General features: G+C 60.2%; 49 protein-coding genes and 1 other RNA gene (2 of these 50 cut by a window edge). 10 read left to right on the plus strand and 40 right to left on the minus strand.

Annotation, left to right across the window (positions count from 1 at the left end; genetic code table 11):
* Together CLV41_RS22585 and CLV41_RS22590 are read right to left on the minus strand one after the other, a co-directional pair.
* Nucleotides 1-58: the beginning of an AsmA family protein gene (locus tag CLV41_RS22585; RefSeq protein ID WP_103224735.1), read on the minus strand. The gene continues 3,734 nt to the left of window position 1, outside the view; 58 of the gene's 3,792 nt are visible here — the first part of the coding sequence; its start codon is at nt 56-58; its stop codon lies beyond the left edge, outside the window.
* Nucleotides 59-228: 170 nt separating this feature from the next.
* A complete protein-coding gene (locus tag CLV41_RS22590) occupies nt 229-1,644 on the minus strand; it encodes an FAD-binding oxidoreductase (protein ID WP_235867225.1) in 1,416 nt (471 codons plus the stop codon).
* A 135-nt stretch (nt 1,645-1,779) separates the two neighbouring features.
* On the opposite strand from CLV41_RS22590, the gene CLV41_RS22595 reads away from it, so the two are divergent.
* Both CLV41_RS22595 and CLV41_RS22600 read left to right on the plus strand, forming a co-directional pair.
* Nucleotides 1,780-2,268, plus strand: coding sequence for a thioesterase family protein (locus tag CLV41_RS22595; protein WP_103224797.1), 489 nt, complete (start codon nt 1,780-1,782; stop codon nt 2,266-2,268).
* A gap of 150 nt (nt 2,269-2,418) precedes the next feature.
* Nucleotides 2,419-4,062, plus strand: coding sequence for a chloride channel protein (locus CLV41_RS22600; protein WP_103224737.1), 1,644 nt, complete (start codon nt 2,419-2,421; stop codon nt 4,060-4,062).
* Nucleotides 4,063-4,414: 352 nt separating this feature from the next.
* Here CLV41_RS22600 and CLV41_RS22610 read toward each other — a convergent pair whose 3' ends face one another.
* From CLV41_RS22610 to CLV41_RS22620, 3 genes are all read right to left on the minus strand, one after another.
* The gene (locus tag CLV41_RS22610; protein WP_103224739.1) at nt 4,415-5,671 is read right to left on the minus strand and encodes an IS701 family transposase; all 1,257 of its coding nucleotides are present in this window, start codon (nt 5,669-5,671) and stop codon (nt 4,415-4,417) included.
* Nucleotides 5,672-5,772: 101 nt separating this feature from the next.
* Nucleotides 5,773-6,810, minus strand: a complete 1,038-nt coding sequence (locus tag CLV41_RS22615) for a phytanoyl-CoA dioxygenase family protein (RefSeq protein ID WP_103224740.1) — start codon at nt 6,808-6,810, stop codon at nt 5,773-5,775.
* Between the two features lie 77 nt (nt 6,811-6,887).
* Nucleotides 6,888-8,702, minus strand: coding sequence for an aminopeptidase P family protein (locus CLV41_RS22620; RefSeq protein ID WP_103224741.1), 1,815 nt, complete (start codon nt 8,700-8,702; stop codon nt 6,888-6,890).
* Between the two features lie 250 nt (nt 8,703-8,952).
* On the opposite strand from CLV41_RS22620, the gene CLV41_RS22625 reads away from it, so the two are divergent.
* Complete coding sequence (locus CLV41_RS22625; RefSeq protein WP_208987688.1) at nt 8,953-9,159, plus strand: hypothetical protein; 207 nt, start codon at nt 8,953-8,955, stop codon at nt 9,157-9,159.
* Nucleotides 9,160-9,433: 274 nt separating this feature from the next.
* On the opposite strand, the gene CLV41_RS22630 is transcribed toward CLV41_RS22625, so the two are convergent.
* Entirely contained in the window at nt 9,434-10,324 is an 891-nt protein-coding gene (locus tag CLV41_RS22630) for a 50S ribosomal protein L11 methyltransferase (RefSeq protein WP_103224798.1), read from the minus strand.
* Nucleotides 10,325-10,468: 144 nt separating this feature from the next.
* Between CLV41_RS22630 and CLV41_RS22635 the strand changes: the two genes are divergently transcribed.
* Nucleotides 10,469-11,032: a tetratricopeptide repeat protein gene (locus CLV41_RS22635; RefSeq protein WP_103224743.1), complete on the plus strand. Its 564-nt coding sequence runs from the start codon at nt 10,469-10,471 to the stop codon at nt 11,030-11,032.
* A gap of 47 nt (nt 11,033-11,079) precedes the next feature.
* On the opposite strand, the gene CLV41_RS22640 is transcribed toward CLV41_RS22635, so the two are convergent.
* Both CLV41_RS22640 and CLV41_RS22645 read right to left on the minus strand, forming a co-directional pair.
* Nucleotides 11,080-12,408 carry an ATP-binding protein gene (locus tag CLV41_RS22640; RefSeq protein ID WP_103224744.1) on the minus strand — a complete coding sequence of 443 codons (1,329 nt, stop codon included), beginning with the start codon at nt 12,406-12,408 and terminating at the stop codon, nt 11,080-11,082.
* On the minus strand, nt 12,401-13,129 hold the full coding sequence (locus CLV41_RS22645) for a response regulator (RefSeq protein WP_103224799.1): 729 nt from the start codon (nt 13,127-13,129) through the stop codon (nt 12,401-12,403). The genes CLV41_RS22640 and CLV41_RS22645 overlap by 8 nt, the downstream gene beginning before the upstream one ends.
* 189 nt (nt 13,130-13,318) lie before the next feature.
* Here CLV41_RS22645 and CLV41_RS22650 point away from each other — a divergent pair, with 189 nt between their 5' ends.
* Entirely contained in the window at nt 13,319-13,810 is a 492-nt protein-coding gene (locus tag CLV41_RS22650; RefSeq protein WP_146048627.1) for a hypothetical protein, read from the plus strand.
* Between the two features lie 166 nt (nt 13,811-13,976).
* Here the strand turns inward: CLV41_RS22650 and CLV41_RS22655 are convergent, their stop codons facing one another.
* The 3 genes from CLV41_RS22655 to ligA all read right to left on the minus strand — a co-directional run bounded on the left by CLV41_RS22655 (nt 13,977) and on the right by ligA (nt 21,275).
* The gene (locus CLV41_RS22655; RefSeq protein WP_103224746.1) at nt 13,977-16,406 is read right to left on the minus strand and encodes a DUF3553 domain-containing protein; all 2,430 of its coding nucleotides are present in this window, start codon (nt 16,404-16,406) and stop codon (nt 13,977-13,979) included.
* Nucleotides 16,407-16,799: 393 nt separating this feature from the next.
* On the minus strand, nt 16,800-18,857 hold the full coding sequence (locus CLV41_RS22660) for a methyl-accepting chemotaxis protein (RefSeq protein ID WP_103224747.1): 2,058 nt from the start codon (nt 18,855-18,857) through the stop codon (nt 16,800-16,802).
* A gap of 264 nt (nt 18,858-19,121) precedes the next feature.
* Nucleotides 19,122-21,275, minus strand: coding sequence for an NAD-dependent DNA ligase LigA (gene ligA / locus CLV41_RS22665; RefSeq protein ID WP_103224800.1), 2,154 nt, complete (start codon nt 21,273-21,275; stop codon nt 19,122-19,124).
* A 167-nt stretch (nt 21,276-21,442) separates the two neighbouring features.
* Between ligA and CLV41_RS22670 the strand changes: the two genes are divergently transcribed.
* Complete coding sequence (locus tag CLV41_RS22670) at nt 21,443-21,625, plus strand: hypothetical protein (RefSeq protein WP_103224801.1); 183 nt, start codon at nt 21,443-21,445, stop codon at nt 21,623-21,625.
* A 29-nt stretch (nt 21,626-21,654) separates the two neighbouring features.
* On the opposite strand, the gene recN is transcribed toward CLV41_RS22670, so the two are convergent.
* From recN to rnpB, 20 genes are all read right to left on the minus strand, one after another.
* Complete coding sequence (recN, locus tag CLV41_RS22675) at nt 21,655-23,325, minus strand: DNA repair protein RecN (protein WP_103224748.1); 1,671 nt, start codon at nt 23,323-23,325, stop codon at nt 21,655-21,657.
* Between the two features lie 127 nt (nt 23,326-23,452).
* Entirely contained in the window at nt 23,453-24,265 is an 813-nt protein-coding gene (locus CLV41_RS22680; protein WP_103224749.1) for an outer membrane protein assembly factor BamD, read from the minus strand.
* Nucleotides 24,266-24,526: 261 nt separating this feature from the next.
* Nucleotides 24,527-25,471 carry a UDP-3-O-acyl-N-acetylglucosamine deacetylase gene (lpxC, locus tag CLV41_RS22685; protein ID WP_103224750.1) on the minus strand — a complete coding sequence of 315 codons (945 nt, stop codon included), beginning with the start codon at nt 25,469-25,471 and terminating at the stop codon, nt 24,527-24,529.
* A gap of 254 nt (nt 25,472-25,725) precedes the next feature.
* Entirely contained in the window at nt 25,726-27,507 is a 1,782-nt protein-coding gene (gene ftsZ / locus CLV41_RS22690) for a cell division protein FtsZ (protein WP_103224751.1), read from the minus strand.
* 115 nt (nt 27,508-27,622) lie between these two features.
* Nucleotides 27,623-28,945 carry a cell division protein FtsA gene (gene ftsA / locus CLV41_RS22695; protein ID WP_103224752.1) on the minus strand — a complete coding sequence of 441 codons (1,323 nt, stop codon included), beginning with the start codon at nt 28,943-28,945 and terminating at the stop codon, nt 27,623-27,625.
* Complete coding sequence (locus tag CLV41_RS22700; protein WP_208987682.1) at nt 28,942-29,589, minus strand: cell division protein FtsQ/DivIB; 648 nt, start codon at nt 29,587-29,589, stop codon at nt 28,942-28,944. The genes ftsA and CLV41_RS22700 overlap by 4 nt, the downstream gene beginning before the upstream one ends.
* A 254-nt stretch (nt 29,590-29,843) precedes the next feature.
* Complete coding sequence (locus CLV41_RS22705) at nt 29,844-30,770, minus strand: D-alanine--D-alanine ligase (RefSeq protein WP_103224753.1); 927 nt, start codon at nt 30,768-30,770, stop codon at nt 29,844-29,846.
* Nucleotides 30,771-31,742: a UDP-N-acetylmuramate dehydrogenase gene (gene murB, locus CLV41_RS22710; protein ID WP_103224754.1), complete on the minus strand. Its 972-nt coding sequence runs from the start codon at nt 31,740-31,742 to the stop codon at nt 30,771-30,773. It lies immediately after the preceding gene.
* A gap of 12 nt (nt 31,743-31,754) precedes the next feature.
* Nucleotides 31,755-33,155, minus strand: a complete 1,401-nt coding sequence (gene murC, locus CLV41_RS22715; RefSeq protein WP_103224755.1) for a UDP-N-acetylmuramate--L-alanine ligase — start codon at nt 33,153-33,155, stop codon at nt 31,755-31,757.
* The gene (gene murG / locus CLV41_RS22720; protein WP_103224756.1) at nt 33,152-34,258 is read right to left on the minus strand and encodes an undecaprenyldiphospho-muramoylpentapeptide beta-N-acetylglucosaminyltransferase; all 1,107 of its coding nucleotides are present in this window, start codon (nt 34,256-34,258) and stop codon (nt 33,152-33,154) included. The genes murC and murG overlap by 4 nt, the downstream gene beginning before the upstream one ends.
* Nucleotides 34,259-34,293: 35 nt before the next feature.
* A complete protein-coding gene (locus CLV41_RS22725; protein WP_103224757.1) occupies nt 34,294-35,451 on the minus strand; it encodes an FtsW/RodA/SpoVE family cell cycle protein in 1,158 nt (385 codons plus the stop codon).
* Complete coding sequence (gene murD / locus CLV41_RS22730) at nt 35,452-36,852, minus strand: UDP-N-acetylmuramoyl-L-alanine--D-glutamate ligase (protein ID WP_103224758.1); 1,401 nt, start codon at nt 36,850-36,852, stop codon at nt 35,452-35,454. It abuts the gene before it with no gap.
* A 5-nt stretch (nt 36,853-36,857) separates the two neighbouring features.
* The gene (mraY, locus tag CLV41_RS22735) at nt 36,858-37,943 is read right to left on the minus strand and encodes a phospho-N-acetylmuramoyl-pentapeptide-transferase (RefSeq protein ID WP_103224759.1); all 1,086 of its coding nucleotides are present in this window, start codon (nt 37,941-37,943) and stop codon (nt 36,858-36,860) included.
* Nucleotides 37,944-37,953: 10 nt separating this feature from the next.
* Nucleotides 37,954-39,384 (minus strand): UDP-N-acetylmuramoylalanyl-D-glutamyl-2,6-diaminopimelate--D-alanyl-D-alanine ligase, encoded by a 1,431-nt coding sequence (locus tag CLV41_RS22740; RefSeq protein ID WP_103224760.1) that lies wholly within the window; start codon nt 39,382-39,384, stop codon nt 37,954-37,956.
* On the minus strand, nt 39,381-40,850 hold the full coding sequence (locus CLV41_RS22745; RefSeq protein WP_103224761.1) for a UDP-N-acetylmuramoyl-L-alanyl-D-glutamate--2,6-diaminopimelate ligase: 1,470 nt from the start codon (nt 40,848-40,850) through the stop codon (nt 39,381-39,383). Before CLV41_RS22745 ends, CLV41_RS22740 begins: the two co-directional genes overlap by 4 nt.
* 139 nt (nt 40,851-40,989) lie before the next feature.
* Entirely contained in the window at nt 40,990-42,702 is a 1,713-nt protein-coding gene (locus CLV41_RS22750; protein WP_103224762.1) for a peptidoglycan D,D-transpeptidase FtsI family protein, read from the minus strand.
* 10 nt (nt 42,703-42,712) lie between these two features.
* Nucleotides 42,713-43,066, minus strand: coding sequence for a cell division protein FtsL (gene ftsL, locus CLV41_RS22755; RefSeq protein WP_103224763.1), 354 nt, complete (start codon nt 43,064-43,066; stop codon nt 42,713-42,715).
* A gap of 2 nt (nt 43,067-43,068) precedes the next feature.
* Nucleotides 43,069-44,109, minus strand: a complete 1,041-nt coding sequence (gene rsmH / locus CLV41_RS22760; protein ID WP_103224764.1) for a 16S rRNA (cytosine(1402)-N(4))-methyltransferase RsmH — start codon at nt 44,107-44,109, stop codon at nt 43,069-43,071.
* Nucleotides 44,106-44,573 (minus strand): division/cell wall cluster transcriptional repressor MraZ, encoded by a 468-nt coding sequence (locus CLV41_RS22765; RefSeq protein ID WP_103224765.1) that lies wholly within the window; start codon nt 44,571-44,573, stop codon nt 44,106-44,108. Before CLV41_RS22765 ends, rsmH begins: the two co-directional genes overlap by 4 nt.
* A 517-nt stretch (nt 44,574-45,090) precedes the next feature.
* Nucleotides 45,091-45,501: RNase P RNA component class A (gene rnpB, locus CLV41_RS22770), an RNA gene on the minus strand.
* A 334-nt stretch (nt 45,502-45,835) separates the two neighbouring features.
* Here rnpB and CLV41_RS22775 point away from each other — a divergent pair.
* Both CLV41_RS22775 and CLV41_RS22780 read left to right on the plus strand, forming a co-directional pair.
* Nucleotides 45,836-46,438, plus strand: a complete 603-nt coding sequence (locus tag CLV41_RS22775; protein WP_103224766.1) for a hypothetical protein — start codon at nt 45,836-45,838, stop codon at nt 46,436-46,438.
* Between the two features lie 13 nt (nt 46,439-46,451).
* Nucleotides 46,452-48,137 (plus strand): methyl-accepting chemotaxis protein, encoded by a 1,686-nt coding sequence (locus tag CLV41_RS22780; RefSeq protein ID WP_103224767.1) that lies wholly within the window; start codon nt 46,452-46,454, stop codon nt 48,135-48,137.
* A gap of 133 nt (nt 48,138-48,270) precedes the next feature.
* Here CLV41_RS22780 and pdxR read toward each other — a convergent pair whose 3' ends face one another.
* Complete coding sequence (gene pdxR / locus CLV41_RS22785) at nt 48,271-49,743, minus strand: MocR-like pyridoxine biosynthesis transcription factor PdxR (protein WP_103224803.1); 1,473 nt, start codon at nt 49,741-49,743, stop codon at nt 48,271-48,273.
* 83 nt (nt 49,744-49,826) lie between these two features.
* On the opposite strand from pdxR, the gene CLV41_RS22790 reads away from it, so the two are divergent.
* Entirely contained in the window at nt 49,827-50,516 is a 690-nt protein-coding gene (locus CLV41_RS22790) for a pyridoxamine 5'-phosphate oxidase family protein (RefSeq protein WP_103224768.1), read from the plus strand.
* Between the two features lie 97 nt (nt 50,517-50,613).
* On the opposite strand, the gene CLV41_RS22795 is transcribed toward CLV41_RS22790, so the two are convergent.
* The 3 genes from CLV41_RS22795 to CLV41_RS22805 form a co-directional block, all read right to left on the minus strand.
* Nucleotides 50,614-51,174, minus strand: a complete 561-nt coding sequence (locus CLV41_RS22795; RefSeq protein WP_103224769.1) for a lytic transglycosylase domain-containing protein — start codon at nt 51,172-51,174, stop codon at nt 50,614-50,616.
* Nucleotides 51,175-51,531: 357 nt separating this feature from the next.
* Nucleotides 51,532-52,293 carry an N-acetylmuramoyl-L-alanine amidase gene (locus tag CLV41_RS22800; protein WP_103224770.1) on the minus strand — a complete coding sequence of 254 codons (762 nt, stop codon included), beginning with the start codon at nt 52,291-52,293 and terminating at the stop codon, nt 51,532-51,534.
* Complete coding sequence (locus CLV41_RS22805; RefSeq protein ID WP_103224771.1) at nt 52,290-52,982, minus strand: J domain-containing protein; 693 nt, start codon at nt 52,980-52,982, stop codon at nt 52,290-52,292. Before CLV41_RS22805 ends, CLV41_RS22800 begins: the two co-directional genes overlap by 4 nt.
* Before the next feature lie 403 nt (nt 52,983-53,385).
* Here CLV41_RS22805 and CLV41_RS22810 point away from each other — a divergent pair, with 403 nt between their 5' ends.
* Nucleotides 53,386-55,488, plus strand: coding sequence for a putative bifunctional diguanylate cyclase/phosphodiesterase (locus CLV41_RS22810; protein WP_208987683.1), 2,103 nt, complete (start codon nt 53,386-53,388; stop codon nt 55,486-55,488).
* A 10-nt stretch (nt 55,489-55,498) separates the two neighbouring features.
* On the opposite strand, the gene arsH is transcribed toward CLV41_RS22810, so the two are convergent.
* From arsH to CLV41_RS22835, 5 genes are all read right to left on the minus strand, one after another.
* The gene (gene arsH / locus CLV41_RS22815) at nt 55,499-56,239 is read right to left on the minus strand and encodes an arsenical resistance protein ArsH (protein ID WP_103224772.1); all 741 of its coding nucleotides are present in this window, start codon (nt 56,237-56,239) and stop codon (nt 55,499-55,501) included.
* Nucleotides 56,232-56,645: an arsenate reductase (glutaredoxin) gene (gene arsC, locus CLV41_RS22820; protein ID WP_103224773.1), complete on the minus strand. Its 414-nt coding sequence runs from the start codon at nt 56,643-56,645 to the stop codon at nt 56,232-56,234. The genes arsH and arsC overlap by 8 nt, the downstream gene beginning before the upstream one ends.
* A gap of 4 nt (nt 56,646-56,649) precedes the next feature.
* Entirely contained in the window at nt 56,650-56,997 is a 348-nt protein-coding gene (locus CLV41_RS22825; protein ID WP_103224774.1) for an ArsR/SmtB family transcription factor, read from the minus strand.
* Between the two features lie 67 nt (nt 56,998-57,064).
* Nucleotides 57,065-57,523: a winged helix DNA-binding protein gene (locus CLV41_RS22830; protein WP_208987687.1), complete on the minus strand. Its 459-nt coding sequence runs from the start codon at nt 57,521-57,523 to the stop codon at nt 57,065-57,067.
* A 118-nt stretch (nt 57,524-57,641) separates the two neighbouring features.
* Nucleotides 57,642-57,671, minus strand: partial view of a TRAP transporter large permease gene (locus CLV41_RS22835; protein WP_103224776.1) — the final stretch only. It continues 1,275 nt past the right edge of the window; 30 of the gene's 1,305 nt are visible here — the last part of the coding sequence; the start codon falls outside the window, past its right edge; it ends in the stop codon at nt 57,642-57,644.

Below are 57,671 nucleotides of genomic sequence, written 5' to 3' on the forward strand. Positions count from 1 at the left end.
CGATAAAGAACGGTCCCACCAGCGCCGTGACCAGCACCAGTATGACGGCTATTCCCACAGTGATATAGACGGAGTTCAGGCCTTGTCTCCTTGTTCTCCAAAGTCACCGGAAACCTTACCGGTCAGGTGTACCCGATCCCTGCTGCAGTGCAAACACGGTTTCGGCAAAATCCGCCGGAGAAACACCCGCTGAACAAATCGCGCTTTTCGAACTGATTCGATACAATATCATGACTGCGGCAGGATCTTGCCCGGATTCATGATATTGCCCGGATCGAGCGCCTGCTTGATGGCGCCCATGACTTCAAGCGCATCGCCGTGTTCCCGGCGCAGATATTTCCTTTTGCCCTGACCCACACCGTGCTCTCCGGTGCATGTCCCGTCCATCTCGATGGCCCTGAGGGCCAGCCGTTCGACGAAGGCTTCCGTCCTGCGGATTTCTTCCGGCTTGTCCAGATCGACCAGGATCTGAACATGGAAATTGCCGTCGCCGACATGGCCGACGATCGGGGCAAGAAAGCCTTCCCTTGCGATGTCTTCCACGGTTTCGCTGACGCATTCCGCCAGCCGGGAAATCGGCACGCAGACATCCGTCACCATGATTTGCGCTTCCGGCTTCAGGGTTTTTCCCGCCCAGTAGGCATCGTGGCGGGCGGTCCAGAGCTTCGTCCGCTCCTCGGCGACCGTTGCCCAGTTGAACGGGCCACCTCCAAATTCCTCGGCAATCTGGGAAAACATTTCGGACTGTTCCCGCACGCCGGCTTCCGAACCGTGGAACTCCAGGAACAGGGTCGGCGTTTCGGCAAGGTCAAGCTTTGAATAGGTATTGCAGGCCCTCACCTGCAGAGCGTCCAGAAGTTCGATCCGCGCGACGGGAATGCCCATCTGGATGGTTGAAATCACCGCCTTGCAGGCCGAATTGACATCCGGGAACGGGCAGACACCTCCGGAAATTGCCTCCGGCTGACCGTGCAAGCGCAAGGTCAGTTCCGTGATGACGCCGAGCGTTCCTTCCGACCCGACGAAAAGCCGCGTCAGGTCGTATCCGGCAGAGGATTTCTTCGCCCGGCCACCGGTCCTGATGATCCGACCGTCGGCGGTTACGACCGTGAGCGCGAGCACCGCGTCTTTCATGGTACCGTAGCGCACCGCGTTTGTGCCGGAGGCCCGGGTCGCGGCCATGCCGCCGAGGCTGGCATCCGCCCCCGGGTCGATCGGGAAAAACAGGCCGGTGTCCCTGAGATGGCTGTTGAGCTGCTTGCGGGTCACCCCCGCCTCCACCCGGCAGTCAAGGTCTTCCGCATGCACCTCCAGAACGCTGTTCATTCTCGACAGGTCGAGCGAGACCCCGCCGAACGGCGCATTCACATGGCCCTCCAGCGAGGATCCCGTTCCAAACGGAATGACCGGCACCTTGCGCGCGGCGCAAAGACGCACCGTTTCCGCCACCTCTTCCGTGCTCTCGGCAAAGACCACCGCGTCAGGCGGCTGATTCTTCAGCCAGGTCGTCGTGTGTCCGTGCTGTTCGCGCAGGGCCGCGGACGTTGCGCATCGCTCGCCGAATCGGTCCTTCAGTTCGGCGATCGCCTGCGCGGTATTGCGGGTCTGGTCGGCGGTTAGCGGCGCATCTTGTGCGCGTGCCATTTCCGGCATGTTTTTTCCTCCTGTCGCGCGGTTCTGGCCACGCTGTGAAAACCGAATATGTTAGCGGACACGGAAAAGGTCAAAGTCAAATCCGGCGATAAGGGTACGGTCATGAAAATGAATGAAGAGAACGGAATGACACTAGCCGGAGAGGCCAAACCGCTTCAAAGCGCGGTCATGACCGTCAAGGACGACTGGATCGATTATAACGGTCACCTGAACATGGCCTATTACAACGTCCTGTTCGACACGGCGCTCGACCAGGTCTTCGAGCAGCTAGGCCTTGGCCCCGACTATGTGAAAACCCGCAACGCCTCCTTTTTCACCGCCGAGGTGCATGTCTGCTACTTGCAGGAACTGAGCGCGGGCATGCCGGTCACCGTTTCCGTGCAGCTCATCGGTTTCGATGCCAAGCGCGCTCACATCTATCAGGAACTGCGTCACGCGGAGGAAGGCTGGCTGTCCGCCACGTCCGAGCAGATGAGTCTCCACGTTGATATGGAAGCCCGCAAAGTCGTCCCCTGGCCGGACGACATCCGCGCCAATCTCGCCGCGCTGCTCAGCGGGCATGGGTGCCTTCCCCGGCCGGAACGGGTTGGAAGACGCATCGAAATACCGCGATAATGCGGAATCGACCGCGGCACGCGGCGCATGGGCGAGAAAAAAGTGAGTGATTTCCGAATGAAAACAGGCGGGCAGGCCTGTTCATTGGCGCCGACTCGGGCACAATGAGAGCCGATCACATATACGCCCCGCACAAAGCACCCGTGACTGATGCGCAAAATAATAGAAACCGCCGCTCAGCTCCCAGATATTCTCATCAGCTGGATTACGCCCAACGTGCGCCAGTTCCGTGCCGGCCGCATGCAACTGGTCTGGGTGCTCGCCGTTTTCGTCGGCGCGCTGGTGGCTCTCGCCGCGATCGCCTTCAGAACGGCAATCGGACTCATCCAGTGGCCCTGGCTGCGCACGACCACCGAACTGACCATGCAGGCCGCGGCAAACCAGCCCTGGTGGGTCATATTGCTCGCCCCGGCCGTCGGCGGCCTGATCGTGGGCTGGATATTGCACAAATTCCACCCCAATCAGCGCGCCGGCGCTGTCGCCGACGTGATCGAGGCAAGAGTTCATGGCGGGCGCGGCCTGCCGCTTGGCGCCGGCCTGTGGTCGGCCCTGGTGACGGCGATCTCGCTGGGCAGCGGCGCAAGCGCCGGCCGCGAAGGGCCGGTGGTGCATCTGGGCGCCACGCTCGGCGCCGCCATCTGCCGCTTCTTCCGACTGCCGGACACCTCCCGCCGCATTCTTATTGCCAGCGCCGTCGCAAGCGGCGTTTCAGCGTCCTTCAACGCTCCGATCGCAGGCGTGCTTTTTGCTCACGAGGTTGTCCTCGGTCACTATGCGGTCTCCGCTTTCGTACCGATCGTGCTTGCCTCGGTGATGGGAACGCTTCTGTCGCGCCTCTGGTTCGGCGATGTCGCCGCCTTCGTGATCCCGCAGTATGAGATCACCTCCTATCTCGAAATACCTGCCTTCGCGCTGTTGGGGCTCACCTGCGCAGCGGTGGCGATCCTCTTCCAGTTCGCCCTGATCGGCACCGACTGGACTGCCCGCAACATCACCATGCCCCTGTGGCTGCGGCCCGTCATCGGCGGCCTCGTGGTCGGGACCATCGGTATCTTTTTCCCGGGCATTCTGGGTGTCGGCTATGACGCCACCGATATGGCCCTGAAACACGAACTGACCATCACCACGATGCTTTCCCTGCTGGTGGTCAAGGCGGCCGCCACCTCGATCACGCTGGCCTCACGCTTCGGTGGCGGGATATTTTCACCGTCCCTTTACCTCGGCGCCATGACCGGTGGCGCTTTTGGACTTATAGCCGCGTCCGCCTTCCCGGAAATGGCTTCCAGCCACGGTCTATATGCAATTCTGGGCATGGGGGCCGTCGCCGCGGCCGTCCTCGGCGCCCCCTTCTCCACCACTGTGATCGTGTTCGAATTGACCGGCGGATATGCGCTTTCCATCGCCCTTCTGCTTGCGGTTTCGATCGCCACCGGCCTGACCCAGGCCGTTCACGGCAAGTCCTACTTCCACTGGCAGCTCGGCATGCGTGGCTGTTTCGTGAACGAAGGAGTGCATCAGGTCCTGAGCGAGACCGTCAAGGTCGGCGAATTCATGGATCCGCCGCCGGAAGCGGAAGAAGATCGGGTCTTCAATCCGGGCGAGGACGGTCCCTATCTGCACGACACCGACACCTTGGAAAGCGCGCTGAAAAGCTTCGATTCCTGCGGCAAGGCATCTTTACCGGTGGTCCGCAAGGGCGATGCCGGGCGCATAATCGGTGTCGCCCGACATGTCCGGGGGCTGCGCTACTTCAACGCCGCCCTGATCAAGGCCACCAAGGAGGAGCACCGCTAGGATCTGTGGACAATAAGGATTTGGTCGAGGTTTGGATGCAAAACGCCCAGTTCAAGAAGCAAGGTCGCAGGAAGGGTGTTCCCTTTCAAGACATTGGGACGCCGAAATGGGCGTTTTGCGCCAAATCTCTTCGAGACGCGGCGGATTTCGGTCCCGACTGCGTCGGAAAGTCCTTGTGGTGGACGGCACCACTGCGGACTTTCCTCCTGTTCGGACACCGAAATCCGGCTCGCGCCGCGACCCAAACCTAATTGTCCACAGACCCTAGCACTACTTTGGCAGAAGTGTAGGCGGTCTGGTGAGGCCGCATCCACAGTGAGGACAATGGCCTGGCGGTGAGCGAGACAAACGGTCAAGAATGGCTTGTCGCACCGCTGGCAGGCTGGGTTGTGGCGGCGGGCCGAGGACTCTTTTTTTTCCGTCCCGCCTGGGCGATCCGGCGACTTTGCAGAAAGGCGTAGGCCATCATCGTCATCAAGGCGTGGCGGTGGAGCCCGGTCCAGGATCGGCCCTCGAAGTGATCCAGTCCCAGTTCCTCCTTGAGTTGCTGATGGGCTTGTTCGCAGATCCAGCGCGCCTTGATCGCGCCAGCCAGAGCCTTGATCGGGGTGTCTGCAGGCAGGTTCGAGAGATAGTATTTGCGCTCGCCGTTCGAGCGATGTTCGCCCACCAGCCAGGCTTCCTCCCCCGGCATATGCTGGGCTCCGGCAGAGCCGATCCGCTGGGGTGCTCCGTCGGCGATGCGTACGCGTACGGCAGTAAAGCGCGCGGTTAGGCTCCCCTTCGTTCCCTTGCGCCAGCTGACCTGTCGCCACTTAACGTCTTCAAGCATGGCGTGCGCGGCCCTGGACTTGACGTCCGGCACGTGCCGCACACGTGGTCGACCGCGCCCTGCCACCGGGAAGATCAACTGCACGTCGGCCGGGTAGACCTTTTGGTGCCGGGGGATGCCAACGGCCCAGCAAAGCCCCCGCGCGCTCAGTGCTTGCCGGAACGGAGCGGACAGCCCGTAACCGGCATCGGCCAGCACGCAGCCAAAGCGCACCCCGGAAGCGATAACACGGTCGATCTCCTCAATCGCGATCTCGGGCTTCGTGCGGTATTCCTGCAAGAGCGCAGGCACGCCAGCCTTGTCCATTCGCGCAGCATCGCTCGTCCAGCTTTCCGGCAGGAACAGCCGCAAGCTCAGCATGACCGGAACTTCGCCCGACGCCAGTGTCACTGATACCAGCGTCTGGCAGTTCGCGTTCTTGCCCAAAGCCGTCGCGTCCTGGGGCGCGACACCAACCGACGCCTTGCCCTTCTTCGGCAGCGCGGTGTCGTCGATGATCAGCCAGGATTCATCACCGCCAACCAACTCGTCGGCCTGCTGCCACAAGGTCGCTTCCAGCGGGGCGCTGTCCCACAGGCCTGCCCCGATGAAGTGATGCAATCGGTCATAAGGGATAGCGTGCGAGCGGGCCGCCATGGGCTGGATACTCTTGCGATCACCTGGCCCAATCAGACCGGCGATGTAGGCCGGACACATCCGGCGCCGCGTCTTGTTGCCAAGACCTTCCAGATACGGGACAAGCCACCGCTCCAGATCCGCCTGCCAGTCCTCGTTCATCACCAGCCTCCGTCAAAGCTGGCTCCCCATGAATCACGCATCGCGCCTCAAGGGAATCCTAAAAATCACACTTCTGCCAAAGTAGTGCTAGAAAGCGTGTCTCAGAATTTCGGCGGTTCCGTTGCCAGGACTTTGCCCGCATAACGGTGGGAAACCGGCCGGCCCTTCAGGCGGGTGGCCAGATCCTTCTGAGCGACGAACAGTCTTGCCTGCCGGCCGCGCAGGCCGGGAAGATCGAAAGGATCCAGACCGGTCCAGGGTACAAACGGATTCCGGCGCAAAGACCCGTAAATTCCGACCCTGACGGAAGGCCGCTCACTCGGCGCACGCGCATGGAACCCGTGCGTATCCGCGACGACGAGCGTGTTGCCCGGCACCGCGAACCGGAGGGGCTCGGGATAATTCAGAGCGCCAAGCTCGTCCGCGCGCAGCCGGAAGGACCCGCGAGCATGCAGGCGGTCCTTGTTCGTCGCCGCCGTCAGGCTCTGCTCGCGTTCCCACGCCAGACGTTCCGCCGTCAGCCGGTGCGACCCCGGAATGTAGGTGAACGGACCTTCGGCATCGTCAATATCGTACAGAAAGAACCATGCCTTGGCGGTCGGGTGAAATGTGTCCGAATGAAACGCCGTCTGGGGATCCGCTCTCTTGCCGCCCTTTGGGTCGGTCATGACGATATGCAGATAAACCAGCGGATCTCCGTTGGTAGAGGCAACATAGCGCAAACCGTTCTGAAAGGGTTTGCTCCAGACGAAATCGCGCAGATACGGCAGGTTCCTCAGCACCTTGGGCGGCAGGGGAATGAAGCGCGTCACCGCGTTTCCCTGACGCATGTCCCAGGAATCGAAACGGGTTGTCGCGATTTCGGCCCGCAGGCCCTCAAGATCGCTCTCGGCCAGCAGGCCGCGCTTTTGAATGAAGCCATCCTGTGCGTAGGCCGCCCGGTCTTCCTCCGCGACAAGATGCGCCAGCCTGCGCCGCCGCGCGTCGGCCATGCGCTCGGCCAGATCGATCCGCTTGACGTGCAATCCCGCCTCGTTCAGCCGGCGGCTGCCGATCAGCGGATTGTCGCAAAAGGATTTCGCGCCCGTTGCCAGTTCCGCGGCGTAAAAAGGTGTTTTGAGAAAATCGGCTGTGCGCATTACCAGAAGCTCAATTCAAAATCGTGCGATAGATCAATTCAGAGGAACGAGACCGCTCAGAATCTGTTTCGTAGAAACTAGACTGCTTTGGTTGCCCGTTCCAGCCAGATGCGCTCTTTTGCCCCGACAAGCGGCCCGATTTCTTCCCGCACTTTCTCATGATAGCGGTTCAACCAGTCCCGTTCCGCCGGCGTCAGCAAGGACAGCTCGACCAGACGCAAATCCATTGGAACAAGGGTCAGCGTTTCAAAGCCGAGCATGGGGCGTTCGCCTCCGGGAATGTCTGCGGCTTCGGTGACCACCTCCAGATTTTCCAGCCGGATGCCGTATTCCCCGGCCGGATAATATCCCGGTTCGTTGGAGAGGATCATGCCCGGTTTCAGCGGCACCGTTCCTGTCTTGGCAATGCGCTGCGGCCCTTCATGGACGCCAAGATAAGCGCCGACACCGTGGCCGGTTCCGTGGTCATAATCGAACCCGGCATTCCAGAGCGCGATGCGCGCCAGCGTATCGAGCTGAGCACCTGTCGTTCCCTTCGGAAACCTGGCGGAGGAGATCGCGATATGTCCCTTCAGCACCAGGGTGAAATGCCTCTTCATGTCCGCGCTTGTCTCGCCGACGGCGAGGGTGCGCGTGATGTCCGTGGTGCCGTCTTCATACTGGGCACCTGAATCGATCAGGAACGGCTTTCCGACCGGAATTTTCAGGTTGCTGGCCCGGCTGACGCGATAATGACAAATCGCGCCATTCGGTCCCGCTCCGGAAATCGTGTCGAAGGAAATGTCCTTCAGGACACCCGTCGCGCGGCGGAACTCTTCCAGTTTTTCCGTTGCTCCGATTTCATCAAGCTCCCCCTTCGGAGCTTCCTCGTCAAACCAGCACAGAAAGTTCACGAACACCGCGGCATCCCTGATATGCGCCACGCGGGCGCCATTCAGCTCAACCTCGTTCTTTATCGCCTTGGGCAGAAGAACCGGGTCCTGGGCCTCGACCAGCGCGCCCCCCGCTGCCGTGATCGCCTCAGCGATACCGATCCCCGCCAGACCGGGATCGAGCATGACATTCGCACCGGCCATGCCGAGCGCGCTCAGACCGTTCTTGAAATCCTCGGGTTCCACCAGCTCCGACAAATCCGCCAGAGCGTCGCGCACCGAGTTGGAAAGCTTGCGTCCGTCGATATAAAGCGATGGCTTGCCTTGCGCGGGCACCGTCGCGAAGGAAAGCGGTAGCGGCGTATGGCTGACATCGGAACCACGGATGTTGAACAGCCAGGCAATCGAATCCGGCTGCGTCAGAACGCAGGCATCTGCCTTCTTGTCCGCGAGCGCTGACTGGATCTGCGCAATCTTGTCCCGTGCCGCCTTGCCCGCCAGTTCGACCGGATAGAGCGACACCTGACCGACCGGCGGTTCCGGGCGGTCCTCCCATATACTGTCGATCGGATTGTCGTCCAGCGTGACCAGTTCGGCTCCCGCCTGCGCGCAGATCTCCTTCAGACGCCGGACCTCACGCACCGTGTGAAGCATTGCATCGACACCAAGTTTATGACCCGGCTGCAGCCGCTCTGCCAGCCAGTCCGTCACCGGTTCATCGATCAGATGCCGTGCCGGGAATATGTCCAGGTCCACCTGCTCGCGCACCTGGATCGTGTAACGGCCGTCGACAAAGATCGCCGCGGCGTCACCGAGGACCGCGGCCACGCCCGCCGATCCGGTAAAACCGGTCAGCCATTGCAGGCGGCAATCATGCGGGGGCACATATTCGCTCTGATGGGCATCGGCACGCGGGATCAGGAAGCCGTCAAGGCCGCGGCGGGAAAGTTCGGCCCTGAGAAGGGCCGCATGCGGCGCTCCGCAGGAGGGATCGCTGAGATCGTCGAAGGTCTGAAACATGGCCGAACGGTAATTTGGCCTGCGCCGGGGATCAAGCCGGATAATTATTCCTGAATTGCCGTCTCAACAGAAAGACGGCAACAACTCTTCGCAATGCAGCATTTTCTTTTCGCATATGCGAAATGCGCAGGGCTGACATGCGCTTGCAGGCCTACCGCCCCGGGAAACGAATCTGCATATATGTGTCAACAAGACAAAAAAGACGTTTCTCCCTAGGGAAGCTCTTAAACTTCAAATGGGAAAGATCACTATGAGCATCGCAACCACGACTTCGACCCGTATCGGCGGAAACAGCTTCATGCGCCGCGCACTTGACCGCATGATCGAAGCACGCACCATCCAGGCGCGCCGCTATGTCAACGGATATCTGCTCTCACTTGACGACGCGACCCTGGCCGCCCACGGCTATGACCGCAAGCAGCTTGAGCGCGAAGGCTCAGCCAGCGGCGGATTCTAAGCTCCGGAATTGGGGCTCGGGACGCTCGATTGAAACGACTGTGCACTTAAAAGGGCCTGCCGATTGTTCGGCAGGCCCTTTGCTTTGTGAAATCAACGGCTTCCAGGATTTCGATGAATCACCACCCGATTTCCGGAGCTGATATGCCTACCTGGGGCCGCAAACACGGCTGCAAAGCCAATTTCTCTTAAAGTTTCAGTTCAATCCGTTTTCATGTGACTCAATATGAAAACGGAAAAAGCTTGCGATTTTAGGGTGTTAGAGAACTTCTCACTCAAGCGTTCTTTCGTCCGCGCACCAGGGTCAGCGTCAGCCAGCCATCCTTTTCCCGGCGCCGGTCCAGCACGAAGCCCTGGCAGCCATAGGCGAACAGGATCCGGGGACCGTCCTCCATTCTGAGCCCGGACAGCACCAGCGTTGCGGTCCGCGTCATATGCCCACCGACGGATTTCGCCATTTTCATCAGCGGCCTCGCCAGAATATTGGCGATCACCAGATCGAACGGCCCGTAGTGCCGGAACCGGCGGTCTTCCATGCCGTTTGCCGTGAACCCCCGCACCAGATGCGCCGCGCCGTTGAGCCGCGCATTTTCCAGCGCCGTCATGGTTGCGACGGGATCGATATCCGTTGCCAGAACGCTCTGCTTCGCTTTCAGCGCCGCCGCGATCGCCAGCACACCCGTACCGGTGCCGAGATCGAGAATGCTGTCATAGTCTCTCAGGGACAGCAACCGGTCGATTTCCTCCAGACAGCCTGCCGTGGTGCCGTGATGTCCGGTGCCGAAGGCCAGCGCGGCTTCAATTTCAAGGCCGATCGCACCTGCCGGCACCTTGGTCCGGTCATGACCGCCATGAACGAAAAATCTTCCGGCCCTGACGGGTTTCAACCCTTCGAGGCTCTTTGCGACCCAGTTGATATCCGGCAGCTCTTCCGCCTCCAGCGGCGCGGCGAAGGCATCCGCACCGACCCGGTCGCGCACTGTTGCGGCAGCCTCTTGCGGCTCCATGTCGAACAGCAGGATTTCCGCCGACCAGGTCTTCCCGTCCGCCGAATCCTCGTAAATCGCCACCGGATTGCCGTCGTCCTCGAAAGCGCGCTCCAGGATTTCGGAGATCCGTTTGGCTTCCAGTTCCGCGGCTGTGATCCGCACCCGGATGGTTTTCATGCCCATTCGCGCCTTTGGTAAAGTTGGGTCGAGGCCAGCGGTATAGCCGCAAGCCCGCGGAGATGCCAGAGCCACCAAAGCCGCTCAACACTGGCCAAATCGGCATTGCGCTCCATTTTTCTCAAAAAGGAGAGGAGAAGATCGATGATTGTTGCGAAGCTGCGCTCCGGCATAACGCAAACATTATGCGTTCTGGCGGTGGTTCTTGTCTGTATGCCGGGTCAGGCTGCTCCGTCCGGCGCTCAATCCGAACAGGATGCCCTGTTCGAAGCATTGAAGACCGCGCCGAACGAAGCTGAGGCCCGTAAGATTGAGGATGACATCTGGTATTCCTGGCTGGACGCGGCTCCCACACCGGAGATCCGCTCCCGGATCGACACCGCCATGCAGCGGCGCGGCGTTTATGATTTTCAGGGAGCCAGGGACCTGCTCGACGAGGTCGTCGCGGAAGCTCCGGACTATTCCGAAGGCTGGAACCAGCGGGCCTTCATCCTGTTTCTCCAGGGCGATTACGAGGCGAGCCTGATAGACATAGAACGCGCCCTGAAACTGGAGCCCCGCCACTTCGGGGCCCTTTCCGGCAAAGCGATGATTTTCATGACCATGGGGCGTGTGAAGCTGGGTCAGGAAGCTCTCCGGAAGGCTGTCGAAATTCATCCGTTTCTGAAGGAACGCACCATGCTGTTACCCGAGGAAACGGAACTTTGATCCGTATCTCGCACCGCGCAAATCAGGTCAGGTTACGGATCCAGAGCCTAACCGGCGGGAAACTCCAGCCTGACCGTCAGCCCGCCGCCTTCCGTGTCGCGAAGCTCCAGAGTGCCGGAGGCCGCTTCCACGATGGCCTTGCTGATCGCCAGTCCAAGGCCAAATCCCGTGCCCTCGCGGATCTGGCGCGCTGCGTCACCGCGTTCGAAGGGTTCCAGCAGCCGCGCGCGGTCCAGCTCGGGTATTCCCTGCCCGTGATCGATGACGTCGATCCTGATACGGTCCCCCGCTCTGGAGGCCTCGATTTCGGCACCGGAAGCATACTTGATTGAATTGTCGATCAGATCGGACAGGGCACGCTCGAGCTCGAGCCCCCGCGCCATCACCGCAAGATTTCCCTCATAGCCGGTTTTGACCGGCCGGCCGGTATCGCCGTATTTGTCGGAAATCGATTGCAGAAAGCTGGGAACGTCGATGCGCTGAACCGGTTCGGCGCTCGCCCCGTCGCGCAGGAAGGTCAGCGCAGAGGTGATCTGCTGGTCCATGATATCGAGATCTTCAAGACTCCGGTCCCGGATCTCGCTTTCCTCCAGCAGATCGAGCCGCAGGCGCAGACGCGTCAAAGGGGTACGCAGGTCATGGCTGATCGCGGCCAGCATCCGGGTCCGTTTTTCGAGTATTTCGTTTATCCGCAACTGCATGCGGTTAAAGGCCTGAGCGGCGGTACGTACCTCCCTGGGGCCGTATTCACGAATAGGAACGGGGCTTGTCGAGGTTTTCCCGAAGGAACCGGCGGAGTCTGCGAGCTCGGTCAACGGTCCGAGCAGGCCCCGGGCCGCCCAGACCATCAATCCCCACACGGTAACCGCCAAAAATCCCACAAACAGATACAGCAGTATCTGGAATACCGGCGGTGGCGGACCGCTATTCCCCCATTCGGCACTTAGAAGGGTGCCGTCCCGCAGGCGAAAATAAAGAACCGGCGGCGCATCGACACCCTGTTCGCGCGGTCCTACGACATGTTCCAGGCGCATTCCGAACAGTGTTTCGCCGGTGACGAACGGACCGAAGCGAGTGCTTTCGCCGGTAACGCCGAACGCCGCCAGGACCTTGTCATCGACCGGCCTGATGATGAGGTCGGGAACTTCACGCCTGAGGTCAGCAAGCACGTCGCCGCGCTCCTGCACCGGCGTCTCATTCAGTTTCGAGACGGCGACACTGACGAAATGGCTTTCCATGATCCACCCGTCGCTGTCGAAGGCCTGCTTCACGAAGTAACTGGCTATCCCTCCGGCAAGGACCATGAGCAGACTGGCAAGCACCATCAGCATCAGTATCTGATGCTGCATGGTGTCGGGCCAGATGCGTTTAATCATCTGATTTTTCACGGCTGACCGGCGCGACAAATTCGTAACCGCCGGACCGGACCGTCCTGATGAACTGGTAGGGAGCTCCCGCCGCTTCGAACTTTGCCCGCAAGCGACTGACAAGTATGTCGATATTCCGCCCGTTGGAAACACCGAACTGGCCGAGCGTCAGTTCGACGAGCTGATCTCTGTTCAGAACGCGGCCACTGCGTTCCGCCAGCGCCTGCAGCAGGTTGAACTCGGCCGGCGTCAAGGAAATCATCGCTTTCTCCGTGTTGACCAGGCGGCGGGCCTTGCAATCCATTTCCCAGCCTTCGAAGCGCAGGATGCCCGTCGCCAATGGAGAGGCCATTCCGCCCAACTCGACCCTGCGAAACAGGGCCTTAACACGCGCTGTCAGTTCGCGCGGGTTGAAGGGCTTGGGCAAATAATCGTCCGCGCCGATCTCCAGCCCGATGACCCGATCGATATCCTCATTTTTCGCGGAAACGATGATGATCGGAATCGGGCTGGCGGCGCGCAGACGGCGGCATATACTGATGCCGTCCTCTCCCGGCAACATGATGTCGAGCAGCAGCAGGTCTATTCTGTCACTCGCCAGAACACGGTCCATTTCGCCGCTGTTCCGCGCCAGGGTGACCTTGAAATCGCTTGAAACCAGATGCCGTTTGATCAGCAGCCCGATCTCGGAATCATCCTCGACGACAAGTATGTGGGACGATCTTTGCATGAGCGGACCATATGCCTGAACGGACGGAAAATTCATCCGAAAATTTGTAAAACATGTTTCTGGATGTTTCTGGGAAAACCCGCGGAAATACACCGAAATCAAGGCTTCCAAGGGTTAAGACCACGTTAACAATTGACCTCGCACGGTGCCCGGAGCAACGGCCGGATGGCCCATTCAAGGAGCAGTTTCATGATGTCAATTGGCTCAATGCCCGCAATGTCACCGCCAACGTCACCACGGGACCAGATCGTCAGCAAGCTGGACGAACAGGTCGAAGCAGGCGAAATCACTTCCGAAGATCAGGACGCCATGCTGGACGCCCTGGACACCATTCATGCCGAACGCATGGAGGCCGGGGCACCGGACTTCAGCGCCGGCCCTCCTTCAAAGGAGGAAATGCAGGCGAATTTCGAATCCATGCTGGCCGATCAGGTCGAATCCGGCACACTTGACCAGGAGCAGGCAGACCAGCTGGCCGAGATGTTCGAAAGCGGTGAACTCGGTGGCCGCGCCGAAGGTGGTCCCCCTCCGCCTCCCGGAGGGGCCCAGCAGGGCAGCGATCCTTTGGAAGAGCTGATGGCCACTCTTCTGGAAACCCTGCAAAGCGATTCCGGCTATGACGGCTCGGGCGAACAATCTTCTTCCAGCGTGGCGTCCATGCTGGCGGATTTCAAAGTCTGAACTGACTACGCCTGCTCTTCCCACTGCCAAGGAGCAGGCGTTGTTTCCTGAAGACCTGCAATACGCGCCCATCCATTCAGCGTCTGCATGTGTTTCGGGAGACCAGCCGGCCACCCTCGCCTGGTGGCCGGTTTTTTCGTCCCATTCCGGCCGGAAACGGAACCGGTCAATGCCGTTCGACGAAACTGTCGATGACCTTCTTGAGGCCTGCCTTTTCAAAATCGATGGTCAGTTTATTGCCTTCGATGGACTGGATGGCTCCGTAGCCGAACTTGATGTGGAACACCCGTTCACCGACGGAAAAATCCGATGGGCTATCGCTGACGGATCTCGCGACCAAATCCCCTTCGATGGTGAGCGGCCCCTGCCGTTTCGTCCGCGCGGACTGATAGCCGCGTCCGCCTTCCTTGAACCCGTCCGAGGATTGCCGCGCCCGCTGCGCCCTTTGCCAGCCGGGTGTCGAATAGCTGCCCGTATCGAAAGGATCGTGGCTGTCAAAGCGCGAGGGCCCGTAACCGCCGCCGCCATAGCCGCCGTAGTTTGATGACGGTTCGGCGATCTCCACATGATCCGGCGGCAGCTCGTCCAGAAACCGGGACGGGACGGTCGACTGCCAGAGGCCGTGAATGCGCCGGTTCGAGGCGAAATAGAGTTTCACGCGCTTTTTCGCCCGCGTGATGCCCACATAGGCGAGCCGCCGCTCCTCCTCCAGTCCGGCGCGCCCGCTCTCGTCGAGCGCGCGCTGGTGCGGAAACAGCCCCTCTTCCCAGCCGGGCAGAAAGACGGTGTCGAATTCCAGTCCCTTGGCGGAGTGGAGCGTCATGATGGAGACGGCGTCGGAACTGTCCGCGCTGTCCCGGTCCATGACCAGTGCGATATGTTCGAGGAACCCGGCCAGGGATTCAAATTCATCCATCGAGCGGATGAGCTCTTTCAGGTTGTCGAGCCGCCCGGGCGCTTCCGCCGAGCGGTCCATGCGCCACATTTCCGTATAGCCGCTTTCATCCAGAATGATTTCGGCCAACTCCGTATGTTTGATCTGCTCGAGCTGGCGCCGCCAGCGCTCGAAATTGTCGAGCACGGTTTTCAGGGCGTTGCGCGGCTTGGGCTTCAATTCTTCGGTATCGATCAACTGGCCGGCCGCCTGCATCAGCGGTATGCGTTCGGCCCTCGCCAGCCCGTGCACCAGTTTCAGCGTGGCATCGCCGAGACCGCGCTTGGGTGTGTTGACGATCCGTTCAAAGGCGAGATCGTCCGACGGCTGCATGACACAGCGGAAATAGGCCATGGCATCGCGGATTTCCATGCGTTCATAAAAGCGCGGTCCGCCGATAACCCGGTAGTTGAGCCCGAGTGTGACAAAACGTTCCTCGAATTCGCGCATCTGGAAGGACGCGCGCACCAGCACGGCCATCTCGTTCAGGGAATGGTCCTTGCTCTGCAGCGCCTCGATTTCCTCTCCGACCGTGCGGGCCTCCTCCTGGGAATCCCAGACGGAGGCAACCGAGACCAGATCATGGTCCGGTTCGTTGAAATCCGTGAACAGCGTCTTGCCGAGCCGGCCTTCATTGAAGGCGATCAGATGAGAGGCAGCGGCCAGAATATGGCTGGTGGACCGGTAATTGCGCTCAAGCCGGATGACTTCCGCACCCTTGAAGTCCTGTTCGAAGCGCAGGATGTTGTCGACTTCGGCGCCGCGCCAGCCATAGATCGACTGGTCGTCGTCGCCCACGCAACACACATTGGGATTGCCCTGGGCGAGCAGCCGCAGCCATAGATACTGCGCGATGTTGGTATCCTGGTATTCGTCCACCAGCATGTAGCGGAAGCGGCGCTGATATTCGGCCAGCACGTCCGCACGCGTCTTGAAAATCGTGATGACATGCAGCAGCAGATCGCCGAAATCCGCGGCATTCAGGATCGACAGGCGGTCCTGGTATTCCTCGTAGAGCTTGCGGCCCTTTCCGTTGGCGAAGGCCCGCGCCTCGCCCTCGGGCACCTGATCGGGTGTCAGGGCCCGGTTCTTCCAGCCGTCCAGCATTCCCGCGAAGACCTTCGCGGTCCAACGCTTGTCGTCCAGCCCCTCGGCCTGGATGATCTGCTTGATCAGGCGGATCTGGTCGTCCGTATCGAGAATTGAAAAACTGGACTTGAGCCCCACCAGTTCGGCATGTTTGCGCAGGATCTTGACGCAGATGGAGTGGAATGTGCCGAGCCAGGCCATGCCCTCCACATTGCCGCCGACGAAAACCGCGATGCGCTCCTTCATTTCCCGGGCGGCCTTGTTGGTGAAGGTCACCGCCAGGATTTGCGACGGCTGCGCCCGGCCGGTTGCCAGAATATGCGCGATCCTGGTGGTCAGGACCCGCGTCTTGCCGGTGCCGGCCCCCGCAAGCACAAGCAGCGGTCCTTCGGTGGTTTCCACGGCCTGGCGCTGCTCCGGGTTCAATCCGGTCAGATAATCCGGTGCCCGCCGCGCTGCCATGGCCCGGGCCGCGATCCCGCCTTCCGTCCTCGCAGGCACGGGCGCACGCGCCGCACCATCCGGCTGAAAGGGATCGTCAAATGGATCGTCATACCCGTCCGGGTCTGCCATGGTTTACTGGTCCGGTTTTCTGCTTGAGCTCTTTTGAGAACAATATAGCAACAAAACGGCCGTGGCGAGACGTTATCCAGGGATCTGATGGGGACAAGACAAGGGTTTTGGATCTTCTATAGGTTCCAAAGACATCCCGCGTTCGAACGAATGCCCGCCAGATGCTCCAACACCTTCAATTCGATCAATTTGTTCGATTTCACATAACTGCATATGACTTGAAGCGCAGCAACGTCAGGTCCGAGCCGAATTCAGGCCCCGGCAGAAAGGGATTCCGACACGCAGATTTTTTCGCATTTTCCATGCAAAGGAAAATTCAGGACAAAAAATGCCCGGGGGACAATTCCCCCGGACATATTGGTACATCCATTTGGTATCGTGAAACCTTCCGGATTACGCCGCCTTGTCTTCACGAACCTCGCCGAGGAACAGGCTGACCGCCTGGGAAAGATCGGCGGCCACAAGGCCGAGCTGTTCGGCGGAGTGGCTCATGGCCTGGGACTGGTCGCGGGTCTGGTCGATCGAGCCGGAGACGCCGGCCACATTCGACGCAGCCGCGGCTGCGCCATCGGATGCCAGAGTGATGCTTTGGGTGATCTCGCTGGTCGCGGCGCTCTGTTCGTCAACGGACGTGGAAATGGTTTCCGAGACCGAGCGCACTTCCTGGATGCGCTCGACGATCGACCGGATGGCCGCCACCGACTTCTGGGTCGAATTCTGAACCCCGGTGATCTGGCTGGCGATTTCATCCGTCGCATTCGCAGTCTGGGTGGAAAGTTCTTTCACTTCCGCCGCCACGACCGCGAACCCCTTGCCGGATTCACCCGCCCGGGCGGCCTCGATGGTCGCGTTCAGCGCCAGAAGATTGGTCTGTTCCGCAATGGCGCGGATGATTTCCACCACTTCACCGATCTTGTCAGCCGTCTCCGCCAGAAGCGAGATATCGCGGTCCGCCGCCTCGGCGGTCTCGGCGGCGGCGGCCGAAATTTCCATAGCTGTAGACGCTTGCCGCGAAATCTCTCCGATGGAAGCGGAAAGCTCGGCGGCAGCTGACGCAACCGTCTGCACATTGGTTGTTGCCTGCCCGGTGGCCGCATCCGCCGCCTTGGCGCTTTCGTCGGCATGCATGGCGATTTTTACCATCTCGCCGGCGCTGGTCCTCATACCATCGGTTTCCGAGGAAAGCTGCTCCTGGATCGTGGACACCGCGACCTCGAAATTGTGAATGGCGTTTTCAAGCTGTTCCCTACGCTGGCGGCGCTGTAAGCGGCCGGTTTCAGCTTCTTTCTCCAACGCGCCCTGGTGAGAGAGCTTCTCACGGAAGATTTCAGATGCCCGTGCAATATCTCCGATTTCATCCGGACGGTCGGTATCCGTGATCGCAACATCCAGATTGCCGTCGACAAGGTTGGAGATGCTGTCCCGCTGCCGGCCCAGGGTCCGGGTAATCGAAAGCACCTGCCAGCCGGCCAGGGCAAATGTCGCAACAAGGAAGATGACAGCAACGACTGAAAGCCAGAACACCTCCCGAGCAATCCCTCCGACATCCTTGTCGGCGGCCGCTTCGGCCCTGTGAATGAGTTCATCGGAAAACTTCTTCATGAGGTCCAGCCGCTTCGTTGCCGTGGCAAACCAGACCGATCCGTCAAGTCCTTCTGAATCCAGTGTCTGTGGAAGACTATGGATCAGGTCGCGCCAGGCAAGTGTCTGAGCGACGTCGGGTCCAGTGACTTGATCCTTCCACATGGATTTCTGTTCGGCGGTCGCAACGGACCCGAATTCCTTCAGGAAGGCCTTCTCCCCGCCGAAGTAGGTGATGACCGACCTGTAGGTCTCGGAATCGACCTTCCCGGTGGCATTGAAATCATTCAGCAGCGCCGCACCGGTGGCCCGTTCCAGGCCGCCGGCCTCCATTGCCTCGACAATCGTCAGGTAGGGCAGCAGCTCCGCGGTGATTTCTTTCGAGGGGCTCACCTCGGTGGTGATACCCACAACATGGATCAGCTCATCCACTTCGTGCGTGTAGGTCTTCAGGACATCCTTGACCTGGATTGTCCTGGCATCCATGGCGTCCCGGACCCCTGAAACCTTATGCACTTCCTCGGCGACATGCTGTAGGTCCTTCAGGAGTTTCTTGTCGCTGAGCGAAAGGGACGCCAGATGGCCATCGAACACCTTGAGCGCCGCGTCAGTATCGGATCGTTGCGCATCAAGCCTGGAGCCAATGGCGGTGTCGTAGTCCGACCTGATGAGAGAGACACTTATGCCGCGTTCTTTTTGAAGCTCATGCGCCAGATTGCCGGCATCTTCGGCAATCCTGGTCATCGGCCGCATGTAGGAATGATTCGAGAGCTCGACCGCCTTTTCATACACACTGAGCGTTGCGAACCCTGCAAGGCCCATAATCGGTACGCCTGCAAGCAGTGCGATTTGTAGCTTGATACGTTTCATGGGCGGCTTCTCTCCAGAACTAGATTTTGTTCTAAACTGCAGGAAATCCATTACTTGAATTTTAACGACGGCGCTGAACTTGACATTCAACGACATAAATTCCGCATTTGGCCAAGAAAAACAAAATGGAGTAGTAAATATTACCAATAAAGATTCGTCGAATAAATTACACACATACTCACGAGCGAATCGACAGCGAGAAAAATACTTAGGTAAACAAGACAACTGGCAATTTACCAAAGAGAATCACTTCCCTTACCGGCATCAGGCTCCCACCAGGTCGAACCAGTCATCCTCTGAAATAACCTCGACCTCCAGTTCCTGAGCCTTTTTAAGTTTCGACCCCGCCCCGGGGCCCGCCACGACGAGATCGGTTTTCCTGGAAACCGATCCGGACACTTTCGCCCCGAAGCGTTCCGCCATCGCCTTGGCTTCGTCGCGGGTCATGCGTTCCAGGGAACCGGTGAAGACCACGGTCTTGCCCGCTACCGGCGAGCCGGAAGCATCGACTTTCTCCGCATCCTTCGGGCTCACCTGCTCCAGCAGCTTGTCGAGTTGATCGCGGTTGTGGGCCTCGGCGAAGAATTCCACCAGCGCCGCGGCGACGATATGGCCGATACCGTCAATGTCGTTGAGTTCCGCCCAGGCTTCACCGGTTTCGTCATGCGCGTCCTGCATCGCCTGGTAAAACGCATCCCAGGACCCGTAGGCCCGCGCAAGCAGCTTTGCATTGCCCTCGCCGACATGACGGATACCCAAGGCGAAAATGAAACGGTTGAGATCGATGGACCGGCGGGCATTGATGGCCTCGAAAAGGTTCTTCGCCGACAAAGCGCCCCAGCCCTCCCGGTTGCGCAATTTGGTCAGGGAGTGCCTGTCCCGCTCCTCCAGCGTGAAGATCTCCGCCGGCGTCTTTACAAGCCCTTCCTGGTAAAACGCATCGACCTGCTTGTCACCGAGGCCTTCGATATCGAAAGCATTGCGGGAGACGAAGTGCTTGAGCTTTTCGCTCGCCTGCGCCGGGCAGATCAGCCCGCCGGTGCAGCGCCGCACCGCATCCTTGCGGCCGGTCTTTTCATTTTCCTCGCGCACGGCGTGGCTACCGCAGGCAGGACAGACAGCCGGAAACTCGTAAGGCTCAGCGTCCGCGTCACGCTTGCCCAGATCGACATCGACAATCTGCGGGATGACATCTCCTGCCCGCTGGATCTTCACCGTATCGCCGACCCGCAGGTCCCTGCCGCCGCGAATGGGTTCGCCGTCCTGACCGATCCCCTTGATGTAATCCTCGTTGTGCAGCGTCGCATTGGAGACGACCACGCCGCCCACGGTAATCGGCTCAAGTTTGGCTACCGGTGTCAGGGCACCCGTGCGGCCGACCTGGATCTCGATATCGTTGAGGATCGTGAAGGCCTGCTCGGCGGGAAACTTGTGCGCGATCGCCCAGCGGGGGGAGCGGGAGACGAAACCCAGACGCTCCTGCAGATCCAGCCGGTCGACCTTGTAGACCACGCCGTCAATGTCATATTCAAGCTCGGCGCGGCTTTCCTCGATTGCATGATAAACGCCAAGCAATTCCTCAACGGTTTCGCAGCGTTTCATCAGCGGGTTGACCTGGAATCCCCAGTCCTCCATCCGCATGACCATGCCCAATTGCGTGTCTTCCGGCAGCGCGCTCATCTCGCCCCAGGCATAGGCGAAATATCTCAAGGGGCGGGAAGCGGTAATTTCCGGCTTGAGCTGACGGAGCGATCCGGCGGCCGCGTTGCGCGGATTGGCGAACACCTTGCCGCCATTGGCCGCCATGCGCTCATTGAGCGCCTGAAAGTCCTTGTGCGCCATATAGACTTCACCGCGCACCTCCACCACATCCGGCACCTCGCCGGCGAGCTTTTCCGGTATATCGGCGATGGTCCTGGCATTGGCCGTCACGTTTTCTCCGGTGGTGCCGTCGCCCCTGGTGGCCGCGTGGATGAGGTCGCCGTTTTCATAGCGCAGGGACAGCGACAGGCCGTCTATCTTCGGTTCGGCCGTAACGGCCAGCGCGCCCATCAGAGGATCGAATTTCAGGAAGCGGCGTACCCGGCCGACGAAATCGCGCACATCCTCGTCGCTGAACGCATTGTCCAGCGACAGCATCGGCACCCGGTGGGTGATCTTGCCGAAGCCGGAGGCCGGTGCCGCACCGATCTGGTGTGAAGGGCTCTCGGTGAGGATCAGATCCGGAAACCGCGCCTCGATTGCCGCATTGCGCCGGCGCATCGCGTCGTAGTCGGCATCCGAAATCACCGGAGCGTCTTCCTGGTGATAGCGGCGGTCGTGACCTGCAATTTCCGCGGCCAGACGCTTCAGCTCCGCCAGGGCTTCTTCCTGGGTGAGATCGTCGATGTCAATCTGAGAGGTCGAGCTGTCGGTCATGATGTCTTCGCGGGCCTGATTGGAATACCGATCCCAACCGGATACCGGAACCAAACCCGAGGCTCAAGCGTTGATGATGCATGCGCCGGCATCAGGCTGCCGCAAATGATCAGCAAGAGCATCCTGCATTCGAACGAATGCAGGCTGACACGAAGCAGGAGACGAAAATGGCCCATCAGGACCATGAAACACGTTATGTCGAAAAAAGAACCGGCGGCGGAGCCGGTTGGTTCATCGCCGGCGGGCTGATTGTCGCCCTGATCATCGGCGGCCTGCTCTACACCAATGGTTACTTTACCGACGACGAAGACGTCAGCATCGAGCTGAACGTGCCGGGTCTCCCGAAATAACTTCAGACTAATTCAAAGCGGCGGGATCCTTATCCCGCCGTTTCCGTAAGCAGCTTGCCCGCCGCGGCGCGGGCCTCGTCCGTTATGACGCTGCCGGCCAGCATGCGGGCGATTTCCTCGCGGCGGTGGCTTTCGTCGATACGCCTGACCCGCGTTGCGACCCGGTCCGGTTTCATCGCTTCCTTGGCGATCAGGAAATGACCTTCCGCCCGCGCCGCCACCTGGGGCGCATGGGTGACGGTCAGCACCTGGACCTTGCTCGCCAGCCGCGCCAGCCGCACGCCGATGGCCTCCGCAACCGCACCGCCGACGCCCGTGTCAATCTCGTCGAAGACCAGCGTCGGGGCAGATCCCTTGTCGGCGAGAGACACCTTCAGCGCCAGAAGGAAACGGGAGAGCTCCCCGCCGGAAGCAACCTTCATCATCGGCCCAGGGCGCGTACCCGGGTTGGTCTGTACGTGAAACTCGACCTGATCGATGCCCGACCGGCCGGGAGTTTGCGGATCGCTTTGCAGCTCGACGATGAACCTGGCGCGTTCCAGCTTCAGGTCCGGCAGTTCCGCGGCCACAGCCTTTTCCAGAGCCCGTGCCGTCTTGTGCCGCTTTTCAGAAAGGGAAGCCGCCTTTTTGTCGTAATCCGCCCGCGCCATGGCCGCCGCCTCGGCGAGAGCAGCCAGTTTGTCCTCACCCGCATCCAGATCGGCGAGGTCCCCTGCCATGCGCTCGCGCAGCATGGCGAGATCGTCCACCGGTACGGAGTATTTGCGCGAGGCCGCGCGAAGTGCGAACAGGCGTTCCTCCACCGCTTCGAGCTCACGCGGATCGAATTCCGTCTCGCGCAGAGCGCTTTCCAGGCTGCCCCGCGTGTCCTCCAGCAGGTCCAGCGCTTCGGCAAGCGTACGCACAGGTGGAGCGAGAAGAACCGGCACCTGGTCGGCCTTGCGTTCCAGGCGGCGCAGCAGGCTGGCGAGTTCAGGGATCGGCGATGCCGATCCGTTCAATGTGTCGAACGCATCGTTCAGGTCTCCGGCGATCTTCTCCACTTGCATCATATCCGTGCGGCGCGCGGCAAGCTGATCCTCCTCGCCTGTCTCCGGCCTCAGGCCGGACAGCTCCTCCACTGAGGAGCGCAGGAAATCGGCCTCGTTGCGCGCGACCTCGATCCGCTTCTCATGTTCGGTTACCGCCTTGTCCGCTGCCTTGAAGGCCGAATAGGCCTTCCCGACAGCCTCGCTATCCCCCAACAGGCCGCCGAAAACGTCGATCAGCGCCCGGTGGCTTTCCGGATCGACCAGGGCCCGGTCGTCATGTTGTCCATGGATTTCCACAAGCAGGCCGCCCGCCTGGCGCAACAGGCCCGCACTGACCGGCTGGTCATTGACGAACGCCCGGGTACGACCATCGGCGGTCTGGATACGGCGCAGGATGATATCGCCGTCGTCATCGACATCGTTTTTCTGCAAAAACGCACGCACAGGATGATCCGCAGCAACATCGAAAACGGCGCTCACCTGTCCCTGTGGTTCACCGTGACGGACCAGATCCGCATCTCCCCGGGCTCCCAGAGCCAGCGACAGGGAATCGAGCAAAATCGATTTTCCCGCACCGGTTTCGCCGGTCAGAACCGACATTCCCGCGGTAAAATCAAGGTCAAGACGGTCAATTAGAACGATGTCACGGATAGACAGCGTGACCAGCATGAAGGGAAGCTCCTAAGGGCATAGCCTACAGTTCGGCGCGGTCCAGCATATAAGAGAATCAGGTCGTGTTTCCAGAGCTTGTTGGAGCATGTCCCGCTCAAATGCTTCCAGACTAACGGGACACGCTCTAAATGCTCTTGAAGGCGCGGCTGATCCAGCTTCCGCTATCTTCGGAAGGCTCGTAGCCTCCCTTGTTCAACAGCGAATAGGCATCCTTGTACCACTGGCTGTCAGGATAGTTATGTCCAAGCACCGCGGCAGCGGTCTGCGCCTCGTTCACGACGCCAAGCGCGTAATAGGCCTCCGTCAGACGGAACAGGGCTTCTTCCACATGCCGTGTGGTCTGATACTCGACGACCACGGTCTTGAACCGGTTGATGCCGGCGACGTAGTTGCGCTTTTCCAGATAGTAGCGGCCGACCTGCATTTCCTTGCCGGCCAGCTGATCCTTGACGATCCTCAGTTTCTGTTCCGCATCCGGTACATATTCGGACTCCGGGAAACGCAGGATCAGTTCGTTGAAGGCCCCGGCCGCCTTGCGGGTGACCGCCTGATCCCGGGTGATATCCGGCATCTGGCGGAAATAGCTCTGCCCGGCGAGATACAGCATATAGGCGGAATCCCCGTCACCGGGATAAAGCGTCACGAATCGTTTAGCGGCCGTTATCGTCTCGGCGTATTTGCCCCGCGTGTAGTTCAGGTAAGCCAGGTTGACGAGCGATTTCTTGGAATATTCGGAATAGGGATAGAGCTTGTCCAGCTCTTCGAACTTCTCGGTGGAATCACGCAATTTGCCTTGCGCGCGCAGGGCAAGGCCTTCGTTGAAAAGAACTTCCGGCGGCGTGTCGTTCAGGGCCAGATCGTCCAGGTCGTCCTTGCCTCCGCAAGCCGCCAGAAGAAGCGGTGCTGCCAGGACGGCCAGTCTCAGGAAAAATTTCATGCCCTTGGTTCCGCTTGCTTCAGAACCAGTGTCAATTCCGTTCACGCCTATACTCCCGGGCCGCAGCGGCCCAACCGGCCAATTCTAAGACGGCCACGTATTTCATCGACAGGAGTGTTTAGCGGAAAGCACCCGTCCCCGTCACGTCCTCATCGGCCATCTGACGGTTTTTTTAAGCAAATTTATGGCAAGCCGCCCGAATTGTGCTGATTTCCGCCGAATTGAAAAATGGCCGTTTGCGGAAAACGGCCCGGGACCCGATCAGGAAACGTCAGGTCCGAAGGCAGCAGCCGCAGCCAGACCGCCCTTGTCAACCTGACCGACCTGACGGAAAGCCGGGGCTTCCACAATCTCGAAAGCGCTCGGGTCTTCGAACAATTTGACCAGAATGGCATTGTTCATCTTGTGGCCGCCCTTGTAGGAGCGGTAAAGGCCCAGGATCGGCAGTCCGGCCAGGGCCAGATCGCCGACGGCATCCAGCGCCTTGTGACGGGCGAACTCATCCGGCCAGCGCGTGCCTTCGGGATTGAGAACCTTGTCTTCGGAGATGGCCACGGAGTTTTCCAGCGAAGAGCCGAGGGCAAAACCCATTTTCCAGAGCTGCTCGACATCCTTCACATAGCCGAAGGTACGTGCACGGGAAAGCTCGTCGCGGAACACCTGCGGCGTCATGTCGGACACGAACCGCTGGCGGCCGATCAGGGGCGTGTCGAAATCGATCGTGATGTCGAACTTGGTTCCGTCATACGGATGCAGTTCACACCAGGCACCGCCATTATCGACACGGACGGTTTTCCTGATCTTGAGATACCGGCGGCCGCGGTCCAGCTTTTTGAGTCCCACCTGTTCGATCGCCTCGACGAATGCCGAACTGCTGCCGTCCATGATCGGCATTTCCGGTCCGTCGATCTCCACGATGAGATTGTCCACACCCATGCCGACGAGAGCTGCCATCAGGTGTTCGACCGTCGCCACACCTTCTCCGGCGGGATCGCCGAGCACCGTGCAAAGGGCGGTCGAGGAAACCTTGTTCCACCGCGCCGGAACCTCTGAGGACATTTCCTTGTCGGTTCGGGTAAACACAATCCCCACACCAGTTTCGGCGGGCACCAATGTGATCGACACGGGCTTGCCCGAATGAACACCCACCCCGGTCAGGGTGACCTGATCGGCGAGTGTTGTCTGTCGATCGACATAAGTTGTCATGTGCTCTGCCCTTCCGGTTAGCGATCGGAAATAGTCCGGAATTTATCCCTTGCAGGTTACGGACTTTTAACGATCACGATTTTGGCGAAGATAATCCCGATACCGGAGAGAGCGAAATAAAGCTTTATTACGATTTGTAACGATACACAGCTTTGCAAGACACTGAAATAACAGGCTAATTCTGACCCGAACGAAAACAGCCCGAAGCGTGAGCTCCGGGCTGTCGCGATCAGGGAAGACAATCGCGTCGTGAATCAGTTGGCCTGCCGGCGGAGAAAGGCCGGGATTTCCAACTGTTCGTCGTCGGTCGTGGTGACCGGCTTGGGCGCTGCCCGGCCGGTTCCGTCCAGCTGTCCTGCCGCACCCTGGGCGGAAGGACGCGGCTGAGGCGCGCGCGGCGCGGCTTGAGGCGCAGGCTGCAGCTGCGGTGCGGACCGCAGAACCGGAGCGTCTGCCTCGTGCTCGTCTTCCTCGTCTTCCCGGCGGCCGAGGCCACTGGTGAGACGGCGCAGAAGGCCCATCGGGCGCCGGCCTTCCTCACCATGTTCCTCGTAACCGGCGGCTGGTGCCGCAGGTTGCGCGGGAGCTGAAGAAGCCTCGTTCGCCAGCGGTTGCCGAGCCGGGCTTGCAGCCGTCTGCTGTGCCCGGATCTCACGCTGGGCGATCGGCGGAAAGTCCTCTACGCGCGGCATGCGCGAAGTGGTGTTGTGCTCCTCGGCAGCCGGCGGAATATACGGCTTGCTGAGCGGTGCGTCCTCGACGACCTGTGCGGGAGCATCCCCATCGAGATCCATCATCGCGGCCTTGCCGGCAAGAGCTGCACTCGAAGGCTGGACGCGCTTGATCTCCACGTCCGGATCGCTGGCGACCGAAACCGGCTGCGGGTCCGGAAGAGCCAGTTCCTTTTCCAGGCTGGCTACCGCCTTGGCGGCGGCATCCATGGTATTGGCTTTTTCAGCCGCTACCGCCGGCCTGGCCGTCGTGAATTCCGGGATACGCGCGGCTGCGGGCATCTCGGCTTTCAAGGATTGGGCACCCGCGGAGGGAAACGTGTTGGCCGCAAGGGCTTCCTCCTTGTCGATGCCGGTTGCCACGACCGAAACCCGGATGATGCCGTCGAGGGTTTCATCGAATGTCGCCCCCAGGATGATGTTGGCGTCCGCGTCGACTTCCTCACGGATACGGGTTGCAGCCTCATCCACTTCAAACAGCGTCAGATCGTTGCCGCCGGTGATGGAGATTAGCAGGCCCCTGGCCCCCTTCATGGAGGATTCGTCGAGAAGCGGGTTGGCGATGGCAGCTTCCGCCGCCTGCTGCGCGCGCTTCTCGCCGCTGGCTTCGCCCGTGCCCATCATCGCCTTGCCCATGCCGCGCATCACCGAACGGACGTCGGCAAAGTCGAGGTTGATGAGACCTTCCTTCACCATCAGGTCGGTGATGCAGGCAACACCGGAATAAAGCACCTGGTCGGCCATCGCGAAAGCATCCGCGAAAGTGGTTTGCGCATTGGCGATCCGGAACAGGTTCTGGTTCGGAATGACGATCAGCGTATCGACACTGCGCTGCAGTTCCTCGATGCCGCTGTCCGCGATCCGCATCCGGCGGGCGCCTTCGAACTGGAACGGCTTGGTCACGACACCGACGGTCAGGATGCCCTGTTCGCGTGCCGCGCGGGCAATCACAGGGGCCGCGCCGGTTCCGGTACCACCACCCATGCCGGCGGTGATGAACACCATGTGCGATCCGGACAGATGGTCGTTGATCTCGTCGATCACCTCTTCAGCCGCGGCAGAGCCGACTTCCGGCTGGGAGCCTGCACCAAGACCTTCCGTGACCGCCACGCCCATCTGGACGAGACGTTCGGACTGGTTCATGGCCAGTGCCTGGGCATCCGTGTTGGCGCAAACGAAGTCGCACCCCTGGAGACCTGCTGTGATCATGTTATTGACGGCGTTTCCGCCCGCGCCGCCGACGCCGAAGACCGTAATGCGCGGCTTCAGCTCCTGAATGTCGGGCATCTTCAGGTTGATGGTCATATTATCCTCGCGACCCACTGGCACTCCCGCTACGGGAGAACCCTCTTCTTCCCTAATTTTCTCAGCCATTGCTGGCAGCTCAACTTCCTGGTTTTCGTCTTCTTGGCTCATGTCGTCAGAAGCTTTCCCTGATCCATTGGCCCACACGGGCCAGATAACCAGATTGCCCGCCCCACCCAGATCTCCGGTTCTTGTGTTCGAACTGTTCGATCTGAGCGACTTGCGGATAAATCAAGAGGCCAACCGCGGCGGCAAATGCCGGACCTTTGGCGGCTTCGGGAAGACCGGCGACACCAAGTGGCCGGCCAAGACGGACGTTGCGCCCCAGGACGTGACGCGCAACTTCTCCAAGACCCGTGAGCTGACTTGCACCCCCTGTCAGCACGATCTGCTTGCCCACCCGACCGGCGAAACCGGAGGCAGTCAGGCGATCTCTTACGAGTTCTAGGATTTCTTCCACACGCGGGCGGATGACCCGGGTCAGTGCCGAGCGCGGGATCTGGTTTGGCAGGTCGCTGTCGCCGTCCAGCGGCGGCACCGTGAGCAGGTCACGGTCGTCCGAGCCGGAGGCAAGCGGCGAGCCATAAAGGGTTTTCAGGCGCTCCGCATCCTGGAGCCGGGTCGCGAAAGCGCGGGCGATATCGGTGGTCACATGGTTGCCGCCAACGGCAATCGCGTCCAGATGCACCATGTGGCCGTCCACGAAGACCGACAGCGTCGTCGTGCCGCCGCCCATGTCGATGCAGGCAACGCCAAGCTCTGCTTCATCGTCGACGATGGTGGACAATCCGCTGGCAAAGGGTGTCGCCACCATTGTTTCCACGTGAAGATGGCCGCGGTTGATGCAGAGTTCCAGGTTGCGCACCGGCGGAATTTCCGCTGTGACCACCTGCATTTCGACACCCAGCTTGTGCCCCATCATGCCGCGCGGGTCGCGGATGCCACGGCTCCCATCCAGCGAATAAGAGATCGGCAGCGCGTGCGTCACCGCCCGGCCATCGGTGACGGAATGGCTGGAGCCGGCGAAGAGAACCCGTTGAATATCGGCCTCCGACACACTTTCGCCGGCCAGCGGTACGCCGGCGCTGTAGATTTCGCTCTGCAGGCGGCCGCAGCTGATATTTGCAATCAGCGATTCGACGGTCACGCCGGCCATGCGTTCGGCGCTGTCGACCGCCTGGCGAATCGCCTGCTCGGCGGCGTCCATATCGACCACAACGCCGGACTTGATACCGCGCGAGCGCTGATACCCGTAGCCGAGCACTTCCACCTTGTGGGACCGGCTCGACAGGATCGACTTGTCGTCCCGCGGCACAAGCTTTGCGATCAGGCAGCAGACTTTCGTCGAGCCCACGTCGAGAACCGACATGATGACCGCGCGCCGGGTCGGCAGCGGCCGCATTTTCGGCAGATAGAGATGGCTGGAGGAGCGGCTCATGTATCGCGCTCCTTTTTACCGGACCGGCCTTTGCCGCCGGTCATGACCTTGCGCTGCTCGGCGACTTCGTCCGACAGACGGACTGTCACCCGATCGGCCAGGCGCAAGTCTATCGCCATGATGTCGCGGGACAGCAGACCGCTTTCCTCATCCATTTTCACCAGGTCCGCCAGAGCGGCATGAAGATTGTTTTCCGGCAGACGGATGGAAATGCCGTTTTCAAGCTGCAGGTCCCAGCGCCGGTCGCTGACCAGAAACGCCGCACGCACGCGCGGGCGCAGGTCCGGCACCGTTGCCAGCGCCGAATTGATTTCCACCGCCCGGCGCTGCGCGCCGTGATTGACCACGAGAAGAAGGTTGGCATAGCGGCCATCGACCTCGTCCGTGATCACGTCGCCTGATTCGTTGATGATCGAGACAAGATCGCCCCGCTGCCAAAGCGCATAGGGAACCCGTTCCTCGATACTGATCTGCAGCGTGCTCGGATAGAGCTTCATGACAGAGGCGTTTTTCACCCACGCCATCCGGTTCAAACGCTCACGGGCGCCCGCCGCATCGAAGAGCGCCAGGGACGTGCCTTCATGAATTTCCAGTGCTTCGAGGATCTGGAATTCGTTGATTTCCCGCTGACCGGAAAGTTTCACGGCTTCGACGCCGAAGCCCGCGGCGGACAGCAGCGCATCCGAAACGATCCGGCCGTGCCCCCCTATGACTATTCCATAACTAATTGTTAAGGTTAAGAAACCCAGCGCGGCAGCAGAACCGGCCCATTGCGGCAGCTCCATAAGGCGCCCGGCGGCCCGCCATACAGGTTGACGATGCAAACGCGCGACGCCGCGCCCGCGCGGAGCCAGTTCGGCCTCCAGGCGGGTCAGTGCATTGCGTTTATGTTTGCGTCCTAGCGACAGCAACTTGCGTCCTCAACCATCCAGCTGACCAGGTCCTTGAAACTCATCCCCTGATGGGCCGCCAATTCCGGCACAAGAGAGGTTGGCGTCATGCCTGGCTGCGTGTTCACTTCTAGGCAAATCAGTTCACCGGATCCGTCTTCCCGTTCATCGAATCGGAAATCCGCACGGGAAACACCGCGGCAATCCAAAGCCTGATGCGCCTTAACCGCTAGTGTCTCTATGTTTTGGTAAACAATCGGTGAAATTTTCGCAGGAAGAATGTGTTTTGAACCGCCTTGTGCATATTTTGCTTCATAATCGTAGAAGCCATGCCCCTGGGGAAGGATGTCTATGACACCGAGGGACTTGTCATTCATGACAGCACAGGTCAGCTCCCGGCCCGCGATAAATTTCTCGCACATCAGCACCTCTGGATAGGGCCAGTCCTCGCGACTCAGCTCCTGTGGCGGAAACTCTTGATCTTTCTGGACAATCAGCACTCCAAAGCTGGAGCCTTCATTGATCGGCTTCAGCACGTAAGGCGGTTCCATTGGGTGTTCGCGAAGAATATCGCCGCGGTTCACGACCACATGCCTGGTCACCGGAACCCCGGCCGCCGCCATGACCGCCTTTGCCTTCACCTTGTTCATTGCAAGGCTCGACGCCATCACGCCGGAATGCGTATAGGGGATGTTAAGAAACTCTAATATTCCCTGAACGCAGCCGTCCTCGCCATAGGGACCGTGAAGGGCGTTGAACGCTACATCGGGCCGCAGTTCCCGCAGGACGGCCGAGATATTCCGGTCGACATCGATACGTGTCACCCGGTAGCCGGCTTCTTCCAGCGCGTCGGCGCATTCCTTGCCGGTTGACAGACTCACCGGGCGTTCGTTGACCCAGCCGCCCATCAGAACGGCGACATGTTTTCCGGCCATTTACGCAGCCTCCTCTTCTTCGCCCAGAAACGGTTCGACCGGACCTTCGGGCCCGAACCGTCCCAGCCGCTTTATTTCCCATTCCAGCCTGATACCGCTGTGTTTCAGAACCCGCGCCCGCACGGTTTCTCCGAGCAGCTCCAGATCGTGTCCGCTGGCGTCGCCTGTGTTGATCATGAAATTGCAGTGCATTTCCGACATTTGCGCACCGCCGACCATCAGTCCCCGGCACCCGGCCGCGTCGATGACCTTCCAGGCCGAGGTTCCAGGCGGGTTCTTGAAGGTCGAGCCGCCTGTCTTTTCCCGGATCGGCTGCGCCTTTTCCCGGTGCGCGGCGACATCCGCCATTTCCGCGCGGATCGACGCCTCGTCGCGCGGCACACCCTCAAAAACGGCGGCGGTGAAAATCAGATCTTTCGGGGCCGAAGAATGCCTGTAGGCATAGCTCAAGTCGGCATTGGTCAGCACATGACGGTTGCCGTCGCGGTCGAAGGCGGTGAGTTCCACCATCCGCTCGCGGGTTTCCGTTCCATGGGCGCCCGCGTTCATGCGAAGGGCGCCGCCCAGACCTCCTGGAATGCCCGTGTAAAACGCAAAGCCGCCCAGACCAGCCTCCGCGGCAGCCTCCGCAAGCCGTTTGTCGGGCACGGCAGCCCCCGCGCTGAGCCTGTTGCCGCCGATTTCCTCGATGGACCCGAAGCCCCTGGCGCTCAGGCGTATGACAACACCTTCCAGTCCGCCGTCCCGGACCAGGAGGTTCGAACCGAGACCGACCGGAAGAACGGGTATGTCCTTCGGCAGTTTCTTCAGGAACGCCGAAAGATCCGCCTCGTCGGCCGGCTGGAACATGAGCTGCGCCGGACCGCCGGTGCGCAGCCACGTTACGGCGGAGAGCGGCTGATTGGCGGTCAGCCTGCCGCGAATACCTTCGCCAAGGTCGGGGACGGTTTCAAGGAGATCGGGAAAACCCATTGCAAATCTCCCTCAGAGCGCTTCGAGCTGTTTCGGCAGCGCATAAGCCCATTGGGTGATGTTGCCCGCTCCCAGGCAGATCACGAAATCTCCCGGACCGGCCAGCTCCTTCACGAGCGCAGGCAACTCGTCAGGACTTTCGATGGCCCGGACATTCCGGTGCCCCCGGGTTTTCATACCCGAGACCAGATCGGTATGCGCGGCCCCTTCTATCGGCTGTTCGCCCGCGGCATAAACCGGTGCGATGATCACCGCGTCGGCGTCGTTGAAGCAATTCGAGAAGTCATCGAACAGGCTGGCGAGCCTTGAATATCGATGCGGCTGCATGATCGCGATGACCCTGCCCTGGGTCGACTCGCGCGCCGCATGCAACACCGCCTTGATCTCAACCGGGTGATGACCGTAGTCGTCGAAGATCTGAATGCCACCGACCGTTCCCGTCAGGGTGAAACGGCGCTTGACGCCGCCAAAGGTGGATATGCCCTTCTTCAGATCTTCAGGCCCCACCCCGAGCTGGGAAGCCACCGCAAGGGCGGCTGTGGCGTTGGAGACGTTGTGCAGGCCCGGCATCGGTAAAACCAGGTCCTTCAGCTCGATCACCTCACCTGTCCGGCGGTCGCGGATGGTCACCGAGAAAACCGATTTTCCCCCGTCCATGGAGACGTCTTTGAAGCGGACATCGGCTTGTGGATTGGTCCCGTAGGTAACGACGCGCCGGTCCTCGATCGCGCCGATCATGGTCTGCACTTCGGGATGGTCCAGGCACATCACCGCAAATCCGTAGAAGGGCACATTTTCCACGAATTGCCGGAAGGCGGCACGGACCCCGGCAAAGTCCCCGTAATGATCGAGATGCTCCGGATCGATATTGGTGACGACGGCGACATCCGCCGGAAGCTTGACGAAGGTGCCGTCGCTTTCATCGGCTTCCACCACCATCCAGTCGCCCTTGCCCATGCGGGCATTCGTTCCGTAGGCATTGATGATGCCGCCATTGATGACCGTTGGGTCGAGATGGCCCGCGTCCAGAAGCGCCGCCACCATGGAGGTGGTCGTGGTCTTGCCATGTGTTCCGCCGACCGCGATGGCCTGCTTGAAGCGCATCAGTTCGGCAAGCATTTCCGCGCGCCGCACCACCGGAATCAGCTTCTCGCGGGCCGCAACCAGCTCCGGATTGTCCTTCCTGATCGCGGAAGACACCACGAGCACTTCCGCGTCGCCGAGATTGTCGGCCGCATGGCCGACCTTAACCTCAATGCCATGGGACCTGAGGCGTTGCACATTGGCGTTTTCGGCCATGTCGGACCCCTGGACCTGATAGCCGAGGGTCTTGAGCACCTCGGCAATCCCGCTCATGCCGATCCCGCCGATCCCGACAAAATGGACGGGTCCGATATCCTGCGGCATTTTCATGGCCGTTCTCCTTGTTTGCTGGCGACCCTTTCGACAAGGTCCGCGAGACGTTTCACCGCGTCCGGCCTGGCGACGCCGCGGGCGTTTTCGGCCGCCGTCGCAAGCATGTCCGGCGTTTCCATGAAACGGATGATTTCCCTGGCAAGACGCTCGGGATGCAGATCCACCTGCCGGATCGGCCAGGCGCCGCCGGCCTTTTCCAGAACCCTTGCATTGGCGGCCTGGTCCTGATCGATCGCACCGGGCAGCGGTACCAGTATCGACGGCCGGCCAAGCACGCTGAGCTCGCTGACCGAAGAGGCACCGGACCGGCAAAGAACCAGATGCGCCTGGGCGATGCGCTGCGGCATGTCCTGGAAGAAAGGCGCGCATTCGGCCTGAACCCCGAGCGCATCGTAGGCTTTCTGCACCCGCTCCATGTCTTCCGGACGGCATTGCTGCACGATCCTGAGTCTGGCGCGTATGCCGGCCGGAAGTTCTTCAAGCGCCGGCGGGACGAGGTCGGAGAAAAACCTTGCCCCTTGCGACCCGCCGAAGATAAGCAGCTTGAATTCTCCGCCCGGAAGCGGCGCGGCGTAGGGAAGCTCCGCCGCCTTCAGCACCGCGTCGCGAACCGGGTTGCCGGTTTCGACAAGCTTGCGCTCCAGGTCCTCGGCCAGGTCGCCGATGGGTACGCTCGTGGCAATCGCGGTAACGCCCTTCGCCAGCAATCTGTTCGCCCGGCCCATGACGCCATTGGCTTCATGCAATATGGAAGGCGTTCCCGTCAGGCGGGCGGCATACATCGGCGGGAATGTTGGATAACCACCGAATCCGGCGACGACATCCGGTTTGAGCGCCCGGATCAGCGAGCGGGCCTGAAGCGTGCCGCGCAGCAGGCTGAAAGCCGTTCTGGCAAGCGAAACCGGATTGCGGCCCCGGATGGTTTGCGATGCAATGATATGCACCTTGCGGGCCGGAAAGGCCGCACCGTATCTGTCGGCCCGCTCGTCCGTCGCCAGTTCAACGCTCCAGCCGCGCCGGAGGAGTTCACTGGCAAGGGCCTGTGCGGGGAAAAGGTGGCCGCCGGTTCCGCCGGCCGTCAGTAATACTGTTTTGCTCATAAGATCCGGCTTCTGGCCTTGCGTTTGATCCGGCGTTACATCAACGACGATGGCGACAACCTGCTCACGGTGACGGCCTCACCGCGGGAGGTCTGCGGCCGTCTGCGGGTCAGGGCCAGAATGGCGCCGGCCGTCATGGCCGACGAAAAAAGCGACGAGCCTCCATACGAAATGAAAGGCAGGGTCATGCCCTTTGACGGCATGAGATGCAGGTTGACCGCAAGATTGATGGTTGCCTGAAGGCCGAATAGAACGACAAGTCCAGCCGTCGCGAGACGGCTGAAGGCATCCTGATCCCGTCCGGCATGGTTCAGGCCGCGAATGACGATAAAGGCGAAGACGGAGACCAGCAGCAGGCAGGCCACCACGCCGAACTCCTCGCCGACAACCGCGAAGATGAAGTCCGTATGGCTGTCGGGAAGAATGCGCTTGATCGTGCCCTCTCCCGGTCCGCGCCCGAACCAGCCCCCTGCCAGGAAGGAATCCATCGCGGTATCGACCTGGAAGGTATCCCCGGAACTCGGGTCCAGGAACCGGTCAACGCGGTTGGTCACATGCGGCAGGAAGGCATAGGCGGCAAACAGCCCGGCGACGCCGATCAGCCCCAGCGCCAGGATGAGGATCCAGGAAATGCCGTTGAGAAAGAAAAGCCCAGCCCAGACCAGCCCCAAAAGCATGGTCTGGCCGAAATCGGGCTGCGCGATCAGCAGCGCGGCGCAGATGGCAAACAGCACAAAGGCGAACAGCACCCCCGGAACCTCCCGGCGGCGGCCGCTTTCCGACAGCAGGAAGGCAATCAGCACCACGAAGGCCGGCTTCAGGAATTCGGACGGTTGCAGGGAGAACCCGGCGATATAGATCCAGCGCCGTGCGCCCTTTGCTTCGAACCCAGCGAACAGCGTCGCAACCATCAGGACCAGCGAGACGACGAACACGATCAGCGCGGCGCGCCGGATCGCCCGCGGCGACATGAGCGACGCCGCCAGCATGATGGTGACGGCCGGCAGGAGAAAGAGAGCCTGGCGCTTGACGAAGAAAAAGGTATCGACACCGATCCGTTCGGCAACGGGCGGACTGGCGGCGAAGGACAGCACCACGCCCCCGACCATCAGCAGACCGAAGGCCGCGAGCAGATAGTGATCCACGGTCCAGAGCCACTCGGCGAACCGGCTGCGATCTGCGCGTGATACCATCTAGGCGACCTCCTGCGTATTGCCGGCATCAGGCAAGGCACGCACAGCGTCCACAAAAGCTGCGCCACGCAGTTCGAAGTTCCGGTATTGGTCGAAGCTGGCGCAGGCGGGCGAAAGCAGAATGGCGATCTCTTCCGCCCCGTCCTCGGCCGCCTCGCAGGTCGCGTCGGCCACCGCTTGCTGCAGCGTGCCGCTGATCTTGTACGGCACCCGGCCTTCCAGCGTCCCGGCGAAATCCTCCGCCGCTTCCCCGATCAGAAATGTCTTGGCGATCTTCGGAAAATATTCGTCCAGCGAGGAAATACCTCCTGCCTTGGCCCGTCCGCCCGCGATCCAGTAAATCCTCTCGAAGCTGGCAAGCGCCCTTGCGGCCGCATCGGCGTTGGTGGCTTTGGAATCGTTGATAAAGAGCACCCGTCCCTGTTTGGCCACAACTTCCATGCGGTGGTGCAGGCCCGGGAACGACGTAAAAGCCGCCGCGATCCTTCCAGCGGGAATCTCCAGTGCTCTGAGAGCTGCAAAGGCTGCGGCCGCATTCTGGCCATTATGGTCGCCGCGCAGGCTGTCGATTCCGCCCAGAAGCGCAACTTCGCTCTGGCTGCCGTCCCGCGCTTCGATCAGGCGGCCGTGACGGGCATAGATACCGCTGGTGAGTTCGTGCTCCCCGGCAATCCGGCAGACCGGTTTGCGCGCGAGTTCCAGCCGATCTGCGATCGAAGAGGACATTTGATCGTCGACCCCGACAACCGCGACCTTGGCCCCGGCCACCAGGCGTTCCTTGATCGCGGCATAGTTTTCGATGGTGCCGTGCCGGTCGAGATGATCCGGCGACAGGTTCATGAGCAAGCCGACGGTCGGGTCCAGCGTCGGTGAAAGGTCGATCTGGTAGGAAGAGCATTCGATCACGTAGTGGCGGCCCGGCTGCGGCGGTTCCAATTCCAGAACCGGTGTGCCGATATTGCCACCGACCTGCACATCAAGGCCCAGTTCGCGCAGGAGATGACCGATCAGCGCCGTCGTGGTCGATTTTCCGTTGGTGCCCGTGATCGCGATCAGGGGTGCGTCCGGGCAGATCTTGCGCCGTTCGCGGCAGAAGAGTTCCACATCGCCGACGATCTCCACACCGGCCTCGCGGGCAAGATCCACCGACCAGTGCGGCACCGGATGGGTCAGCGGCACGCCGGGAGCCAGAACCAGGGCGGCGATGCCGCTCCAGTCCAGTTCGCGCAGGTCGCGGGTGTCGAGCCCTTCGCCTGCCGCCTGCTCGACCCGGTCTTCATTGTCATCGAAACACACCACATTCGCGCCGCCCAGTTTGAGCGCGCGCGCCGTCGCCAGCCCGGACCCGCCAAGCCCGAACAGTGCGACATTGACGTTTTCAAATGTGGTGACAGGGATCATTCGGCTTACCTCAGCTTCAGTGTGGCAAGACCAAGCAGGGCCAGAACGACGGCAATGATCCAGAAACGGATCACCACCTGGCTTTCCGTCCAGCCCATGATCTCGAAATGATGGTGGATCGGCGCCATCCGGAAGACGCGCTTGCCCGTCAGCTTGAAGGAGATGACCTGCACGATCACCGAAACGGCCTCAAGTACGAAAAGGCCCCCGATGATGGCCAGAACGATCTCGTGCTTTGTGGCAACCGCGATTGCGCCGATCATGCCGCCGAGCGCCAGGGAGCCGGTGTCGCCCATGAAGATGGCGGCCGGCGGCGCGTTGAACCACAGGAACCCGAGGCCCGCGCCGATCACCGCACCGCAGATCACGGCCAGTTCACCCGTCCCGGCGACATGATGAATCTGCAGGTAATTCGCGAAGACCGCATTGCCCGACAGATAGGCAATCAGCCCGAAGGAGGCACAGGCGATCATCACCGGCACGATGGCGAGCCCGTCCAGTCCGTCGGTCAGGTTGACGGCATTGCCGGCGCCGACCATGACGAAGGCGGCGAAGGGAATGAAAATCAGACCGAGATTGAGCGTGAAATCCTTGATGAACGGGAAGGTGACCGCTTCGGAAGACTGGGACGTATCGAGAATTGTAACCGCGAAGGCGGCGATGCCCGCAATCAGGAACTCCAGCCCCAGACGCGCCTTGCCGCCAAAGCCCTTGTGCGACGACTTGGTCACCTTCAGATAGTCGTCGTAAAAACCGATACCGCCGAAACCGAGCGTGACCCCTGTCACCACCCAGACATAGGGGTTGGAAAGATCCGACCACAGGAGGGCGGCAACCAGAGCGCCGGACAGGATCATCAGCCCGCCCATGGTGGGCGTGCCTTTCTTGGTCAGGAGATGGCTTTCCGGACCGTCGGCGCGGATCGGCTGGCCGTGTCCCTGGCGAATTCGCAGACTGGAAATGATTTTCGGTCCGAACAGGAATACAAAAAACAGGGCGGTCATGATTGCCCCGCCTGTGCGGAACGTAATGTACCGGAAGACGTTCAGTGCGGAGATCTGATCAGCAAATTGCCCTAAAAAATAAAACATCAGTTATCCCTTATGCCGCTGCGCTATCGTCCGCAGGCGGATATTCTCTTTTCAGGGCTTCGACAAGCGGGCCCATCCGGGTTCCGAGCGATCCCTTGATCATAACAACATCGCCCGGCCGTACGTCGCTCAAAAGCACGTCTTCCAGATCTTTTGCGTCCTCACAGAAATGCGCCCGAAGGTCATGCGGTAACTGTTTCCACAGCGCGTGCATATGCGGGCCCGCACAATAGACCGCGTCGATCTGTGCATCGCTGATCGGCTGACTGAGCTCGGCATGCAGGCGGTCGGCGTCCTCGCCGAGTTCGCGCATGTCACCAATCACCGCAATGCGCCGGCCGGGCCGTTTGATCGGCGCTTCCCCCAGAACGGCGAACGCTGCGCGCATCGACGCCGGATTGGCATTGTAGCTTTCGTCGATGAGATTGAGTTCTCCGCCCGGCAGCGGCAGCCGGCTCACCTGCCCGCGCCCTTTCGGCGCACGCATCGTGTCCAGCGCCAGCCCTGCCTTGGCGAGATCCGCGCCGAGATCCGCCACGGCGGTCAGGACGGCGAGGCTGTTTTTCACATGATGCTTGCCGGGAGCGCCGATCTTGTAGGTAATTTCCTGACCCAGAATGCTGGCGTCCACACTCGACCCCGCCGGGTATCCGACCGCCTTTTCAATATGACTGTCGGCAGCAGGGTTCTCGCCGAAGGTGTGGATCCTGGCGACACCGGCCGTTGCCGCCAGAAATTTCAGCAGGTCGAACTGGAGATTGTCCCTGTTGAGGATGGCGACGCCATCGGGCTCCAGACCTTCGAAAATTTCGGCTTTCGCCTTGGCGATCTTTTCGACGGAATCGAAATACTCAAGATGCACCGGCTGCACGGTTGTGATGATCGCCGCATGCGGACGCACCATCTTTACCAGGGGAATGATTTCCCCGGCATGGTTCATGCCGATCTCGAAGATGCCGTAGTTCGCATCCGCCGGCATGCGCGCCAAAGTGAGCGGCACACCCCAATGATTGTTGAAAGACGCAACGGAAGCATGCACCTTGCCGGAAGGTTCCAGCGCAAGCCGGAGGGCTTCCTTGGTTCCTGTTTTGCCGACAGAACCGGTCACAGCCACGATGCGGGCGCCGGTGCGGGCGCGGGCCGCGACACCAAGACCGCGCAAGGCTTCCAGCGGATCGGCAACCACGACATAACGGCCGTCTTCGGGCAATTCCGTCAGCCGCTCTTCGGCGACCAGCGCAAGCGATGCCCCCGCTTCCAGCGCCGCAGTCACGTAATTGTGGCCGTCAAGCCGGTCGCCCTTGATCGCGACGAAGGCATCGCCGGGTTCAAGCGTGCGACTGTCGATGGATATTCCGGTAATTTCCGCGCCAATATCGCCCCTGGTACTGCCGCCGGCAGCTTCTACAAAGGCATCCAAAGTCCAAAGCGGATCGCTCATGTGTTTCCTTCAACGTTTATGGCCCGCAGAACGGCTTCGTGATCCGAAAACGGAATCACTGTGTCGCCAACAATCTGGCCGGTTTCATGACCTTTTCCCGCGACACACAGGATATCGCCCTTCGCGAGCCGGCGGACCCCTTCCGCGATTGCCTCGAACCGGTCACCGATCTCCAGCGCATCCGGAGCCCCCTGCCGCACGGCTTTGCGGATCGTCGCGGGATCTTCGGAACGGGGATTGTCGTCGGTGACGATCACCAGATCCGCCTGCCGGGCCGCCGCCTCACCCATCAGCACCCGCTTGCCCGGGTCCCTGTCACCACCGGCGCCGACCACGACCGAAAGGACTCCATCCGTGAACGGCCGCAAGGCGGCAAGTGCGTTATCCAGCGCATCCGGCTTGTGGGCATAATCGACAAAAACCAGCCCCCCGGATTTCGTTTTACCGGCAAGCTCAAGCCGACCGGGTGCGCCTTTCAGATTTTCCAGCGCGCGCAGAGCCGTGCCGGTGTCGATCCCTGCCGCAATCGCAAGTCCGGCGGCAATCAGCGCATTGGAGACCTGAAACCGGCCGATCAGAGGCAGGGTCACCTTGTATTCGCCGCGGACCGTTTGCAGGGTCAGCTGCTGCGCCGCTCCGGCGGGTTTCCTGCCGGTCAGCTTGAGATCCCGGCCCGTTTCACCGACGCTCAGCACGGGAAGCCCGCGTGCTTGGGCAACAGCAAGGACCCGGTCGGCGTATTTCTCGCCAGGGTCGACGACCACCGTCCCCCCTGCCGGGAGCAATTCTGAAAAGAGGCGCAGCTTGGCGTTCAGATAGTCCTCGACGGTCGCATGATAATCCATGTGGTCGCGGCCAAGGTTCGTGAAGGCCGCCGCTGTCAGGCGCACCCCATCCAGACGGAACTGGTCAAGCCCGTGCGAGGAGGCCTCCAGCGCGGCATGATTGATGCCTTCGGCCTCGAGTTCCGAAAGTTCCTTGTGGAGCGCCACCGGATCGGGCGTCGTCAGACCGCCATAGCTTTCACCGTCCGGCCTGATTGTCCCGAGGGTTCCCAGACTTGCAGCAGGGTGTCCCGCGGCTTGAAAAATCTGGCGGGCAAAGTGGGCGACGGAGGTTTTTCCCGCCGTCCCCGTCACCGCGACGATCGTATCCGGCTGGGCACCGTAAAACCGCGCGGCCATTCCGGCAAAAACCTGACGGGGTTCCGGCGCACCCAGAACGACCGTATGTTCCGGACAGGCCGCCCGCACCGCTGCCACTGCGTCGTCGGCGCATAGAACCGCAACGGCCCCGGCCGCGACCGCATTCGGGGCGAACCGGGTTCCATCGACGGAAGCACCTTTGAAGGCCGCGAACAGAAAGCCGGGCTGGACCTTCCGGCTATCCGCGGTCAGGCCCGATATTTTCAGGCTCCTTGCCGCTTCCGGCAATGTCAGGCCGGCGGCTAAATACTCGAGATCCATCTCATCCGATCATCCGGTTCGCGCGTCGTCTTGCTGAAGCTGTCTTTGAAGACCGGGTAACGGCTGCGACCCCGCCGGTCTTCAAAGCTTCAATTGAGCATTCTGCGGTCCGATGGACGCAGGCTGGTCCAGTGTCTCCTTAATAGGAAATCTCAATCGGTTCATCCCCCTTGCCGAAACGCGGCATCACGCCAAGCATCGGCGCCGAGCGGCGGATGATCGCTCCCACGGTCGGCGCAGCGTTGAGACCGGCGGTGGCACCTATGCCTTCGCGCTCCGATTTGGGCTCATCGAGGACGACCAGAACCACGTAGCGCGGATCGTCCATCGGAAAGGCCGACAGGAAGGAATTGCGGCGCTTGTTGTTTATGTAGCGGCCATTCTCGATCTTTTCCGCGGTGCCGGTTTTCCCGCCGACCGTATACCCCGGTACGTCCGCCCTGCGTCCGGAGCCGGACAGCACATTCAGGCGGAAGAGATACCGCATCATCCGGCTGACGTCCGGAGAAATAACTTGTTTGGCAACGGTTTGAACCTCTTCCTGGCTCCTCGGCAAGAAAGTCGGCGGATAAAGTTTGCCGCCATTCACCACCGCCGCCGCCGCCACCGCGGTCTGCATGGGTGTCACGGAAATACCGTGGCCGAAGGAAATCGTCATGGCCGCCAGTTCGTTCCATTTCGGTGGCAGCAGGGGCGCGGCGTTTTCAGGCAGCTCCGTCTTCAGACGCTCCGTCAGATGCAGGCGCTTGAAGAATTCCTGCTGCCGGGAAATGCCGGTTGCCAGCATCATTTTCGCGGTGCCGATATTGGACGAATAGATGAAGATTTCCGGCACGGACAGAATACGGTTTTTCCCGTGGAAATCCGTGATCGTACGCCCGGCCGCCCGGATCGGCCGGGTCGCGTCGAAACTGTCATTGATGGAAACCGCCCCGGAATCCAGGGCCATCGCGACAGTGAAGGCCTTGAACACCGACCCCATTTCGAAAACACCGCCGGTGGCCCGGTTCAGCCGGTCTTTTTCCAGCGCCTGTGACCTGTCATTGGGATCGTAGTCCGGCAGGGAGGACATGGCGACGACCTCACCGGTCTTCGCATCCAGCACGATACCGGCCGCTGCAATCGCCCGGTAGCGATCCATCGCCTTGACCAGTTCGTCGCGCACCACATGCTGAACGCGCAAATCGACGGAAAGGCGCACCGGCTCTATCGTCCGGTCGGAAGCAAAGCCCAGAGACTGGAGTTCGGCCAGCCACGCGTCATCGATATACTTCTCGATCCCCGCGAGCCCCTGATTGTCCACATTGACGGAACCGACAATGTGCCCGGCGGTCGGTCCACCCGGATAGAACCGCTGGTTTTCAGACAGGAACCCGATGCCCGGCAGGCCGAGATTATGTACCTGTTCCGCCTGATGGGGTGTCATCTCCCGTTTCAGCCAGACAAAGCCCGCCCCGCTTTCCAGACGGCGGCGCACGGTGTTTTGATCCAGATCCGGCAACACCCGGATCAGGCCCTCGAGCGCCTCGTCCACATCGAGGATGCGGCGCGGTTCGGCATAAAGTGAAGTTGTCTTGATGTCTGTCGCCAGGATTTCTCCGTTGCGGTCGATAAGATCCGGACGGGAGGCGGCAACGGAATCCTGGGCGGAGATCCACGCCTTCGACGGCGCCTCCTCCATCTGGGCGAGAAGCACCAGCCGTCCCCCGATGGCCGCATAGACGCAAGCGAAGGCCAGCATGGCGACATAGACACGGGATTTGACAGCACTGGACGAAACGGAGCCGCGCGCGGCTCTTGGCTGCGCGCGCCGCACCTGAAGGAAACTTGCCGGTTCACTTACCAATGTCATGATCGGCTCCTCATCGGATCACTGCCGAGGAGCCGGCATAACCGCCCATCTGGTTGCCGCCGATCGGCTCAAGCATCACCGGCCGGGCCGGAAGATCTTCCGGCGTCACGATCTGCTTCACATCCAACGGCTCCAGTTGCAGATAGTCGTTGTAGCGCGCGACAAGGGACTGGAGACGGTCCGGCTTGTTCAAAAGGCTCCATTCCGCCTTCAGAAGCTGGATCGTATCCCGTTCCTCGTCGATCTGGTGCTGGAGTTCCGCGACTTTCTCCGCGGACTTGGTTGCGGCCAGCTTCATGTCGTAGACGGTCGCCGCTCCGATCACGACCGCCAGAATGAACAGGATGTTCAGCGTTCGAACCACTTTCAGCCCCCTAACCCATGAAATTCCGCCAGCCTCGGAACGCCCGCGGCATGTATATCCAGATCGCGCGCGGCCGCCTCTATCCGCCGCCCCGCCCGAAGCTTCGCCGAGCGCGCGCGCGGATTGACATGCGTTTCGTCCGCCGCCGCCTCGACCGCCTTGCGCGTCAGCATCTCGAATGTCGCCGGCGGCACGTCCTGCTCCGGCATATGACGGGACCCGCCGCCCCGTGTCCGGGTTCTGTCCTGAAAGAAGCGCTTGACGATCCGGTCTTCCAGGGAATGAAAACTCACCAGAACCAGACGTCCGCCGGGCTTCAGGATGCGCTCGGCGGCGCCAAGCGCTTCGGCCGCCTGATGCAACTCGCCGTTCACATAGATCCGCAGCGCCTGGAAGGTGCGGGTTGCCGGATGAATCTGTGCCTTTTTCGGCGACCGGCCGAGCGCTTTCTCAATCAGGCCGGCCAGTTCCAGCGTGCGGGAGAACGGCTTCTCCTTGCGCGCGGCATCAATGGCATGAGCGACGGTGGTCGCGCGCTTTTCTTCTCCGAGAAGTCCGATGACCCGGATCAGGTCTTTAACAGGAAGCTCGTTCACCACGTCGGCCGCGGATGGGCCGGCCTGTTCCATGCGCATATCCAGGGGACCGTCGCGCAGGAAGGAAAATCCTCGGCCGGCCTCATCGATCTGCATGGAAGACACGCCCAGATCCAGCACCACGCCGTCAACCCCGTCAAAACCGTTATCGCGTGCGTAAGTTTCAAGGCCGGCGAATTGACCCGGCACCAGGATCAGGCGTCCGCCGGATTCCCTCACCAGATCCTGCCCACCGGCGATTGCATCCGGATCCCGGTCGATACCGAGAACCTTTGCCCCCCGTTCCAGAACCGCATGCGAATAACCGCCTGCTCCGAACGTACCGTCGATAATCACTTCACCCGGTTGCGGGTCGAGCCACTTCAGAACTTCTGCCAGGAGAACCGGCACATGACGCATGGGTCCGCCAGCGGCAGGAGACATGTCCTTGTCGCCGAGCGCCATCATACCGGCTCTCCTCCAGAAGATGCCGGGGACTGCCCCGACAGCATCGCAAGCGCGCGCTTTTGGGCCTCTGCGCGATACTCGCGGAACTTTTCAGGTTCCCAGATCTGGAACTTGTATTTCATGCCGACAAAAGTCACCTGATCGGTGATGCCGGTGTGCTCGCGGATCATGTCGGAAATGGTCATGCGGCCATCTCCGTCGACCTTCGGGTTCTCGCTGGCGCCGAAAAGCGCAACGGCGAGCGCATCGTGATCGGGCGACAGCTTCGCGAACGCTTCCGAACGCTTTTCAATCTCGGCAAGCAGTTCGTTTCCGCCCGCATCGACTGCCTGGCAGTGGGAAGAACTAATGCAATAAAGGCCTTCAAATCCATCTCTCGCCAACACCGCGCGGAAGGGTGCCGGGATCGACACGCGACCCTTGGCATCCAGCCGGTTGGTAAAGTGAGAAACAAAGCCGGCCATAAAACCCCTCGAAACGGGTTCCCACCCGTCAACCCCCGAAACGAAATACCCTGATGAGAAGAAAGGCCGGTAACCTGCCAGGACGTGCAATTTGCAAATGCAGCTCTTTCCGAGCCGTTAAATTGCCGCTCTGGCCAAACTGAGACGGGCCTGCGCTCCCCATTCTGGGTTCTTATGGGATATCATGGGAAATCATGGGTGGTCAATGGAATCTCATGGATTCCGGCTCGATTTGATCGCACACGACCCCATCGACTGACCTTAGGCCAATCATGCTTAATGAAGCCTTGACAGAAAAGAAGAATCGGATGCGCAGGTTTACGGAGGTTTTGCCTGCCCGGGTGTGCGAACCCGGCAAAATCTGCCTCGTTGCAAAGACTTGTGGAGAATGAGGATGCAGGCAGGGACAGGCCATACCCCAAACCCCGCACCGGCGGCCCAACCGGCTGTCACCGGTCAGGCCGCTTCTGTCCGAAGCCTCCATGGAGAGCGCCGGACATCGGCTTGTCGCAATAGAAACGCCAGCCGGCCTGTAAGCCGGGTTCTGTATGGCCCGCTTTCGCGGACGTGACAGCCATTCATCTGGGACGCCTGTTGCCAGACGCCTCACGCAACCAACCCGGACAGCTGACCTGGAAACTGGCCTGGGTCCGGATCGCTCCGGTCCCGCGCTGCCCCTATTCGGTCTTGCTCCCGGTGGGGTTTACCGTGCCGCCTCTGTTGCCAGCTGCGCGGTGGGCTCTTACCCCACCCTTTCACCCTTACCCCGTCAAGATTTTTCAATCAGGCCGGGGCGGTTTGCTTTCTGTGGCACTTTCCCTAAGGTCACCCTCGCCGGGCGTTACCCGGCACCGTGTTTCCATGGAGCCCGGACTTTCCTCCCCCGCGGCCTTTCGGCGCTTGCGGCAGCGGCTGTCCGGCCGACTGGCGCCTGCGGACTTAAGTGGCTTTGGTCTCAAGGTCAAGCAAGCGGCCATAGCAGCCCGGGATACGTTCGCCTCGCCTGCGCGCTTTCCCGCGGACAATCGGCACACCTGAATCCAGACATCTGAAGAAAAGCGAAAATACAATCAGAAAGAAAAACTTTCCAAGATACAATTATAGATAGTTCGGACCTGGAATAGTCATAAATAATAAATGGTTAATGTTGCCAATTGTTATTTTTAACAATGCGTAATCAGCGATGAAATTCAAGAATCCATTCAGGTAACATTAAATAATTTCCTTCAATCTTTCCCAACGATTCTTTAAGGAGATACAACATGTGCAGATGGCACACCTGTTTACCGATAGCATTTCTGTTTTCATCAGGAGCGCTTGCCGAATCTGCACCCGATCCTGAAACGCTCATCACTCCGGCTGTGGTCGAAAGCGTTGGCGAATGGCTGTCCAATCCGATCGTCTCTCTGTCGATCAACGCCCAGAACGAGCTGCGAGGCTCCCTTTCCCAGGCTGACATCGACGCCCTCGACGGACAATGGCGCAAGGAAAGGGAGGCCGACGACAAACCTCTTATCTCCGCCACCTTGTCCGCCCCTCTTTCGATCTACCTCCTAAGAGTCCAGGCCAATTCGCTTGGCCTTCATCCCGAAATCTTCGTCATGGACGCCAACGGACTGAATGTCGGCCAGAGCGCGATTACCGGCGACTACTGGCAGGGCGACGAAGACAAATTTCAGAAAACCTTTCCCAACGGGCCGGAAGCGATTTTCATCGACGCCGCGGAATGGGACGAGGATCTGCGGATCTGGCGCGCCCAGCTGAACCTGCCGGTTACCGATCCGGAGACCGGCAAAGTGATCGGTGCAGCCACGGTAGAATTTAACCTGACTGAACTTCAGCGCCGCCAAGCCCCGAATTCGTAAACGGATCATTCCAATGCTCAAGAACCTTTCCGTCAGTAAAAAGATTGCCGCCGGCTTTCTGGCGCTCGCACTCATCGGCGCCGTCGCCGGAGGCACGAGTGCAATCCAGACATTGTCTGCCAGCCACGAAGTCGAGCGGGCTTCCGCACTTTCCAACCTCAATGCCCAGACAGCGCAGCTTAACGAAAAAATTGTTGGCCAGGCACTCGCGGTGAAATCGTTCCTGCTCACCGGCAACCGCGACTGGTTGACCCGGTCACAGGAGCTGGACGGTGAAATCAACCGCCAGTTCGCCGACGTCGAAACACTTATCGCGGCAACATCACCTGAGTTTCAGGAAAACCTCGATCGGCTCAAATCGAACTGGCAAACCTGGTTTGGTCAAATCGCAAACCGGCAGATCGACCTTATGCGGTCGCCTGACACCGTCGACCTGGCCCGCGCCATCGAAGTGACGCCTGAAAGCGCCGAACTGCTTGGGGCGGTACAGCAGGAAAGCCGAAGCTTTACCGAAGCGGTCGGTATCATGCGGAAGCAGTCCGAAGAAGTGCAAAATGCCGAGCTGCAGACAGTTGTGATCGTTGCGATCACCAGTGCACTTGTACTCACCCTTCTGGCAATGGTGCTGGGCTTTGTGAACCACATGGTGGTTTCCGTCCCGCTTTCCCGACTTTCCAGCATCACCCAGGCACTTGCAACCGGGGACACCTCTCAAACCGTCGATGGCGGCGACAGAGGCGATGAAATAGGTCTTCTGGGCCGGGCTCTGGGCGTTTTCCGGGAAAACCTGATCCGCACCCGCGAACTGGAAAATGCAGCTACCGAGGAACGGGAAAACGCGGAGCGGCTCAAGCGCGAGGAAATGGAAAATATCGCCAGTGATTTTGAGAGCACCGTTCTCAGCATATACAACGGCATGATCGCGAAACTCGATGAAATGACCACTTCGGCCGGTTCCTTGTCGGAAATCGCCAACAACACGACGACAGAGGCACTTGCAGTGTCTGCGGCGGCCGAACAAGCGACCACGAATGTCAATACCGTTGCGAGCGCCACGGAGGAATTGTCCGCTTCGATCCGGGCAATCACCGAACAGGTTCGCTCATCGTCTGAAATCGCTCGAAACGCGGAAACGGAAGTCGAACGGTCCAATCAGGCTGTCTCGACACTCCAGCAGGTGGTCGCCCGTATCGGCGACGTAACCAAGCTCATCACGGACATCGCCGAACAGACCAACCTGCTTGCCCTGAACGCCACGATCGAAGCAGCCCGAGCCGGCGAAGCCGGCAAGGGATTTGCGGTGGTTGCCACCGAAGTCAAAGCCCTGGCCGAACAGACGTCCAAGGCGACGGAAGAAATCGATCGTCAGATCAACGAAATGCGCCAGGCAGCGGATGCGTCTACCGAAGCAACCGGCTCGGTCGCCGATATGGTGCAGAAAATCACGGAAAACACCTCTGCAATGTCCGGAGCCGCCGAAGAGCAGAACCTGGCGACCACGGAAATCGCCAGTAGCGTTGCCGAGGCGGCCCAGGGAACCGAAGGCGTGTCCCGGTCCATCGCGGAAGTCAGTGACGCCGCAGGCGAAACGGCGAAACTGGGCACAGCGATGAATTCGGCCGTCGGTGAACTTCACGGCCAGTCCAACAATCTGCGCCACGCAATGGAAGAGTTCCTGACCAAGGTGCGCGCGGCCTGAGGAAAGCAGCCGCTTCCGGCGACTTTCCCGATACAAGCAAACCTCCCGCGGCGGATATCCGTCGCGGGAGGTTTTTTTGCAGCTGGCGCCTCTCCCTCATCGGCACCTAGTCATGTTTGGGTCGCCCTGAACTTCAGCTGATCGCAGACCGCTCCAACAGATTACCCAGCGTCTCCACGCCCCCGCAGATCTGCTCGTTCGACGCTCCTGCGAAGCCAATGATCAACCCGGATTTCCTCGGCTGCCCGAGGTAACAGTTGCTGAGCGCCGACACTGCAAACCCCGCTTTCTGCATCGCCTGCGCCAACGCGACGTCATCGACCGTTTCGCGGAAAGTCAAGGCAACCTGAACGTTGCCGGCAGGCGGTTCGACCTCGATCCTGTTGCCCAGGCGCCCCTTCAGGGCATCTACCAGCCTCTCGCCCCTTTCCCGGTAGACATGCCGGATCAGCTTCAGGTGCTTCTGATAGGCTCCGCCATCCATGAAGCCGGCCAGGGCAGCCTGTGCGTGAACGTTGGCGGCGCAGCCCATGTTGCGCATGAGCCGCGACAGCGGCTCGACCAGAAGCGAGGGAACGACACAAAAGGCAATGTGCAGTCCCGGCATGAGGCTTTTTGAAAACGTGCCCAGATAAATCACCTGCCCTTCTCCGGCAAGGCCGTGAAGAGCTGCGATGGGACGTCCTGAAAACAGAAACTCGCTGTCGTAATCATCTTCCAGAATAACCGCCCCCGCAGAGCGTGCCGCTTCCAGAAGTGCAAGCCGCCGGGCCAGCGGCATGCGCGCACCGAGCGGATAGTGATGGGACGGCGTCACATAAATGAGTTTGGGAGGTGTGTCTCCGGCAGACATTCCCGCCGCATCCGCGCCTTGCCCGTCCGTGGGCAGCGGCCGGATCCGGAGCCCTGCCGCGTGAAAGGCCGTTCGCGCGCCCAGATATCCGGGCTCCTCCAGCCAGACCGAGTCTCCGGGGTCCGCAAGCGCCTGAGACAACAGGGCCAGGCCCGCCTGCATGGAACAGGTGATCAAAATCTGCTCCGGTTCGGTCCGGACGCCGCGTTCCGCCGCGAGATGGCGGGCAAGCTGCCGCTTCAGGGCCGGAACACCCGTATAATTCCGGTATTGCAAATCCGCACTGCGTTCGAGCCGGGCGGCGCGGCGCAGGCAGCGCGCCCATTCCTCATACGGAAAGCAGTCAAGCGCGGGAGCTCCCGGCTGAAGCGCCCCGTGACGTGCCGCCCAGCCGTCCCCGCGTAAATCCACCGCAAGCATCCGGCCGCGCCGTGACAAAGCGGGCATCGAGGAAAGTCCCGGCCGGCCGGTTGACACGCCTTCTGGAAACAGACCTTCGGCAACCCTGGGGGCTGACCCCGTCCTGACGGATATGATGCCTTCCGCCTGAAGAAGCTCGTAAGCCGTATTCACTGTGTTTCTGGCAACATTGAGGACCGAAGCCAAACGGCGGGTGGACGGCAAACGTGTCCCTGACCGTAACAGGCCAGCCCGCACAGCTTCCCGAAGCCCCCGATAAATCTGTTCCGGCAGGGGAACCTCGCCCGACCGGTCCAGGGTCAATATGCCTTCAGGAAAAACTGGTTCTGTCATTTTTAAGAAACCGGATCTTTTATAGATCCAATTTATCGGCGACACCGAAAAAAACAACTCGAATTTTCAAGTGGAGACAAACCATGACGACTTCCGCCAAGACCTCTCCGGAAGAGCGGCAAGCCGACGGCCTGCCAGGTTTCGCCAAAATCCGGCAGATGAAGCGCGGCAGCTATGACAAGGGCCTTGCCTACGAAATCCTCGACACCGGTCTGGTCGCTCATTGCGGCTTCATTCATGAAAACCGGCCGATGGTCATCCCGATGGCCTATGCCCGCATCGGCGACAGGCTCTATGTCCACGGCGCCAGCACCACGCGGATCATCACGGCGAATTCGGCCGGTGCTCCAGCCAGCGCAACAGTCACGCTGGTCGATGGCCTCGTAGTCGCCCGCTCGGCATTCCACCACTCGATGAATTATCGCTGCGCCGTCGTGCATGGGACGGCAAGGCTGGTGGATGACCCGGAGGAACAAGTCAGGGCGCTTGCCGCCATAACCGACCATCTCCTGCCCGGACGCTGGGACGAATGCCGCGAGATAATGCGGAAGGAACACAAGGCGACCGGCGTCCTCTCCCTTAAGATCGAGCACGCAAGCACGAAAATCCGCACTGGAGGCCCCGTCGATGACAACGAAGATCTGGGAACGGATGTCTGGGCAGGGATTGTTCCGGTGACGACAGCACTCGGCCAGCCTCTCGCCGCGCCCGACGTGCCCGATCACACGCCTGTTCCCGCGTCCCTCCCCGCCGCGCGGCGGAAATTCGCTTAAAGTACCGGCCTTTCAAAGAAAAAACCCCGCCGAAGCTCCGCGGGGTTTTTGCCATTTCATGGTCCTTTACGGGTCTATGACCCAGAAGCGGACCAGATCAGTTCGATGCCAGGATCCGTTGAACCTTGCCGCAGTAACGACGGCTGACCGGGTTCATCCGTTTCGCGAAATGACCTGCATTGTAACGCAGGATGGTGCCGCACAGATCGCCGTTGGCCCGATCATGGGCGCCGGCAAGATATTTCATGCCCCATTCCAGATTGGTTGCCGGGTCGTAGAGCGCCTTGGTGGACCCACGATAGCCGATGCCCCTGGCGGTTGCCGGTTTGATCTGCATCAGTCCGACTTCACCGGCACTGCCGCGCGCCTTCGGATTGAAATTGCTCTCTACCTCGACCACCGCCTTGGCAATCTTGACCGGCACGCCGTGCTTGGCGGCCGCCTTGCGGATCAGCTTCGCGTATCTGTCCTTGCGACTGACGGAATTCACGGACTTGGTGCCTGTGAGCGCGGCGACCTGGGTCCCCTTGTCTTTGTCGATGATGTGGAGGATCGGTTCGGAACCAGTCCCTGTCGCCAGTGCTGCCGGTGCAGAAAGCGTCGTGGCATAGGCGAAAAGGCATAGCGCGCCAGTAAGTGTCTTGAATGACCGTAACATTCAGTCCAGCCCTTTTGTTTTTTCGTTGCAATTGAAGTCGGGGCGGAGAAATGCCGGAGCTATGGGACCAAAATAGGCGCGCCCAAATCACGAATTATTTCAAATTACTTCAGGTTTTTACACGAAATCGGCGCTAAAATTCGTCAAACACTGCTATTTGTGACCAAAAATGGCCTGAATTCAGGCGTTTGGGAGACGTTCCCGTGAAAGTCTGTGACACCTGTGGAATTTTTTTGCGAAGAAATCGCCACCATGCGGGAACCAAACAGTGCTCCGATGCGTTTCCCGCAGTCATTTTTGACGTTTTCCCCAGGTAGGCGACCTGTCAATGTGGTTGCAACACCCTGTGACAGGCAATCAGGCCAGGGACGGCAGCTTCCGCAAAAGCGCATGGAGTGTCTCGATTGTGGACTGATCGACAACTCCGTCCACCTTTTCCGGGCGGAAGTGCCTCTGAAAGGCCTTTACACCGAGCCGGGTCTTCTCATCGAACTCACCTGTAATGCCGACATCATATCCAAAGAGGGCCAGCATGGACTGGAGCGCTTCGACCGGTTGGCCGCGATCACCTGACTGAATGAACAGTCCGGAGCCGATTGGAAAGGGCTGCACATAAAGACCGATACCGGCTTCCGCCAATCGGTCCCAGGGAAACAGTTCGCCCGGGTCCTCCTTGCGGTCGGGCGCGATGTCGGAGTGGCCGAGCACCATCCATGGCTGAATGTCATGCCGGCGGCATATATCCTTGGTCAGCGCCACCACGGCCTCGATCTGCCTGTCCGGAAAAGCCCTGTATCCGTTTTCATGTCCCGGATTGACGATTTCGATGCCGATCGACCGGGAATTGATGTCACTTCGCCCTTTCCAGAAGCTGCGACCCGCATGCCAGGCACGCCTGGACTCCGGTACGCACTGAAGAATGCCGCCGTCTTCGTCAATAAGATAGTGGGCGGAAACCTCGGCCTCCGGATTGCACAGCCTGCTCAACGCGGCTTCGGCGGTCGTCATCCCGGTATAATGCAGTATGACCATGTCGACCGGAACGCCCGGCACCCTCGGGCCGTGATTTGGCGACGGGTGGACCCGGGCCTTTAATCCCGTATCGGTTGAAACTGTCATAGCCCTCTTTCCGCGCTGATTTTCGCCCAGGCATCATTGAGTGCGGCGAGACGGTCGTTGGCGATGCGGACAAATTCCTCCGGAACGCCTCTGGCGATCAGCCGGTCCGGATGCGTTTCCTGAACTTCCCGCCGGTACTGCGTCTTCAACTCCTTGTCGCTGGCCTCCGGACCAAGCCCCAGGATCTCGTAGGGGTTGCCATCCTTGCGGACATGCCGGGCCATGACTTTGGAGAATTCCCGGTCATCCAGCCCGAACACCTCGGCGACCTTGGAAAGGTAACCCAGTTCGCTCTCATGGATGACGCCGTCAGCTTTGGCTATGTGAAAAAGTCCGTCAAGAATATCGAGCAGGGTCTTGCGGTCATAGGGAAAAAGGTCGGCAAGTTTCTGGGCATAGACTTCAAATCCCGCCACGTCCTCCTTTGCAAGGTTGAACAGCCTGGCAACGTTCCGCTCTTCGTTCGACGGAACTTCGAACAAATCCCGAAATGCCAGGATTTCATCAGTGGTGACAACGCCGTCGGCTTTCGCCATTTTCGCTGACAAGGCAATCATCGCCACGGTGAAGGCAACGCTGCCCGTTCCTTCCGGACGCGCCAAAACAAGCTGAACCAGGCGGTCGACCAACTGGGCCCCGCCGGTACCGATCGCCCCTACAATACCGCCAATGCTGCTCCAGACACTCACAAATCAGCTCCTGCCGGGCACGGATGCTGGAAAAAGACATTCCCGGCCCGCCCCTTCCGCGATGAATCAATTGCGTCTGCCAGTCATATCGGCAGCGCGGATGTTTGACCAGATCATGCCGCTGCGATATTGAGCCGCTCGAAAGCGGAAAAGTTGATCGATCTGAAAGTGTTAGAGCACGCTTTCCGCGTTCCGCCAGCCGGCCTGAGATATACGATTCCACGCGTTTCCTCCCCGTGAAGCAGCCCTCATAACTCGCAAGGGTGAATATGACAGGTACGACATCCGCCAAACCGGGGCTGCTCATCAGCGAATATAGGGAAAAATCAGGAGGGATTCATGTTGGTGAAAGCAATTAGGCTTAGACTCGCCTAATACGTGTAAGGAAATGGTGCCTCTCAGGATGGCCGATCCCCTGGCAAAAAAAAGCATTGTCATATTTTTCATATCCATGTCGCTGGTCATGACACTGGCGCTGGGTGTCTATGCGAGCAATCGGCTTCTGACTCATTGGCTTCTTGTCCGCGGCCTTGAGCAGACTTTTCTTCCGCAGGAAAATGCAATTGACGCAATGCTCAAAACCTTTGCCGATGAGCGCAAGGGTTCTGTGCCTGAGGAAGTGTCGGGTCTGCGGCTTTCAACTGCGTCTGCTTCCGCGCCTCGCCTCGCGCCGGACGACCTCACTGCAATCAAGGCCCTGTTTCAGCATAAAACCGGAGTGTCGGCCATTCTGGATGCGGCAGTCATGTTTCCCGCCAACTCGCACAGAATGGGTCTCCAGCAGATCCCCTGGTACAGGGACAGGTTCCTTCTGTCGCCGGACACCCTGCCCAAGGCCGACGCAAAACTGGAATTCAAATCACTTGCCGCCGTTCCGGACATGACCTGGGAAGGAAAATTCGGCCGCAATGCTGTCATCGCTTACCGGCCGGAAGGAGCAAACCCGGCCATGCCGAGTCTGCTGCTGCTGACGAGACAGGCCGATTTGCTGTCCAGCCTGAGGCCCCTGATCCTGTCCATCAGCGCGGCAATCGGTGGATTGTGCCTTACGTCGTTCGTATTTGCCGGCATCCTGCTGTGGATGCGTTTCCACGATCAGGTGAGAACCAATCGCGACATTCAGTATCTGGCGCATCACGATGCGCTGACGGGCCTGCCGAACCGCGCCGTTTTCAACGCCAGGCTCACAGAGGCCTTGCGATTGGCTCAGGCGAAGGCGTCGAATATCGGCGTCATGCTGATCGACATCGACAAGTTCAAGGAAGTCAACGACACCCACGGACACGGTACCGGCGATGTGTTCCTCCAGATCGTCAGCGAGCGCTTGAAAGCCGTCTTCGACACGCATCTTGTTTCCCGGCTGTCCGGTGACGAATTTGCGGTTCTGCTCACTTCGGTCTCCGATCCGGCCCGCATGACAAAGCTTGCGGCCAACATGATTGCGGCGACAAAGGTCCCATGCGTTATCGACGGGAAGGAAATCGGAATTTCGCTGTCGATCGGCCTTGCCCGTGCCACCGACGGCTCCTGGCGGGCTTCCCGCTTACTGCATTGCGCTGATCTTGCGCTCTACCGTGCCAAGCATAGCGGCCGTTCGACCTTTTCCTGGTACACGCCGGAACTGGACGCCGATGCCCAGAAACGCAAGGAGGTGGAAGCCGGCCTCGTCAAGGCGATCAAGTTCGACCAGTTCAAGCTTCTCTATCAGCCGCAATATTCTCTGCGAGACGGCAAGTTGAAAGGCTATGAGGCGCTGATCCGCTGGGATCATCCCACCAAAGGGACCGTCAAGCCTGACATCTTCATCCCGATTGCCGAAGATACAGGCCTTATTGTCGAAATCGGAACCTGGGTCCTGAACAATGCCTGTCAGGAAGCCGCTCACTGGGAAGACAAGACCCGCCGCGTGGCGGTGAATGTTTCCCCGGCGCAATTCATCGCCGGGGAAACCCAGAAACGGGTTGCCACGGCCCTTCGCAACTCCGGTCTCGATCCGAAACGCCTGGAGATCGAGGTTACCGAAAGCCTCCTGATCTCAAACACTGACGCCGTGATTGAAACACTTCGGGAAGTCCGTGATATGGGCGTTTCAATCGCGATGGATGATTTCGGAACCGGCTATTCGTCCCTGAGTTACCTGAGCCTCTTTCCCTTCGACAAGATCAAGATCGACAAGACATTCATTCAAAATCTCGGCAAGGATGCGAGCACGGACGCCATTGTCACCTCCATTGTCGGGCTTGGCCGTTCTCTCGACGTCATCATCACCGCCGAAGGCGTCGAAACGGAAGAACAGGCCATCCTGCTGAGCGCGGCCGGCTGCGATCTCGTTCAGGGCTTCATGTTCGGCAGACCGGACAGCATCGACAGTCACGAAGCCAATTTTCCGGCCTTCCCGTTGAACACGTCAGGTGGTTTGTGGTTTCCGCAAGAAAGGACCCGCATTGCTCCCGCGCCGGAGGCAACGGATGAAGAACCGCAACGGCCTGCTAATTTCGCGAGCTAGCTGTGGAAAGTCAGCGGGCAACGCCAAGCGCTGCGGTTTCCGCAGTGGACTGCTTTTCCCGTGCCGCCTTTCTTTCGGAATACCGGTCGACGAGATAGCCGGATTGTCCGCGCGTCAGAAGCGTGAACTTCATCAGTTCCTCCATCACATCCACTACACGGTCATACAATGGAGAAGGCTTCATTCGCCCCTCTTCATCGAATTCCTGGTAGGCCCTGGGGACCGATGACTGGTTGGGGATCGTCACCATGCGAATCCACCGGCCGAGAACGCGCATCTGGTTGAGGGCGTTGAACGATTGAGACCCGCCCGAGACCTGCATCAAAGCCAGCGCCTTGCCCTGTGTCGGCCGGATTGCACCGACGCTCAACGGCACCCAGTCGATCTGGGATTTCAATATTCCCGTCATTGCGCCGTGCCGCTCCGGTGAACACCAGACCTGAGCCTCCGACCAGGCACACAGGTCCCTGAGCTCCGCGACTTTCGGATGGCCGGCCTCCGCGTCATCCGGCAAGGGCAGACCGGATGGATTGAAGATCCTGGTCTCCGCGCCGAATGTCCTCAGCAAACGTTCGGCTTCAAGGACGAGAAATCGGCTGTAGGAGCGTTCGCGCAAGGAGCCGTAGAGCAGAAGGACGCGCGGCGGGTGCGCCGGCAAGTCAGGGACAACTAGCCGCTGCTCCACGATCGGCTTCAAATCGTCACCGGCTATATTCCGAAGTCCGTATTCCGCGAGGTCGAGTTCAGTCATTGACCGCTCCGGATGCCACCACTTCGCCGTCTTCCTTGGTGAACGTTCCGATATCCCCCGGCAGCAGGTCCATCACCTTCTCGGATGGGCGGCACAGGCGAACGCCTTTGTCGGAGACAACAATCGGCCGGTTGATCAGAATGGGATGCTCCATCATGAAGTCGACCAGTTCGTCGTCTGACCATTTGTCCTCACCAAGACCCAGCTCATCGTAGGGAGTTCCCTTCTGGCGCAGCAGATCGCGGACGGGTATTCCCATTCTCGCAATAAGGCCGACAAGTTCGTCGCGGCTCGGCGGGGTTTTGAGATATTCGATGATCTCGGGCTCCACGCCGGATTTCCGGATCATTTCCAGCGTATTGCGGGACGTGCCGCATTTGGGGTTGTGGTAGATCGTGATGGTCATGAGGTCAGTCCTGTCCGACGCCTGTAGGCTTTGTGAATTCTTCGGCGGAGAAACCGCAAACCGCAGGATTGTTGCCGCAGCAGTCTTCCATCAGAAAGGTCAGAAGGTTTTTCATCCGGGCAAAGTTGACCGCATAATGAATATGCCGACCGTCCCGACGCGCGGAGAGCAGGCCTGCCCGTTCAAGCGTCGTGAGATGAAACGACATGCGGGTCGGCTGAATATCCAGACGCTCGGCGACCGTTCCCGAAGGAAGCCCACGCGGCCCGACCGCCATCAACAGACGGAAAGCCGCCAGGCGGTCGTCTTGAGCAAGCGCGCCAAGCGCTGAAACAGCATCCTGATCTTTCATAATTCGACCTTACAAGAAATTTTGCAATATTCAACAAACAGATTTCACAAGATGCAATCAGTATGGCTCACATCGCGGCAGCGGCGCGGGCGGCCTGGTCGTAGTTCCCGGACACCAGGCGCAGCATGGCGGCCAGCCGGGAGAGTTCGTTCTCATCCAGGCCCAGCGCCTTCATCGGTTCGACAAGCAACGCTTCGCGCAGCCGTCTGTATTCCATACAGGCGGCTTCACCCGATGATGTAATCTCCGCTGTCTTTTCCTTGCCCCTGCGGCCGGAGGAAATTAGCCCGGCTTTTTGAAGTTTCTTGAGAGCGTAGGTCACCGTGTGGGTGTCTTCTATGTTCAACACCAGGCAGATATCGGAGAGCGTTTTTGCCCGGCCGCGGTGATTTACGGAATGCAGCACGAGCACGTCGAGGGGTCCCAGCCCCTCCGACCCGCTGGCCGCCATGCATCGAACCATCCAGCGATGATAGGCATTGACCATCATGGTGACGGCGAATTCGATCTCCGACAGGGCCGGCATTGCACCGGAAGCAAGATGTGCCGAAGAGACGACAGGTCCGATCGACTTTTCGGATTTCGGTTCGGTAGTGGGGTCAGGCTTCTCCGGCAACGCTTGGACCTCCCGCGCGGGCTTTTTGTTAATTGCTCAACATCGTCTGTGGCAGCCA

The organism is Roseibium marinum, from assembly GCF_002906165.1.
Classification (GTDB): Bacteria; Pseudomonadota; Alphaproteobacteria; order Rhizobiales; family Stappiaceae; genus Roseibium; species Roseibium marinum.

Bases quoted from the DNA above. Each gene is read 5' to 3' on its own strand.
- CLV41_RS22590 (WP_235867225.1), bottom strand. From the start codon at position 1,644: ATGGCACGCGCACAAGATGCGCCGCTAACCGCCGACCAGACCCGCAAT.
- CLV41_RS22595 (WP_103224797.1), top strand. From the start codon at position 1,780: ATGACACTAGCCGGAGAGGCCAAACCGCTTCAAAGCGCGGTCATGACC.
- CLV41_RS22600 (WP_103224737.1), top strand. From the start codon at position 2,419: ATGCGCAAAATAATAGAAACCGCCGCTCAGCTCCCAGATATTCTCATC.
- CLV41_RS22610 (WP_103224739.1), bottom strand. From the start codon at position 5,671: ATGAACGAGGACTGGCAGGCGGATCTGGAGCGGTGGCTTGTCCCGTAT.
- CLV41_RS22615 (WP_103224740.1), bottom strand. From the start codon at position 6,810: ATGCGCACAGCCGATTTTCTCAAAACACCTTTTTACGCCGCGGAACTG.
- CLV41_RS22620 (WP_103224741.1), bottom strand. From the start codon at position 8,702: ATGTTTCAGACCTTCGACGATCTCAGCGATCCCTCCTGCGGAGCGCCG.
- CLV41_RS22625 (WP_208987688.1), top strand. From the start codon at position 8,953: ATGAGCATCGCAACCACGACTTCGACCCGTATCGGCGGAAACAGCTTC.
- CLV41_RS22630 (WP_103224798.1), bottom strand. From the start codon at position 10,324: ATGAAAACCATCCGGGTGCGGATCACAGCCGCGGAACTGGAAGCCAAA.
- CLV41_RS22635 (WP_103224743.1), top strand. From the start codon at position 10,469: ATGATTGTTGCGAAGCTGCGCTCCGGCATAACGCAAACATTATGCGTT.
- CLV41_RS22640 (WP_103224744.1), bottom strand. From the start codon at position 12,408: ATGATTAAACGCATCTGGCCCGACACCATGCAGCATCAGATACTGATG.
- CLV41_RS22645 (WP_103224799.1), bottom strand. From the start codon at position 13,129: ATGCAAAGATCGTCCCACATACTTGTCGTCGAGGATGATTCCGAGATC.
- CLV41_RS22650 (WP_146048627.1), top strand. From the start codon at position 13,319: ATGATGTCAATTGGCTCAATGCCCGCAATGTCACCGCCAACGTCACCA.
- CLV41_RS22655 (WP_103224746.1), bottom strand. From the start codon at position 16,406: ATGGCAGACCCGGACGGGTATGACGATCCATTTGACGATCCCTTTCAG.
- CLV41_RS22660 (WP_103224747.1), bottom strand. From the start codon at position 18,857: ATGAAACGTATCAAGCTACAAATCGCACTGCTTGCAGGCGTACCGATT.
- ligA (WP_103224800.1), bottom strand. From the start codon at position 21,275: ATGACCGACAGCTCGACCTCTCAGATTGACATCGACGATCTCACCCAG.
- CLV41_RS22670 (WP_103224801.1), top strand. From the start codon at position 21,443: ATGGCCCATCAGGACCATGAAACACGTTATGTCGAAAAAAGAACCGGC.
- recN (WP_103224748.1), bottom strand. From the start codon at position 23,325: ATGCTGGTCACGCTGTCTATCCGTGACATCGTTCTAATTGACCGTCTT.
- CLV41_RS22680 (WP_103224749.1), bottom strand. From the start codon at position 24,265: ATGAAATTTTTCCTGAGACTGGCCGTCCTGGCAGCACCGCTTCTTCTG.
- lpxC (WP_103224750.1), bottom strand. From the start codon at position 25,471: ATGACAACTTATGTCGATCGACAGACAACACTCGCCGATCAGGTCACC.
- ftsZ (WP_103224751.1), bottom strand. From the start codon at position 27,507: ATGACCATCAACCTGAAGATGCCCGACATTCAGGAGCTGAAGCCGCGC.
- ftsA (WP_103224752.1), bottom strand. From the start codon at position 28,945: ATGAGCCGCTCCTCCAGCCATCTCTATCTGCCGAAAATGCGGCCGCTG.
- CLV41_RS22705 (WP_103224753.1), bottom strand. From the start codon at position 30,770: ATGGCCGGAAAACATGTCGCCGTTCTGATGGGCGGCTGGGTCAACGAA.
- murB (WP_103224754.1), bottom strand. From the start codon at position 31,742: ATGGGTTTTCCCGATCTCCTTGAAACCGTCCCCGACCTTGGCGAAGGT.
- murC (WP_103224755.1), bottom strand. From the start codon at position 33,155: ATGAAAATGCCGCAGGATATCGGACCCGTCCATTTTGTCGGGATCGGC.
- murG (WP_103224756.1), bottom strand. From the start codon at position 34,258: ATGAGCAAAACAGTATTACTGACGGCCGGCGGAACCGGCGGCCACCTT.
- CLV41_RS22725 (WP_103224757.1), bottom strand. From the start codon at position 35,451: ATGGTATCACGCGCAGATCGCAGCCGGTTCGCCGAGTGGCTCTGGACC.
- murD (WP_103224758.1), bottom strand. From the start codon at position 36,852: ATGATCCCTGTCACCACATTTGAAAACGTCAATGTCGCACTGTTCGGG.
- mraY (WP_103224759.1), bottom strand. From the start codon at position 37,943: ATGTTTTATTTTTTAGGGCAATTTGCTGATCAGATCTCCGCACTGAAC.
- CLV41_RS22740 (WP_103224760.1), bottom strand. From the start codon at position 39,384: ATGAGCGATCCGCTTTGGACTTTGGATGCCTTTGTAGAAGCTGCCGGC.
- CLV41_RS22745 (WP_103224761.1), bottom strand. From the start codon at position 40,850: ATGGATCTCGAGTATTTAGCCGCCGGCCTGACATTGCCGGAAGCGGCA.
- CLV41_RS22750 (WP_103224762.1), bottom strand. From the start codon at position 42,702: ATGACATTGGTAAGTGAACCGGCAAGTTTCCTTCAGGTGCGGCGCGCG.
- rsmH (WP_103224764.1), bottom strand. From the start codon at position 44,109: ATGATGGCGCTCGGCGACAAGGACATGTCTCCTGCCGCTGGCGGACCC.
- CLV41_RS22765 (WP_103224765.1), bottom strand. From the start codon at position 44,573: ATGGCCGGCTTTGTTTCTCACTTTACCAACCGGCTGGATGCCAAGGGT.
- CLV41_RS22775 (WP_103224766.1), top strand. From the start codon at position 45,836: ATGTGCAGATGGCACACCTGTTTACCGATAGCATTTCTGTTTTCATCA.
- CLV41_RS22780 (WP_103224767.1), top strand. From the start codon at position 46,452: ATGCTCAAGAACCTTTCCGTCAGTAAAAAGATTGCCGCCGGCTTTCTG.
- pdxR (WP_103224803.1), bottom strand. From the start codon at position 49,743: ATGACAGAACCAGTTTTTCCTGAAGGCATATTGACCCTGGACCGGTCG.
- CLV41_RS22790 (WP_103224768.1), top strand. From the start codon at position 49,827: ATGACGACTTCCGCCAAGACCTCTCCGGAAGAGCGGCAAGCCGACGGC.
- CLV41_RS22795 (WP_103224769.1), bottom strand. From the start codon at position 51,174: ATGTTACGGTCATTCAAGACACTTACTGGCGCGCTATGCCTTTTCGCC.
- CLV41_RS22800 (WP_103224770.1), bottom strand. From the start codon at position 52,293: ATGACAGTTTCAACCGATACGGGATTAAAGGCCCGGGTCCACCCGTCG.
- CLV41_RS22810 (WP_208987683.1), top strand. From the start codon at position 53,386: ATGGCCGATCCCCTGGCAAAAAAAAGCATTGTCATATTTTTCATATCC.
- arsH (WP_103224772.1), bottom strand. From the start codon at position 56,239: ATGACTGAACTCGACCTCGCGGAATACGGACTTCGGAATATAGCCGGT.
- arsC (WP_103224773.1), bottom strand. From the start codon at position 56,645: ATGACCATCACGATCTACCACAACCCCAAATGCGGCACGTCCCGCAAT.
- CLV41_RS22825 (WP_103224774.1), bottom strand. From the start codon at position 56,997: ATGAAAGATCAGGATGCTGTTTCAGCGCTTGGCGCGCTTGCTCAAGAC.
- CLV41_RS22830 (WP_208987687.1), bottom strand. From the start codon at position 57,523: ATGCCGGCCCTGTCGGAGATCGAATTCGCCGTCACCATGATGGTCAAT.